This window comes from Natrialba sp. PRR66 (assembly GCF_034808065.1).
In the GTDB taxonomy this organism is placed as follows: domain Archaea; phylum Halobacteriota; class Halobacteria; order Halobacteriales; family Natrialbaceae; genus Natrialba; species Natrialba aegyptia.
This window is the reverse complement of sequence record NZ_JAXHGN010000007.1, coordinates 288,358-346,028: the sequence shown is the minus strand read 5'-3', so window position 1 is coordinate 346,028 and position 57,671 is coordinate 288,358. Positions and strand designations below refer to the sequence as shown.

The following is a 57,671-nucleotide window of genomic DNA, read 5'->3' as shown; positions in this document are numbered from 1 at the left end:
CAAACACTCGCTCGATTTCCGCTGCGGACGCTTGCACTCATCGTCACACTCGGGCTGATCGGACAGATCATCTTCTACATGATCCCGGTTCAGATGCCGTTCTATCTCGAAGCACAGACGGGAGTAAGCGGATCGTTGATCGGCACTGCGTTAGCAGTGTCGACGGGTGCTGGTGGGGTTGCGTCGCTGCTTTATGGGCGCATCCGCCGTTCTGTGAGCGTGATCGGCATCGTCGCACTCACGTTTGCGTTCATGAGCACGGGATATCTCATTATCGGAGTTAGCGGGACGTTCTTTGGCATTGTCGCTGGGCTGGTGTTTGCGGGCGCTGGCAGTGGGTTCCTCTTGACGAATCTCAATGCGTGGATTGCGGCAGTCACTCCGGAACCCGTCCGCGGCCGCGCCCTCAGCGGGCTGACGAGTGCATTCTTCCTCGGGCAGTTTCTCTCACCGATTGTGGTCCGTCCAGTAAGCGATATCGTTGGTTTGGGTGCGACGTTTCTCAGTGTCGGTGTTGTACTGGCAGGTGGAGCGGTTGTATTTGCTCTCACAACTGTGTACGTCACGCCACCGACTGAGTCGGAACACGAATCTGCCGAACAATCACGTTTGCCAAAAGAATACACGGTCGACTAACTCGACGCCTCAAAAAGACGGGATCATCAACACCGGGCACTGGTAGTCGACTGTGGGTGCTGTTTACGTCGAGTCCAAAGTTCAGCATCACTGAGACGGAACTCAGGGGTGGACTAATGGCATCACCGATCTACGTCATCACGTGATGTATTTTTCACACTAACGGGTCCGATCCATCGAAAAAGAACCCGTAGCCGCGTCACCGACTGTTGTATCAGTTATCGACGCATCTGTCGGCTGATTCAAGGAACGATACTGCCGATCTGCGTCCGTGACTGTACTGACGACCGCGGGTCGCCCGCATACTGTCAAACTGTCAGGTGCAGTCACCCGCGTTGCCCGTCTCGAGCCGTCGAGACGATCGCGAGGTCGCACTCCAGGTCCGCGAATCGCTCGGCGGTGGGCGGAGAGAGGAATCGCGAGGCCCGCGAGCGATCGGTACTCGCTCCGACGAGGGCCAGATCGAACCGCGGTGCCTGCTCGGCGACGAACGACTCCGGCGTCGCCGTAACGGCTCGAGTTTCAATCTCGACAGGAGCGTTGTCGTCGCTCGCATCGTGGTCGGTACCGTCAAACGGCGCGACAAGGTGGGTGAGAAACGCCTCGGCCTGTCTCCGGTCTCGGTGCCAGCTACCGCGCAGACAGTGACAGACGCTCACCGATCCCGCAGTTTTGGCCAGCCGGATCGCGAAGTCGATCATCGCGTGTGCGACATCGCTCTCTCTTGCGATGGGGACGAGGATCCGTCTCCAGTCGGTCCGCCCGTCGGCCGATCGATGGACCAGGGCATCGACGTCGCCGCGTAACAGTTCACGGACGAACGGTGCGGGTCTCCCGTTTCCCTGATCCTCCTCGTACGGGGCGACGATTAGATCACACTCTGCCGCGCGGGCGGCTTCGAGGACGATCGTTGCGTCGTCGTCACCCGCTGCGACGACGACTTGACACGGAACGTCTGTCGCTGATTCGATCTCGCGAGCGTACGCCTCGAGCGGATCGGCGGTGTCGGAGCCGACTCGTTCCTCGGCGATCGTCTTCGCATCGGCTCCAGCCTCATCGCGCTCGGCGGCGATTGATTCCTCGGCGTCGGCAACCGTCGCGTCGTCGACTACGTTCAGTAGGACGACCTTTCCGGCGTCGTGTGCTGCGGCGAGTCGAGCACCGAGCATCGCGGTCGCCTCCGAGTGATCACCGCGCATTGGGACGAGGACGGCGTCGTCGGCCGTCGTACTAGCGTAGAGCAGTCGCGCGCGGCGCTCGTAGAACCACCGATGCCAGCCGACGAAAGCAGCCGCCACCAGCGACGTCGAAACAAAGACGCTGAGAACGTACGCCAACGCAGCGCTCGTCCGACCGGGCAACGCACCGAAGACGGTCACGTTCGCGTCGACGGGGTTGGTTACGAGTACCAGTAACGCCGTCGAGAACGCCTGTGATTCCTCGAGGTCGAACAACCACGTGACAGCGCCGGTGAGGAAGACGGCGAACGCTGCCGCACCGGCGTAGACGCGAAACGTCTCGGGCGGAACACCGCGCCAGTACCGCGTCACTTCGAGCGCAACCCAACCACACAGCGCACCGAGGGTCAGTCCACCAATGAACCGGCGCGGCGAGGCAGATTTGCTGTTGGGCTCGGAAAACAGCGTATATGTGCCCGACGCCAGCGGTGGAAATAGCAAGAACGGGAGCGTCGAGACACCGTTCGAGAGTGCCGTTATGGCGGCGATCAGCACCGGGACGAGTAGCAACGCGGAGAGGTGAATCAGGTTTCGCGTGTTCTCGAGCCACGACCGAAGTTTGTGTAGTTCGTAGCGTTCGATCCGACGGAGTCGAGAACCGATCGCGCTCCAGCGCGACCGGGGTCCCTCAAGCATGCGGTAACATACAGGCGGACAGAAAAAGGTCGTTTCGCTGCCCACGGGACTTACCTGCAGCATCCTGACTACCACGTGGGTGCGGAAACGTTAGTACGGAACCGTTAGAGCAGGTGAATTGCGTCCGGGGGGATAACCATGCTGAAAGCGTGCCCAGAGCCGATCTCGAGTCGCTCGAACACCGATGGCTGTACAGTCACAACGAGCGAATGTGAACTCCCGTCAACAGCAACGGTCATGCGGTATTCAGCCCCTTCGTTCAGCCAGTCAGTGACTGTTCCGTCGAAGATGTTCCAGCCCTCACCATCGGTTTCTGCGGCCCCCTGGACCAGTTGGACGCGAGACGGGTGGATACAAGCCGTGACAGGTCCGTCCGTGGTCTCCGCCACCGACGCCAGAAGCCGGCGGTCGCCGATATCGATGATCGTTCCGTTCTCGTTTCGCTCAACTACCGTCGCCTCAAGGAGGTTTTCTGTGCCAGTGAACCGTGCGACAAATCTAGTCGCAGGTCGCTTGAGGACGGCCGATGGTGAGTCCACCTGCTCCACCGAACCGTCTCGGAAGATAGCGAGGCGGTCACCGAGCGCCGTCGCCGTTCGCTGGTCATGCGTAACGTAGACGATAGGGATCTCCAGCGAGGCGAACAACCCCGCGAGGTCGCGGCGCAAGCGTCGCCGGATCGGCGCGTCAAGACTCGACAGCGGTTCATCGAGGAGCAGCGCGTCGGGATCCGCCGCCAGCGTGCGAGCGAGCGCAACCCGCTGGCGTTCGCCACCGGAGAGCTTCGCCGGGAGTCGATCCAGCACGTCGGTAATTTCGAGCAGTGAGGCGAACTCGTCTATTCGATCCGGGTCAGTCGCCGCGTACCCAATGTTTTCTCGGGCGGTCATGTGGGGAAACAGTGCACCCTCCTGTAAGACGAGCCCCGTCCGTCGCTCCTCGATAGGCGCGTCTTCGAGAGACCGGCCGTCCAGCGAGAGGGATCCCGAATCAGCATCCATGATGCCAGCAATCAACGAAAGCAACGTTGTCTTCCCGCTCCCGGACGGGCCCAGAACCGAGAGAACTTCGGCTTCAACCGAGAGATCTACCGGGCCAAACGCGAAATCGGTGTAGGTCTTCGTGATGTCTGTCAGTTCCAGCATACGATCACTCTAGTGGGTTTGTCCCGAGGGCATTGAGGACGACCAGTGTCGCGACGGCGATTCCAACGAGGATAACGGCGAGAGGGAAGGCGTTATCCAATCCCATCGTGGTGAACGACACCCAGATTTGGACCGGCATCGTTCGAGGATAGTACGCGAGCATTATCGTCGCACCGAACTCTCCGATAGCGCGGGCGAACGCAAGGGTGATACCGGCGAGGATGCCCGGCCACGCGATGGGCAGCGTGATGTGCCGAACGGTCGCGAGCCGACTCTTTCCCAACGATCGCGAGGCGTATTCCAACTGCCGGTCAACGCTCTCGAAGGCTGCTTTCGCCGTGATGACGACGAACGGCGAGGCCACGAACGTCTGCGCCAATACGACTCCAGCAGTGGATCGCGTTAGTGAAACGCCGTTGGCCGCTGCGAGTTCTCCGAGGACGGTATTCGGTCCGACAACCGTGAGCAATACCATGCCGCTGACTATCGGAGGCAACACGAGGGGGAGGACGACGAGTGCAGTCACGATTGTCCCAATACGTCCGTCGGCGCGAGCCAGCCAGTATGCAAGCGGCAGGCCGAATAGTGATGCAAGACCCGCACTCGCGAGTGACGCCGTGATCGACGTGGTTGCGGCGGATGCCACGTCCGGTGTCGTAAGCTGACCGAGGATTGATCCCGGTGGTTGACTCACAACGAGCGAAATCAGTGGCACGAGATAGTAACAGAGCAACACTGCTCCAAGTAGAAACGCCACCGACAGCCAATCGAACCGCTCGAAGGCGGTTTCAGTGTGTAACTTCATCGGGAGCGGTACCAGTGAATTGAGGATAATCATCGGGAACGACGAACCCGAAGTCGGTCAGGTACTGGCCAGTTGTGTGCGTCCGGAACACATCGAACACGGGCGGGGACTCGCGACGGACGGTTGACCCGTAGCTGATACGCCTCCCCCGAGCCACCGTTCCGTCCGGCAGTTCGTAGCTGGTGGTCGCGTACGTATCGGCGTACGCGGGATCGCTGAGATCGATCTCGGTGGGGAGGTCGATATACTCGTACCCGCGCTCTACGGCCATGTTTCGGTAGGCGATTGCAGCATCGATCGAACCCGTCTCGAACTGGCTAATAAGCTGCGTCTCCGGATAGATCTGTTCTCGTAGCGGAATCGTCTCCCGTAGGTTCGCGTCCGTCCCGTAATACTCGGTCGCGAGTTCGAGCATGAACAGCGTCCGGTAACCGAGCGGATCGAGATCGGGATCCGTCCGACCGATTTCGACGTCGCCATTGAGGACGGGGCGATACCAGTTCTCGGGACCGACGCCTGCAAGACGCTTCCCGCCCGCCGTGTCAGGATTGTACGCGAGAACGATAGCGTTCGTCGCGAACTCGGCAACCCACTCCGACTCAAGTGAGGAGTCAAAGAGCGCAATGTCTGCGAGCGAGACGATATCCGGATCTTTCTGTCCCTCGGCCGCGAGACGAGCAACCTCGGTAGAACCGCGCGACTCGATCTGAAGAGGAGCGTCAACACTCGGTCGTAACCCGTTTTCGAGACCGTTGTTCAAACTCCCTGCAGCGAGCATCGAGACCGGTTCCGATTGTTCGCCACCGGTCCTGGAGCAGCCGGCGGTACCGACGAGCAATCCAGCAACCCCGGAAAGGGTCGAGCGGCGGCTAATCGACGAGCTATCGTCCATAGATAGAACGTTTTCTGTTTGACCATTAAGCTTATCTCAAAGAGTTCTGTTTGAGTTCATATGGTGGCAACGGAGACCACGGTCCTGACAGACCGGCAAGTAACGGTGTTACAACTCCGGGAACAGGGAGAGACACAGCAAGAAGTCGCCGACAAATTGGGAACGACGGGTTCGAACGTGAGCGCCGTCGAACGGGCTGCTGAAACGAATGTCGAGAAGGCGCGGCGGACGCTAGAACTCGTTCGTACACTTCGTGCACCCGCACAGTTCACCGTCTCGCCCGGAACAAGCTTCGACGAAGTTGTCGATCGCGTCTATGCACAGGGGGACGACGCGGGAATCAGAGTCGCGTACTGTCGTCCGGAACTCTACGCACATCTATACGGTTTACTCGCGGAGGTCACCGACGAGAACCGGCTGATCTCCGCGGTCAGGATCGGCTTGACGGAAGCCGGTGAAGTGAGGGTATTCAACGATCTCGAGTAACTCCTCGATCGGTACCTGAGGTGAGACCAACACACTCACGATAACGGTTTCACCGAGGTGGCGTCGCCTGTGACTCCTCCATCGTCTCGATGAGTACGGGGCAGTCAGATCGTCCCAGAATCAACGAGAAATGTTGCAGCCTCGGTTTCGCGTTTCTCTGGAAAATGGTACAAAAATATCGTCCTCAGAACCCAAACAGTTTCGTTGTGCTGTACGAGAACGAAGTTCTCGCAACCACCGTGGGATCGGTCTCGCGACAGCTGAAGAGGGTAATTCCGTGTTGTAGTAGTGTGCAGGTAGAGCGAAACAATAACGAATTCTCTGTCGACCGTCTGCCCACAAATTGTGCAAGCGGTCAACGCGTATCTTGTGGAGGAAAACCGCTTTTCGATGGGTTCTTAGTCAGTGTATTCGAGCCGATAACTCAGGCCAAGCCGCCAGAAGACGTTCAGATGGCCATAGACTTCGATGAAGAACGACACATCACTGAAATTCTATTTCTCATAAATTTATGCAGGAATGTAGCAGCAGGATCGGTTTCTGACGTCCAAAAGTTTTGGTATCGAGAATTATATCCTGAATCAATATTGCATCATATAATCAATTCTATCCGGAATTGATTCTGATAACAATCTTCTGAGAGACATCCTCCCCGCCGTGACCGGCAGAATTCCCTCCACCAATGAGATTTTGATTGGGATGTGGGTTTCGGTTATCAAAAGCCGCGAGCAATACGTAACTTCTCGAACGGTTGGAAACTCAGATATCGGTGAGTGTCGCAGGTCGTTCATCCGTTCCCCCAGTAATCACGTTTATTAACTGGCAGGCCCACCCTTCGTGTAGACCAAACCAATGGGTTGCAAGATCGATTCTCTCATTGAACGCCACGGCCTGACAGTGCCCGGTGCAGGACACGAATCTGTCGATGAGTATCTTGTAGCACGATGGACTGGATCCGATGGCCGGTCCGCTGACGGATACAAAGCCCTCACCGAGTGGTTCAACAAACGACTCCTGAAACGGTTGTACGAAGAACACGGACGCGACACGGTGTCTGTCCATCTAGACCGCGAATACGAAGTTATCACCGGTGACGCGGACATTCAACGTGACGAGCTAGCTGCTGATCTCGCTACCGATGGGCTTGATATCGACGATATTACGGATGAAATGGTGTCGTGGAGCACGATGCGTCACCACCTTAAAGGCTGTCTTGAGGCCGAAAAAGAAACGACGCCAGCTAAAACGGATTGGGAAGCAAACACCGTTCAGATGGCGCAAGAACGAACTGTCGAAAAAGCACGGTCCGTGCTCTCATCGCTTGCGTCGAAAGAGCGTCTCCGAGATGCGGAGCAAGCCGAAATCGACGTTCAGGTTAAACTAAGTTGTCCAGACTGTTCTGTCCGGGTGCCCTTTGAGGATGCCGTCGAACGCGGGTATGTGTGTGATGCACACGCCGAAAATGAGCCTGAAGAGCCAGTGAGAGAACGTCTCGGCAATAAGTTGTCAGTTATCGCAGCCCCCTACATGGTCGCCGAAGCGCTTCAAACGACGTTCCTCGGTGAACCGCTCTTGGAAGCGGCTGTCGTTGTGCCGTTCTAACCATGACGTGGCATCTTTCGCTCGAGAATATCGCGGGTATTCGAGAGGGTGAAGCCTCCATTGAACCCGGCGTCAATGCAGTCCGCGCAAGTAATTGGCAAGGTAAATCGAGCTTTCTCGCGGGAATAAAGACCGCCTTCGGCACCGTGAAGCCGCTGACCGAAGGACAATCAACCGGTCGAGCCGTTTTGGAAACTGACGATGACAACGACGAAGTCATTGTCGAGTTAAAACGAACGAACGGGACCGTCTCGCGGTCTGGCAACCCCTACCTCGATGAGGAATACGATCGCGTCTGTGCGTCATTATTCGCCTTCCTCGACGAGGAAAACGAAATTCGACAAGCGATTCGAGTCGGCAAGAACGTAGAGTCGGTCCTCACACAACCCCTGGATTTCGAGAATATCGACGAACAAATAGCGGATCTACGGACCGAACGCGATCAGGTCGAACGCGAACTCGAGCGGGCCGCACAAGCCGCTGATCGCCTCCCGCAACTCCAACAGCGAGTCACTGGTCTCGAAGGTGATCTCGAGGAGCTACGGACCGAACGCGAGAACCTCGATTCTGACGCTGGTGCCGAAAGTGACGCTCGCGAACAACTCAGTGACTTCCGCGCGGAACGGGACCGACTGACGGCGAAAATCGACCGTCTCGAGACAACCACCGAGCGCGTTCGCGATACCCTCTCGGAAAAACGCGCCGAACTGGAGTCGCTTACCGTGCGCTCGGGTGATGCGATCGAGACTGAACTCGAACAACTCAACGACGATCTCCGCGATATCGAACGAGACAGGGAACTATTGCAGTCGGTCTACGAGGCGAACAAGCGGGTGCTCGATGAAGGGCGTGTCGAACTACTGACGGCGGTCTCTCACGAGATGCTAGCGGATTCAGTGACGTGTTGGCTCTGCGGAAACGACGCGACACGCGACGATCTCGAGACGCAATTATCCGCACTCGATGATCGGATCGCTGAACTCCGCTCACAAGCTGCCGAGATGCAAGATCGCGTCGACGAACTCGAAGCGAAACGAGACGAGTTCAAGACGGCACAGCGACGAGAAGCCGACTTAACCGACCGCATTGGAGAACTGGAGTCTCGACTCGCTGAAACGGAAGAGAGTCTCGAATTAACGCAGGAGCGACGAGACGATCTCGACTCTCGGATTACCGAACTCGAGGCGGAAGTCGATTCGACTGACGATCGCATCACCGATCTCGAAAGCGAGATCAAGTACACCGAGGCGGAACTAGCTGATGCACGCGCTGAACTCGACGAATCGGAGTCCCTTGCGGAACAACGCGATACGCTCGAAGAGGAGTATGACGCGTTGGCCGCCGATATCGCGGATCTCCGTAATCGAAAAGAAGAAATCAAGCGTCGGGCGCGTGAGGCTTTCTCGTCGGCGCTTACGGATTTGCTCGACCAGTTCGATACAGGATTTGAAACGGCACGTCTCACGAGTTCATTTGATCTCGTTGTCGCACGCAAAGGACGCGAGGCTCAACTGGACGCGCTGAGTGAGGGCGAACGGGAGTTGCTCGGAATCGTCGCGGCGCTTGCCGGTCACGAAGCGTTCGAAGTCGGCCAGCGGGTACCGGTGATGCTTCTGGATGGTCTCGGTGGGCTCGCAAGTGATAATCTACAAATCCTGGTCAAATACCTGGCTGACCGGACTGAATACCTCGTTCTCACGGCGTATCCCGAAAACGAAGGGTTCGATGCGAACGAGCTTTCGCCGTCCAATTGGCAGGTTGTGTCGCGTGAGTCGGATGTCGAAGCAACACCCTGATGGCAGTCTCTGATTGACGGAGCAGAGATTGATCCGTTGAAGCGGTCTGGATGCGGCTCTTTGGAATCAGTCCGATCATATGGGTCTCTGATCTGTTGCATAGCGTCGGTAGGGTGTGGGAGATGTGAACATGACGACTCCGAAGCGCTCTCTTCGGGACTTAGTCCGTAAGCGGGAGGAAGATTCCGAATCCGAAGACGGAGAAAAATCCTGTTGCGATACCGATCACCATCGAATCGAAGAGTGCAGTCTGTTCCCAACCGGGGAGTTGTCCGATGAGGGACGGGCCGGCTGCGGTTCCGATTGCACCGAGGAGAAAAAGGGCGACCCCGAGAAGGAACCCTCGCTTGGTATACGTTGCGTAGTCGAGTCTCATATTGTGCCCCATACTGCGGAATGAACGGAGGCTCAATAAAATCGGTTTCGACTCAGCGACCATCGACCGACTCGTTTTCTGCCCTATCCACCGCCAAGCAGCGCGTTCAAGAGGCGGTAGAGTGCGTAGCTGATGATTCCAGCCCCCAGCATCGATCCGACCCAGGATCCGACCGTGATGCCCACTTTTCGCGGTGAGACACCGCTCCCACTCGACGAGTCCGCGGCGAGTCCGCTTCCGACGATACTCGCGATCATCACTTTGTTGAACGAGATCGGAATCCCCAGGACGATTGCGAGCTGTGCAATTAAAAACGCGGGTATGAGGGCTGCAATCGAGCGCCTCGGTCCGAGTGTTGCGTACTCGTTCGAGACTGCCTGAACGAGTCGCGGGCCTCGGACCCATGCGCCCAGGAGAATTCCGCCGCCACCGAGCGCAAGCAAGAAGATTGCGGGCATCTGGAGAGTCGTTTCGAAGATCGCCTCGAGTGGCCCGGTCGCCAACCCGACCTGCGTGCCGCCACTCGTGAACACGACGATAAGTCCCAGCGCGACGAGAAACTGATTGATCCCGGCGGCCTCGTCTCGCTGTAGGAGGGCGCGTGTAGCGGCAAGAGCAACGAGGCCACCGACGACGCTTACGGCAATCATCCCCAGCGTGTAAGAGCCGACGACGGGAGTCGGGAGTAGATCGTACGCGGTGGCGAGATATCGAGCGACCGATCCCTGTGCGCCGCTCGGTGAGGGGATGATCGTTAGCTGGATGTTCGCCAGCGCGTAACCGACTGCGCCAGCAAGGAACGGGATCCCGACGGTTTCGGGAAGACGGTCGCTTTGGAGGCCGCGTGCGAGCCCGTATGCGAGAACGCCCTCCACAATGGGAATCGCAAACCAGAACTCGAGAATGACGATGTATTCGTGGACTGCGAAACCACCGCCCAGTGCGATTCCGACACCGATCATCGCTCCGGTAACGGTGAATGCAGACGGGATTGGAATACCATACGAGTTCCCGATCGTGATCAGGCTTGCAGCGGTCAACAAGGCCGCTGTTGCTGCAAGCGGTGTGATCGTGACGCCGGTGACGAGATCTTTGCCGATCGTCTCGGAGATACTGCCGCCCTGTAGTATCGCACCGAATCCGGCTACCACGCCGACCAGGAGGGCTGCTCGGAGGACCGAGAGGGCGTTTGCACCGACGGCGGGAGCCACGGGTGCCGAGTTGCTGTTCCCGCCGACTGTGAACGACATGAATAGGGCCGCCAGTAGTGCGATCGGAAGAACGAGGATCGCGGACGCCATCGATCTATGCGTGCCCCGCTCGTACTCGCCAGTGATGCATCGAGATCGGTTGATGACGACTCGGTGTTCTCATCTCTTCGGGATCACGCTGCAAACCGGATGAATCCATCGAAACCACGCATATCGGCGCTCGTTGTGCCAATGTTCTGTATAAGTAATAGAACTCCAATGCGTTTCAACGAAGGTGACGGTACCGCAGCATTCCAAAGCGTCTTTTAAACGCCACCGACGCTCCGATGGTCAATTCGAGCTAACAGTGAGGTAACAACCACTTAGTGATTGTCAGAGAAGCGGTGGTCGACGCTGCGACTGTTCACCTGTTTGGAAGGTCTATCTGGAACGATCGAAACGGAAGAGTTGATAATCGTCCGATTCAACCATCGAAGTAACTGTATGCCCGGAGAGCAGTTAGAGGAGTTTATTGGGAATCCAGCGATGCGTGAGTCGCTCTCTATTATCCTCGAACGGAGCGACGGCGGTACTGAAGAGATTCAGTGGAGTGACGTGAGTGATGCAGTATCGAGTAGTCAGTGGGGGCGGTTGATCCGAGAAGAAGTGCTTGTCGCGGGAGGGACCGGATTTACACTGGCGAACCCCGACGAACTGGAACAGCGGTTAGGAGTAACCAATCGTTCCGTCTCCAACGAGAGCAGTAGCATCGACATTGAGTCCGTGTCGTGGGAATGGTACGATAAAGCGGCGGGGATAACTGCGCTGGCTCTCTTCACCGGCTATTGGAACACTGGTATTCGAGATTTCATCGCATCGTTCGATAACGTCCTGCTCGCGCCGATCACAGCGCACCTTCCGTTTCATATTGTGATACTGTTGCTTGCTATAGTGACCGGACTCTATTCGACCCTCTTGCAATCGAGGTTGATGGATACCGAGAAACTCCAGCAGTATCAGGAACGGATGAGCGACTTGAAAGAACGGCGGGAGGCAGCCAAGGAACGCGGTGATGAGGAAGCGCTTGAGCAAATTCAGGAAGAACAGATGGAAGCCGCGAGCGATCAGTTGGGGATGTTCAAAGTGCAGTTTCGACCGATGGTCTGGATAATGCTGTTGACAGTTCCAGTGTTTCTCTGGCTCCGATGGAAGGTGCGGGGCGGTCACTTGGGAGTTTCAGAATCGGGAATGGTCGTTCCGATTGCTGGTGCTGTGTCGTGGCAAGAGGCTCTCTTTGGACCGATGTCGACGTGGATCGTCTGGTACTTCCTCTGTTCGATGGCTTCACGGCAGATCATCCGGAAAATATTCAACACCCGATCCACCTCCGCAGCCACATCATAACAATGACTAAGTGGTTGTTTCCGAAGTACTCTCTCCCGGCTCGGTAGCCTTGATTACTCGTTGTATCGGTGAGGCGCTCGTTTTCACAGATACGTGTCGTTCGGCGGTTCAGCGTTGGACCCAACTCCCGTTTGAAATCAGATGAGGTCTCGATCGTGGCAACTGCAGAGGGTGTCACGTGAACGGTAGCTTAGCCTTCCCTTGCTGGCTCTATTCGTTTCCGCAGTCACCGGGACCCACCTCACCATCTCACATCGTCCGTTTTCGCGGCCTTGTCAACGAGCAAGTGTTTTCGCGAGTGTGAACAGGAACGTATAACTCGCACCGTTAGGTTGGTTTCACTATGCCCTCGATCAGTGACCGCTTCGAATCACCCTTTTCAACGACCGTCTTTCTCGTTGGAACGCTCCTCGTGATTTCGGGAGCCATCGGGATTCTTCTCGATATCGTGTCGAAGCAAACCGTATCCGGATTGGGAATGTGGACTGATCTGGACCTCGGAATAATCGGTATAATCACCGTCACTGGCGCTGTTTTCAAGAACCATACACAACAATCTGCAGAACCAGTATCGGATACCGACCACCTACCCACCCGTCCCAAACGGGACATCTACATCACGCAGTCTCTTCTCGAGACGCTTCTTCAACTTGCCCGTCAAGCCGAACCGAACTCGCTTTCGATCGGTCTTGCAACGACACCCGCAGGCGAGTTGAACGGTGCTGATGGCATATTCGACATGACGCCGGTTTTCACCCATCTGTATTTGCCAGAACAGCCGAACTCGGTTAGTTCCGTCTTTGGCGTTGATCTGCATACACCGCCTCAGCGCACGCAGGGACGATTCGTCACGCACCCGCTTTCGGAGCTTCAATTGACCAAATGTGACGACTTGCACGAGATCGTCTTCGTTGCTGTCCCGCCGTGGGATGAAACATCCGTTGGGGCATTTGATCGAGCCGGTCGCCGTCACTCACTGCGCATACTAGATGCAGTGCCGCCCGAAGAACCGCTGCCACAACCAAAACAGTAGTATTTTTGTCCCCGACTCATCAACCTCTATCTGAACGTCACTCAGCCGTATTAGCCACGGTGGCAGGGAGCGAATAGTCTCGTTTCGCTGTCACCCGACCGCGCTAGAGTGACAACGCTATCACAATCCATGAGAGGAAACAGTACTACCGTCTGTCTCCGACGGTCGCATTGTTGTGAATTACGTTGCCACGCTGAACGAGAGTTATGAGTTGGAAAGAAACCGCTGAGCCTATCCTTGTCCGGATGCCGGCCGTTCGTAGTCCCGAGGGCCACGTTCCGTTTCGGCGGAAACTCGCGTGGACGGCGGGGACACTTGTGCTGTACTTCTTCCTATCTAACATCTACCTTTTTGGTGCAAACCAGGGGAGTGATATCTTCGCTCAATTCCGATCGATACTCGCGGGCGGTCAGGGGACGGTTCTTCAACTTGGAATCGGTCCGATCGTGACAGCGAGCATCGTCTTGCAGTTACTTGGCGGGGCGAATCTGCTCGGGATCGATACGGAAGATCCCCGTGATCAGGCCCTGTACCAGGGATTACAAAAGTTCCTCGTCCTCGTAATGATCTGTCTTACCGGCCTGCCAATGGTATTCGCCGGCGGGTTCCTTCCCGCAGACCCGCAACTCGCTCAAACACTGGGGGTCTCACTGGGAGTGATCAAGTGGTTGATCTTCTTCCAAATCGCCGTTGGCGGCGTTCTCATCCTGCTTATGGACGAAGTCATCAGCAAGTGGGGTGTTGGAAGCGGTCTCGGCCTGTTCATTGTCGCCGGCGTAAGCCAGAAACTCATTGGTGGGCTCATCGCGGTCCCCGGTATTACCGGGCAAAATTCCGGTATCCTGACGACGTGGGTTCGAATACTGATCGGTGATGTTTCAGTGGGATCCCCATTTACAGCATACGGGCTTCAGTCGCTGATATTCGGGGTTGGCGAACTCCTACCATTGTTCACAACCCTTCTCATCTTCGGACTTGTCGTGTATGCCGAAAGTGTTCGCGTCGAGATCCCCCTCTCGCATGCACGGGTAAAAGGCGCTCGCGGGAAGTTTCCGGTGAAACTCATCTACGCAAGCGTTCTACCGATGATCTTTGTCCGAGCAATACAGTCCAATATCCAGTTCTTCGGCCAGCTATTGCACAGTCAGTTGCGCGACGGCTTGCCGACGTGGCTCGGCGTCTATAATTCGAATGGCCAGCCCATCGACGGCCTGTTCTACTACCTCAATCCAATTCACAGCCCTCAACAGTGGATGTGGTGGGCAGGTGCTGCCGGTCATTCCCCGTGGCAGATCTTACTACGTGTGTTCATCGATCTCGTATTCATGATCGCTGGCGGGGCGATTTTTTCGATCTTCTGGGTCGAGACCGCCGATATGGGTCCCAAGGCAACGGCCAATCAGATTCTGAACTCCGGAATGCAGATTCCTGGTTTCCGGCAGAACCCCAAGGTGATGGAACGAGTTCTTGAGCGCTATATTCCGCAGTTAGCTGTCATCGGGGGTGTTCTCGTCGGGTTGCTTGCTGTGCTCGCGAATATGCTCGGAACGATCGGCGGCGTCTCTGGCACATCGCTCTTGCTTACGGTGAGTATCACGTACAAGCTATACGAGGAAATAGCCGAAGAACAGTTAATGGAAATGCATCCGGTAATGCGGCAGATGTTCGGCTGAGTCACAGGTCTCGTTCCGGTTCCCGTTTCTCACGCTGATTGTCATTTCAGAAGCGATCCGACCGGAGTTTTGCATTCTTTGGATCGTAGAAACACGCCATCAGAGCTGCGCTAACGGGAAACAGATGGAGAAGAGATGGTAACCAAGACCGTAAATCAGGACATCGATCACACGGGTCGCGCCACTCGGAAACGTTCCACTCCGTGTGTTCGACGAGTTCGACTACGGACCCGGCCGTGAGTACTCACCAACACGTTCTTCGGAATTGTTGTCGGAAACCACGGTACTGAAGAATACCAACCGCGATTGATGAACTCGAATAACAATGGCTTAGGGGTTGTTATTTTTCCGGCGCTGTAGGGCGACCCCACGGCTGGTGTCCTCCAGATACTGTCCGAGAACCATAATTTCTCTGCGTGTATCCGGTTTGGACCACCCCCTACGAACGTTCAGCACCTCTGGTAGCCACTGAAACGGTTTATACACTGATCGTACAGCCGTCATACGATCAGGCGTGCACTGACTTTCAGTAGCTACTATAATTCAACGAGCATCGGTGGTGTCTCCTGAACGAGCACCCATTTCGTGGAGACGAATGGCAACGCCCGTAGCGTATTCCCCGGCCACTTGTTTTTCCAAGATCCCCTAGATGTCCGCTATAGCTCTTGTTAAGCAGTATTTCAGTATTCCCAAGATACACAGCGGCCTGTTCGTTCCTTAAATAGACTCAGATAGACCGTGCCGAGTTCGTCACAGTAACATCGCGTCGACATATTCACTCGCAGTCTGACGCGCTGTTTCGAGTTCCTCGATATCGTTTAGAACGACTGCTCGAGTACGGGCACCGTCAACGATAGTCATCAACGAGTGGGTCACGTGGGCAGCGTCCACATCGTTGAAGACACCTTCGTCGATGCCGTGGTTGATAACTGCTTTGAGCATATACTGAATGTACTCGTCGTTCTGCTGGAATCGGTCGCGGAAGGCATCCTTGTAAGGTGCCTGACTCCGCATTTCGAGCAACGCTATCGGAAGGTCTAACCCTTCCTGCGGTTTGACGAGGAGTTGATCGAGCAGTAGTTCAAGCCGCTCTTCTGCGTCAGTCGTCTTGATATCCTGAATCGAATCGGCAAACTCCTTCAGGACATAATCGAGAAAAGCCGCAAGGAGTTCGTCTTTTGTATCGTAGTAGTAGTGTACTGCAGCCGTTGATTTACCGTATTCGTCTGCAATTCGTTTCATCGTCAAGTCAGCATATCCGTGTTTGTGAAGAGCCCGATAGATCGCCTGCATGATCTCCTCGTGTCGCTCCGAGAAGGCCTCATCCCATGGATCACCCATTTGATACTGCTTTACTCTACGGTTTGATAACCGTTATGACCCACCAACGAATTCTCCAGATAAAACCAACTAATTAGCCCGAAATAAGCCGCTAAATGCCGTCAGTAGCGGCATCTCGCAAATATTCCTTGCTTCCAATTTATTGACTGACTAATTAGTAATTGAATTGTGAATACTTCGGATAACGGTGCTGCCACTACAATCCTCAAAACAATGATTGTTCTCATCTCCACTGAATAGGCTGATTTCACTCGTTACGACGAGTACTGCTGGACAAGCGAGCGGTCGGTGCGAGTGAAACCATTGTCACCGATCACCCAAAGCCAAAGGGATTTATTTACTGAACAGTTAGTTAGTCCCGAGGTACAATCGTGAACGGATTAGATGGGAAGACGGCCGTGGTAACGGGAGCGGGATCCGGAATTGGACGTGCGTCGGCAAAACGTTTCGCTGCGGAAGGAGCAAACGTGATTGTCGCGGATATCGCTACGGAAACTGGTCGTGAAACAGTCGACGTGATCGAGGACGCAGACGGTGACGCGACGTTCGTCGAAGTGGACGTCTCCGATTTCGAGTCGGTCGAGCGAATGGTCGATATCGCAGTTGATACGTACGGAAGCCTCGATTTCGCGCACAACAATGCGGGCATCCTCACGGGATTTGCCGAGGTAACCGACATCGGAGAAGAACAGTGGAATACACTCCTCGAGATCAATCTGAAAGGCATCTGGGCGTGTCTGAAGGCCGAGCTCCCTGTCATGGAGGAGCAGGGAAGCGGTGCGATCGTTAACACAGCATCCGAGTCCGGATTAGTAGGGATGGGCGGACTCGCCAGCTATTCGGCCAGTAAACACGGCGTCGTCGGTCTCACCAAAACGGTTGCCCTCGAGTATGCCTCGAGAGGGATTCGGATCAATGCGATAGCACCAGGCCCGACGAAAACGAACATCCAGGCCAATTCGCCGGGAATCGATACCGACCCTACGTCGATGCCGTTCGATACGTCGGCAATGACTGACGTCCCGATGGACCGCGTCGCAAAGCCGGCGGAGATGGCCGGTGCGGCTGCGTTCCTCTGTTCCGCTGATGCGTCGTATATTACTGGTCATACGCTCCCCGTCGACGGCGGGCAGGCAGCCGACTGAGTGCCGCCTCTCTGCTTTTCGTCCTACCCGGTTAGTGCGGCGATTGCTCGGAAACGGCGTGGTAATGGGCGTAGAGTACGCGAAGCCATTGAGAGAGCTATTTTGCAGGTGGAGCGGTTCTATTCACCTCACAGGGGAGCGATTTGAGACCGTATAGACTGTATAGCGGATCGAGATTCGAGAGATTCGCATCCAGCCGATCGAAGCGTTCGAGCAGTTGCTGCATGGCGACGTCTGCTTCCATCCGTGCAAGATGTGCGCCTAAGCAGAAGTGAACGCCCATTCCGAACGCCATGTGCCGGTTTGGACGCCGCTCAGGCCGAAATTCTTCAGGTGCATCGAAGATCTCCGGATCGCGGTTTGCGGCTCCCAGCCAGAGCGTGACGGCATCTCCGGCCTGAATCTGTTTTCCGTTTAGCTCGACGTCCGCTATGGCAATACGATTTAGTGATTGGACCGGAGACCGGTATCGAAGTACCTCTTCTACGACCTGTTTACGGTCGATCGCTCCCGTACGAACCGCATCCGTCAATCCCTGTTCTTCGAGGGACCAGATCGCGTTGGTGAGGAGATTCGTCGTGGTGATGTTGCCCGCGAGGAGCAAGAGTATACAGAACCCGACTTTCTCTTCCCTGGATAGTTCCTCCGTGTTCGCTGCGAGCGTGATAAAGTCGTCACCGTCGCCTCCGCGTCGCTCTGCCACTAATTTCGTGAAGTAGTCACTCATCTCCTGTCGGGCCTGCTGGCGCTCCTGCTGAATCCGCCGTATCTCCGTTTGAGTGCCGTTTTTAGGCCGCGCAATGAGCGCATCCGACCACGCTTTGAACTGATCGCGACGTTCAGCAGGAATGCCCAGTAATTCGGCGATGACTGTAACGGGAAACGGAATCGCAAACTCGTCGACGAAGTCGAACTGTTCCTCGCCCGCAAGCGCGTCCAATACGTCCTCGGTCACCGCCTCCACTCGCGGTTGGTACTCCCGAATTGACCCCGGCTGGAATCGCTCGTCGACAAATCCTCGAAGCCGGTTGTGTTCCGGCGGATCAACCGTGATCATCGTCTGGAGCATTCCCGTATCGTCTTCGGCGTCACTCGAGAACTCGTTGTCTTCCCGCGTTCGGCGAGCCGTAAACGCGTCGTGATCCTTCAGCACGCGGTCAACATCCTCGTACCGAAATATATCCCACATCTCTCGCTGCTCATCGAACCGAACCGGGTCCTCAGCACGCATCTCAGCGTACCAGTCAAACGGCGAGAGTTGTCCTTCTTGACTTCGGATGGCTTCGGGAGGCTGTTCCACTCCGACGGGTAGATCGGAGGACTGCATGTATTTACTGACTATTCAGTCAATCATAGTCCTTTTGGTTTCGTTACCAATTGGAATATCTAAAACAAACTCCCGTGACAGTCACGAGCGGTTTACCTCATCGTCCACGACCTGGGCCGCTAGCTGGGCGGGTATTGAACTCGTCGGCACACTTGGCACTAGCCACTGACCCTTCGGGGCTGTCCGCTGAGGCGATCTCTTCTGATTTCACAGCAGAACCCTGTTTAGACGGAAGCGAGACGACTCACACTACAGGTCTATCACGTCTGGCGGGACGCTGCGTATGTATCGATTTACTCACTGACTGTGAGCTGGCTGTGTTCGCAACCGGCCTTCTTATGTACTTACTAAACAGTTAGTTAGTTAGTGATGGGTAGTGATCGAAAGACATGCTCCGACGACGCAAATCACTCTCCGAATAGTGAACTCGAATGAACTCCTCTGTAACAGCAGAGTATGACTGAGCGCAGACACCCGCCGCCTCCTCGGACGATGAAAGGAAAGGGAGGAGGAATGACGATCGATTACCCGGCAGGATAAAGAGCCGCAAGAATTACTGCGGGATGCTGTCGGGCACTCGAGACACCCGGTTGACGGATCAGCAGAAGCATAGAGAACTGCAAAGCGAATACCGCTGTATTGCTGCTTCTATAAATAAATTGCCTGGATCATCCCCGTCTTGGTCGTGAGAGGAGACTGCAATACAGACCGAGTTATCGCTGATCGGTACTGTGGCAGTCGGGAGACAGCGAGACAATGGTCTCACAGCGGCAGTTCTCCAGAGATGACCGGGAAACACGATTCTAGCGAAACTGTATTTCTCAGTGATGGCTACGGCTAACTGGCTTCGCTTGCTCGAATAGGGCCGCGCGATCAGTTCAGTCGTGTTGATAGAACCGATTCAAGGATTTCAGTGCCTCAAATACACGGTGACCGCTTTTTACTCCGGAGGTGAATAGTCGGATGGGCGTCAGAGAATAGCTTGAATTACTCGCACACTACTGTAACATACAACGGAAAAATAGACAGGATACCGACAAATTTGGGCAGCCCTCAACTAGACGGATCCCATCTTTCTCTGTTGTCATTGATGTCGACTCAGAACCATATTTGCTCAGGACGATTGTTCACACATTCGATCGTTGATCAGATGAATAACCATCATTTTTATTAATACCATTATGATACAAGAATGTGAAGTGTTTGCAATGTCCAAGATACTTGTAATCACACCAGGCGTAAATCCGGATACCGGGCGGATAACCGCTACTTCGATCCGTTCTGCGGAGGTGGGCGAACGATGGTAGTCGAAATCGTCGCCGCGGCGTTGCCGCTGCTCATCGTCGCCGTGCTGATCGTCGGGCTGTTATGGCCGGCGACGCGTGCGATGCCGATCGCCTGGCTGGTCGCGCTCGGCGTCGGCTACGTCGTGTGGAACAATCCGCCAGACTATCTCGCGGCCGCGTCGATTGTCGGAGTGATGACGGCCCTCGAGATCCTTTGGATCGTCTTCGGCGCGCTCGTCCTGCTCTATACGCTGATGCAGGCCGGCGCGTTTGAGCGGATCAATCGGGGTTTCGCAACCATCTCGGACGACCGCCGCGTGCAGGTCGTTCTCCTCGGCTTCCTGCTCGCGACGTTCATCGAAGGAGCCGCCGGGTTCGGGACGCCCGCGGCGGTCGTCGCCCCGCTGTTGCTTGCGCTCGGCTTCCCGGCGCTCGCGGCCGTAATCGCGGCCATCATCGGACACATCATCGCCGTGACCTACGGGGCGGTCGGCACGCCGATCATCGTCGGCATTCAGGAACCGCTGTCGAGCGTCTCGTTCACGCAGGAAGCCATCTCGTCCCAGGGGATGACGGTCGCGGAGTACTCGGTCCAGGTGGCCGCGTGGGCGGCGACCTACCACGCGCTGGTCGGCTTCGTCATGCCGCTGTTCGCGGTCGGAATGGTCGTGTACTTCTTCGGTGAGGAACGCTCGATCCAGCCGGCCGTAGACGTCTGGCCGCTGTGTCTGTTCGCAGGGATCTCGTTCGCGATCCCCTATTGGCTGTCGGCCTGGTTTCTCACCGCCGAGTTCCCGTCGCTGATCGGATCCATGGTCGGCGCTGCGATCGTTGTCCCGACGCTCAGGGCCGGTTACTTCCTTCCAGAGGAGGAGTGGGACTTCCCGCCCCGCGAGGAGTGGCCCAGTTCCTGGGTCGGCACGATCGAACCGGGCGAGAACGGCGCCGGCACCGGGACCGCCTCCGGAGCCGCGGCCGCGGCTGACGGCGGGCAATCGATGACGCTGTTGAAGGCCTGGTCGCCGTACCTCTTTCTCGTCGTGTTGCTGGTCGTCACGCGTGTGTTCGATCCCATCACGGAGTTCTTCAACAGTTCGCTGTTCGTCATCGAGTGGTCGAGCATCTTGGGGACTCCCCACAGTGCGGCGATCGCGTGGGGACACGCACCCGGGATGTGGCTGGTCGTCAGCGCGCTCGTCGCCATCCCGTTGTTCGGCATGAGCGGCGGACAGATCAGCAACGCCTGGCGCGAGGCCGGCGAGAAGATCGTGGCGCCGTTTATCGCGCTCGTATTCGTCATCGCGATGGTGCAAGTAATGCTCCTGTCCGGTGAAGCGCCGGGAGCGCCCGCGGTCGGGAGCATGATCGAGGTGCTCGCGGTCGCGACGGCGAACGCGTTCGGACCGGTCTATCCCGCCATTGCGGCGTTGATTGGCGCCCTCGCTGCGGCGATGACGGGGTCGAACACCACTTCCAACATCACCTTCGGCGCGTTCCAGTTCGAAGCGGCGTCGGAACTCGGCCTCCCGACGCAGCTGATCGTCGGCGGGCAAGCCGTCGGCGGCGCGATCGGAAACCTCATCGCGATACACAACATCGTCGCCGCGCTCGCGACCGTCGGCCTGGTCGGCCAGGAGGGACGGGTCATGCGACTGAACCTGATTCCGCTTGTCTACTACGCGGCCTTCGTCGGCTTCTGGATGATGATCTTCGTGTACGTCATGCCCGACGTGCTGCCGTCGATCTTCGAGGTCTTCTAGCCATCTGGTGGCTGCCGTTCCGTTTTTCTCCGTTTTCGCCGGCCCGTCTCCTCTCGTCTGTGTCGCCGGAGACGAGAGTAGCCACTGAAAGTCAGTGCACACCTGATCGCCCGATGGCTGTGCGATCAGCGTGTAAACCGTTCAGTTATTACTATCGCGATCCGAGTACCGCATCAACTGGAACCGATGCGCCGGATTCGAAAGCAACCGCCGCCGACACTATTTGCCCGTCTTCCAGAAACGTTCACACGGCATCGGTGCGAGCGAGCTACGAGCCTCGCGACGTGAGCAGGTCGTTCACCTTCTCGACCGGGTGAGGCGGCCGCTCGTCGCGGGTCTCCCGGTCGCCGATCTGGCTCCGGCAGGACGCCCCCGGCGCGACCGGCGTGCCGTCGCTCTCGTCTAACTTCTCGTAGAGACGCTCGCCGATCGCCTTCGAGAGGTCGTAGTGTTCGGCCTCGTAGCCGAACGAGCCGGCCATGCCACAGCAACTGGACTCGATCGGATCGACCGCGTATCCCGCCCGCCGGAGCACGCCGACGGCGTGGTGATCCTTCCCAGTCGCCTTCTGGTGGCAGTGGCCGTGGTACGCGAGAGTTTCGTCCGTCTCGTCGAGCGGGAGTCGCTCGACGAGGCGGTACGTATCCATGAACTCGCTGATCCCGTACGCATGCGCGCTGACTCGCTCCGCGTCTGCCGTCGACACTAGATCGAGGTACTCGTCTTGAAACGCCACGGCATCGGACGGTTCGACGGCGATAATCTCGTAGCCGTCCTCGATGAACTCGGTGAATAGGTCGACGTTCCGCCGGGCGCGCTCCTCGGCGGCGTCGAGCATGCCGACCGAGTACGCCGCCCGACCGCTGGGGGCGACGTCGTCGGGGATTTCGACGTGGACGCCGGCCGACTCGAGCACGCGCACGGCGGCTTTCCCGGGCCGGGGGTAGCTGTAGTTCGTGTACGTATCGGGAAACAGCACGACCTTTCGATCGGCTTCCTCCGGGCTCACCCGCGGTCCGCGTTTCGCGAACCAGTCCTGCAGGGACTCCCGCCGGAACATCGGAAGCTCCCGCTCGGGCGCGATTCCGGCGACGTGCTCCATAACGAGGCCGCTCCCGGGGAGCTTCTGTCCGACGTTCGAGAGCGGCGCGAGCGCACTTCCGAGTCGCGAGAGCGTGTCGATGTTCCCGAACAACCGCTCTCGCAGTCCGACGCCCTCGCGCTCGTAGTAGTGGTACTTGGTCTCGGCCTTGAGCTTCGCCATGTCGACACCGGTCGGACAGTCGCTCTTGCAGCCCTTACAGCCGACACAGAGGTCGAGCACTTCCTTCTGAAAGCGCTCGGTGTACATTTCTTCCTCGGGAAGCTCGCCGGAGATGGCTGCCCGGAGCATGTTCGCCCGGCCACGGGTCGTCGCGATTTCGTCTTTCATCCCGCGGTAGGTGGGACACATCACGTCGTCGGTCTGCCGGCAGGTCCCGCAGCCGTTACACAGCTCCACCAGGTGCGCGAACCCGCCTTCATCGGAGAAGTCCAGCTTCGTCCGGGGCTCGATCGAGGTGTAGGTATCCCCGTATCGCAGGTTCTCTCGCATGTCCGTCGGTGCCTCGTCGGTGTAGACAACCTTCCCCGGATTCATCCGCCAGTCGGGGTCGAAGACCGATTTGACCTCCTGGAAGGCCGCCCAGAGGTCGTCGCCGTACATTTTCGGATTGAACGCCGTCCGCGCGAGCCCGTCGCCGTGCTCCCCGGAGAACGCCCCGTCGTGGTCGAGGACCAGATCGGTCACGTCCTCGGTGATCGAGTGCATCGTCTCGACCCCCGCCTCGTCCTTCAGAGTGAGGATCGGCCGGATGTGCAGCGTTCCGCTCCCCGCGTGCGCGAAATAGGCCGCGGAGGTGTCGTGGTCCTCGAGGACGGCCATGAACGTCTCGACGTACTCGGCGAGTTCAGCGGGCGGCACCGTCGCGTCCTCGATGAACGGGTACGGCTTCGGGTCGCCCTCGAGGCTCATCAACAGCGGAATGGCCGCCTTGCGGAGCTTCCAGAGGTCCGCCTGGTCGTCTTCGGTGTAGGCTTCCATCGCCTCGAAGGCGTCGCCCTCGTCGACGAAGTGGGCGTTCGTCCGCCCGATCGCCGCCTCGAAGTCGTCGTGGAGTTCGGAGTCGTACTCCAGCATCAGCGCCGCCACCGTCTCGTCTGGGATCGGTTCCTCGTAGCGGGAGAACTGTTCGGAGTCGCGGGCGAGCCGGAACAGTTCGTCGTCCATTAGCTCCACCGCGCTGGGAGCGAACTCGAGGGCTTCGGGGACCGCTTCGAGCGCGTCGACCAGGTCCTCGAAGCAGTAGAGGACGAGCGCCGTCTCCGCGGGCAGGGTCACGAGGCTGAGTTCGGCTTCGACGACCACGCCGAGAGTCGATTCGGCGCCGACGAGTAGCTTCGTGAGGTTGATGACGTCTTCGCCGGCCTCGTTCTCGTAGAGCACCTTGTTGAGGTTGTAGCCGGAGACGTTGCGCTTGAGTTCCGGATACCGCCGTTCGATCTCGTCGGCGTTCTCCTCGACGAGGGCGCGGACGGTTCGGTAGATCGCCGCCTCGCGGTCGTCTTTCGACGTGATCTCGTCCCACTCCTCGGAATCGAGGACGACTTCGCGGGTTCGAATGAGCGAGCCGTCGGCGAGGACGACCGTCAGCGCCTCAGTGTAGGCGTCGGTGATGCCGTACCGGACCGAGTGCGCACCGGTCGAGTTGTTCCCGATGCCGCCGCCGATCGTCGCCCGGTTCGACGAGGCGGGGTCTGGCGCGAACTTGAGTCCGTACTGCTCGAGGTGCTCGTCGAGGTGATCCTGGACCACACCCGGTTGGACGCGCGCCCGCTGCCGGTCGACGTCGACCTCGAGGATGTCGTCCATGTAAGTCGTCATGTCGAGCACGACGCACCCCGGTCCCACCGTCTGCCCGCCCAGCGACGATCCCGCCCCGCGCGCGATAACCGGAACGTCGTGGTCGGCCGCAACGCGCACGGCGTTGCGCACGTCTTCGACATCACGGGGGAGAACGGCACCCGCGGGTCGGGCCTGATAGATGCTGCCGTCGGTCGCGTACAAGACCTGCGCGTATTCGTCGAAGCGGACCTCGCCCTCGACAGCAGAGCGGAGGTCGGCCGCGAGAGCCGCGTACTCGCGGACGTCGTCGTAATCGGTATCGAGTTCATCGCGGAACTCCTCGTAGTTTCGGAGGCCGCCGGTGGGCTTTTCAACAGCCATTAGCAGTACCTGCGACATCAATAATGATAAACGCTGTGTCTGTCAAACTCACCCACGAGAAAGGGCGAGCGGGACAGCAGCGGCTGCGATCACGCGCTCGAGTCGTCAGAGACGACGAGAACGCGGAGATCGTTGACGTTCGTGCCGGTCGGTCCGGTGCGGACGATCGAATCGGCGTCCGCCAGGAGTGGCTGCGCGTCGTTGCGCGCCAGCGCGGCACGTCCCTCGTCGCGTGGAATCTCAGGCGGGGCCGCAATCGCGCCGGCGACCTCGGTCATACCGTCGATCCCGTCGGTGTCCACGCTCGCGACCACGATATCGTCAACGTCGAGTTCCACCGCCCCGCTCAGAACGAACTCTTGGTTCGGGCCGCCGCTTCCGTGATCGTCCGCGAGTGTGACCGTCGTTTCGCCGCCGGAGATGAGAACTGCGGGCGGGGCAACCGGTTCACCAGTGACGTGACACTCCTCGGCGATCGCGACGTGTGTGATCGCCGCGTCGCTGGCCTCTCCGCGCACGCGAGCGGAGAGCACGAGGGGCGTGTACCCACGCTCCGAGGCGACCGACCGAGCCGCGTCGATCGCGGTCCGACCGCTTCCGAGGATGTGGGAGTTGACCGTCTCCAACAGCGGATCCGTCGGTTTGACTGTTTCCGGATGCACTCCGCGGTTGCCCTCCTTTAGGTACGACGTTACCGCTTCGGGGGCGGACAGGTCGTACCGAGCCAGCACGTCGAGTGCGTCCGCGTACGTCGTCGGATCGGGCGCAGTCGGCCCGCTCGCGATCACGCCGAGGTCGTCGCCGATGACATCGCTCATGACGAGAGTCACAACTGTCGCCGGTGATGCAGCGCGGGCGAGCTTGCCACCCTTGATCGCCGAGCAGTGTTTCCGAACGGCGTTGATCTCGTCGATCGAGGCGCCACAGCGGAGCAGCGACTCCGTCACCGCCTGCAGGTCCGCGAGCGAGAGCGGTTCGACCGGAGCCGGAAGCAGCGCGCTCCCGCCGCCGGTAACGCAGGCGAGGACGAGATCGTCGTCACCGGCGCGTTCGGCGGTGTCGAGGACGCGCTCGGCGCCGTTGACGCCGCGTTCGCTCGGAATCGGGTGATCGCCGTCCAACTCCGCAACGACCGACGCGCCGGCCGGATCGTCGGTGACGACCACCCCCTCAGTTATCCACGGTCCAATAATCTCCTCCAACGTCCGCGCGAAGTGACCGGCCGCGTTACCACCGCCGACGACGAAAACCCGCTCGTACTGCGCCAGATCGTACTCGGCCGACTCGTCGTCGAACTCGCCGTCGATGCGGAGCAGCCCGTCGTCGACCGACACCGTCTCCTCGACGATCGCCTCCGGATGTGCGGCCTCCATTCCGGCGACGAGGCAGTCGAGGGCGAGTGCGTGTGCCGGTGTCCGTTCGAGCGCGCTCCGATTCGCAATCGTGACCATACGTTGGTATGAATAGGCTCCCTTATAGGTTATCGGGACGAGTTCGATTACGAGCGCACATCCGATCTGCCGCCGGTCCCTGTCGATACACGCTCCGTACCGGCACCCTCGGTAGTATCTTTAGTAGTGAAGCTGGTAAAGAGGAACGCATGTCACTAGAGGGTGACTGCTGCATTATTATCTCTCCAAATTAGGAAGAAAACATCCATAACTACGATGAAACCGACGAACACACAACGGGGCTCCCGCTGGCGTACTCCTCCCGGCGTCCCGCGTGCGTGTCGAGCCATCGACGAACGGGTCGGTCGTACTCGGTCTCGTCACCGTCAGGCGACGCGGTTCTTCAGGATATCGCCCGATTGGTACCGCTGTACGTTCTCCACGACGAGATCGGCGATATCGAGGTGGTACCGATTCGTCGCGGACCCCTTGTGGGGAGAGATGATGACTTCATCGAGGTCCCAGAGGGGCGAGTCGTCCGGGAGCGGTTCCGTCTCGAACACATCGAGTCCCGCACCCGCGATCCGGCCGTTCTTGATCGCCGCGATGAGCGACTCCTCGTCGACGACGGGACCGCGAGCGACGTTGATAACGAAGGCGTCGTCTCGCATCGCCGTGAACTCCTCGTCGCTCAGCAATCCCTCGGTCTCCGGCGTGTGCGGGACCGTGAGAACGACGAAGCGAGCGTTCTCGATCGCATCGTGGAGGCGATCCGGGTCGAAGAGTTCGGAGACGCCCGGGACCGGTTCGTCGGAGCGTCGAACCCCGACGACATCCATCCCGAGGGCGTCACAGCGAGTCGCAACCGCTTCGCCGATGGTCCCGAGGCCGACGACGCAGACGCGTTCGTTCTCGATCGTGAACGGGCGATCGTACGGCGGCTCCCACCAGCTTCGCTCGTTCTGGTGATCGCGGTAGCGGTGGCCTAAACGAGCGAGCGAGAGCATGAAGGTGAGCGCGAGTTCGCCGACCGTCGAGCCGTGGATGCCGGAACTGTTCGTGAACGCCACGCCGGCCGCGTCGTACGCGTCGGTATCGAACTCGTCGTAGCCGGCGCGAATGCAGTGGACCCACCCCGCGTCCAGGAACTCCGGTCGCGGTGCGTACGTCGCTATCGCGTCGGAGGCGTCGTATTCGCGACCGTCGCCGACGAGTTCGGCGGGGATCGATACCTCGTCGAACGCGTCGACGAACGCGTCCTGGGGAATGACGTTTTCGACCGATTCGTGGACGTATAGTTGGTCGAGCTCCGTTCGCTCGGTCATACCTATTGCTCTCCGGGGATCGAATTGAATGTTACGGACGTATGAGAAGTGAATCGGCCGTCGTCTCGGAACCAGCGTTAGAGTCGGGTACGAAGATCCGCGACGACCTGCGCCGTCGTTGCGGACCCGCCCAGATCCGGCGTCCGGGGGGCGTCAGAATCCGCTAGCTGATCGGTGACGGCGCTCCAGACCGCATCTCCGGCCTCGGTTTCGTCGAGGTGGTCGAACAGCATCGCGGCGGAGAGGATCGTTGCGAGCGGGTTCGCGACGCCGTCGCCGACGATATCGGGTGCGCTTCCGTGGACCGGCTCGAACATCGACGGGTATTCTCCCGAGACGTTGATGTTGGCCGACGGGGCAAGCCCCATGCTCCCGGTGATAATCGCCCCGATATCGGTCAGGATGTCGCCGAAGAGATTCGACGCGACGACGACATCGAACGCTTCCGGTCGGCGGATGAAGTCCATGCTCGCGGCGTCGACGAGCAGCCGCTCGACCGTCACGTCCGGGTACTCGGCCGAGACGTCCTCGACGATCTGATCCCAGAATACCATGCTGTGGGCCTGCGCGTTCGATTTCGTGATGCTGGTCACCCGTCCCTCGCGCTCGGTCGCAGCCTCGAACGCGGCTCGCACGATCCGCTCGGTCCCGGTTCGCGTGAACACCGCGCTCTGGATCGCGACCTCGTGGCCGTGGCCGGGGTGCTCCTGCCCGCCCATGTCGGCGTACTCCCCTTCGGTGTTCTCGCGATACACGACGAAATCGATGTCGCCGCCATCGTACCCCTCGAGCGGGCTCTCGACGCCGTCGAAGAGGATCGCCGGCCGCTTACAGATGGCCTGGTCGAACCCCTTCCGGATCGGGAGGAGCAGATTGTTCAGCGTCACGTGGTCGGGCACGTCGGGGTGGCCGATTGCGCCGAGCACAATTGCGTCGTACCCCGCGAGTTCGTCGAGTCCGTCGTCGGGCATCATCGAACCGCTCTCGAGGTATCGTTCGGAACCCCAATCGTACCGCACCAGTTCGAGGTCGAACTCGAACCGTTCCGAGACATCGTCGAAGACCGGTTGTACCGCATCGATGACTTCCGGTCCGATACCGTCCCCCGGGATAGTCGCCACTTCGTGTACCATGAACTGTGGTATCGTTCGACAAATAATAAGTCTATGGAATGGAACATCACACCGGACAACGGCGTCGATTCGCAGACGGACCACGAGTTCGTCGAACGGCCGTGCCCGGCCGATCTTGGTCGCGGATTCGTCGTGCGGGAACCGCAAAGAGCGTCTTCGTATCACCAGTCCGTCGTCGACGCCGAGCGGCGTTCGCCGTGTTCGTTCTCACGGAACGGATTCGGCCGATCGAAACGATGGGACAGCGACGACTGAACCGGCATGAGATGGCGCTGGTAACCCGCGGTGATAGAACGCTATCGCACATCCGTTCTCTATATCAGAATGGCTTGGGAACACACCGCACGAGACCGCTGCATCACGAGGATGCTCGTGTCCCGCCTATTTACGGGCATACAGATGTAAACTCCGTCCGACCGGTCGGACGAATGACCGTTCTGCTCCACGAACCATATAAACTGTCCAGGAATCGGACGTTCTCTGTCTCAGAATACTCAGAGACCGAGCTCCCGTTCACGCAGCGAGGGATCGGCTGTGATTCTCGGGGAGTTTGCGAGACGTTCGGGCGTCGTCCGAACTCGGTTCGCAGCAGACAGTGTGACCGCCGGAAACCGGTCGATCGAGCGGTTGTGCGACGGTACAGTTGTAACTCGATACGATCCCGGATATTCGGACGTTCTCGTATGTAGAACTCGACACCTCGAGCGACGCGCGGGCGCAGCCACCGGGCGCGATGGAGGTACCACACGTCTCGAGTCGGTCGTCAGGATCTCGAATCGACGGTCGATGAAATCGGGGAACGGAACAGACATCTCCGAGGCCGCTGAACTCGAGTCGAAGTGGTCGTCCGAAACGCGGAAGAGTTTGCCCGTTTCGTCGCTGCCTCGCGTATCATCCGCTCCGGCCTGACCGCGTGACGCCACCGACGACCGTTCCGGAACGAGTTCGTCGCGAGTTCGGCAGCGTTTCAGTTCGGGATCCCGATCGGTTGTGAACCGGAACCAGAACCAGCACCGGAACCAGAACCAGCACCGGGACCAGAACCAGCACCGGGACCAGAACCAGCACCGGCTCAGGCGATCGCGTCGGCGAGTTTCGTCACCGGGTGTGGAGGATTGTCGTCGTACTCGTCGCCGATCTGCGTTCGACAGGAGGCACCCGGCGCGACAACGCTGTCGCCGTCGCCTGCCTCGATCTGGTCGAAGAGCAGTCGGCCGATGGCGCGACTCATCGAGTAGTGTTCAGCCTCGTAGCCGAACGAGCCGGCCATCCCGCAGCAGCTGCTGTCGAGCGGATCGACGCCGTATCCCGCCCGCCGTAACACGCCGACGGCGTGGTGGTCCTTGCCGGTCGCCTTCTGGTGGCAGTGGCCGTGATAGGTGAGTTGCTCGCCGACAGTCCGGAACTCGAGGGACTCGTCGAGCCGATGGACATCAACGTACTCGCAGACGCCGTAGGTGTTCTCGGCGACCGCGTCGACGTCGCTCCCGGTCAAGAGGTCCCGATACTCCGACTGGAACATGACGGCGTCGCTCGGCTCGCACACGACGACGTCCCAGCCGTTCCGAACCCTGGGAACGAGCGCGTTCACGTTCCGATCGGCCCGCTCGCGCGCGTCGTCCAGAAACCCCTTCGAGAAGGCCGGCCGGCCGCTCGAAGTCACGCCGTCCGGAAGCTCGACGCGGACGCCGGCGGCCTCGAGCACGCGAACGGCTGCTTTCCCGATTTCGGGGTCGTTGTAGGTCGTGTACACGTCCGGGAACAGCAGGACGTTGCGCTCGGCGGCGTCGGGGTCGACCCGCGACTCGCGGGATTCGAACCAGTCGACGAACGTCTCGCGGTGGAACGTCGGCAGCGACCGCTCGCGGGCGATCCCGATCGTTTTCTCTAGCACCGTCCGCGCGCCCGGAACCTTGCTCGCGTAGTTCGACAGCGGCGCGGCGGCGCTGCCGAGCGTCGAGAGGATACCGATGTTCGCGAACAACCTGTCCCGCACCGACGCGCCGTGGCGCTCGTGGTACTCGTGTTCGACCTCCGCTTTCAGCTTCGCCATATCGACCTCGCTCGGACAGTCCTTCGAACAGCCCTTACAGCCGACACAAAGATCCATCACCTCGGTGACGAACTCGTCGCTGAACGCCTCTTCCGGCGGGAGGTCCCCGGTCATCGCCTGCCGGAGCATGTTCGCTCGACCCCGCGTGCTCGTAATCTCTTCCCGGGTCGCCCGGTAGGTCGGACACATGACGCCGCCGGTTCCCGCCTGGCTACCCCGACAGCCGCCGCAGCCGTGACAGAGTTCGACCATGCCCTGGAACCCGTTCTCGTTGTCCCAGTTAAGCACCGGATCGAACCCGGCCTCGAACCGGCTGTCCGGGCCGAACCGGAGATGCTCGGTCATGTCGTGATCGCCGCAGACCGAGCCCGGATTGAGCAGCCAGTCCGGGTCGAACGCGGTCTTTAAGCCGCGGAAGAGCTGCCAGACGTGCTCGCCGTAGAGTTTCCGATTCCACTGGGTGCGCGCGCGGCCGTCGCCGTGCTCGCCGGAGACGCTCCCGCCGTATTTCACCGCGAGATCGGTCGCGTCGTCCGAGATCGACTCCATCGTCTCGACGCCCGCCGCGGTCTTCGTGTTGACCAGGGGACGGATGTGAATACAGCCCGGACCGGCATGGGCGTAGAAGCTACCGAACGTGTCGTGGTCTTCCATGATCTCCTGGAAGTCGGCGATGTACTCGGAGAGGTGTTCGGACGGAATCGCGATGTCCTCGATGAACGCGATGTGTTTCTCGTCGCCGGTCCGGGAGAGCAAAATCGGCGTCGACGCCTTCCGCATCTTCCAGAGGCGCTGCTGTCGCTGCTCGTCGTAGGCCGTCAGCGCGTCGAACGCGAGTTCACCCGCTCGGTCGTCGAGCAGCCGCTCGACCGTCTTCCTGCGGTCGGCGTCGTCCGCGGCGTAGAACTCGACGAGCAGGAACGAGTTCGTCCCCTCCGGGAGGATGTCGACGACGTCGGCGAACTCCTCGGTGTCGCGGGCCAGGTCGAGCAACACGTCGTCCATCACCTCGACTGCCGCCGGATCGTGGTCCAAGATTGCGTCCACGTCGTCCATCGCGTCGAGCAGACTGCGGTAACAGAGCACCGCGACGGCCTTCGTGTTGGGGATCGGTTCGAGCGATACCTCGGCCTCGGTGACGATGCCGAGCGTGCCCTCGCTCCCGACCAGTAGCCTCGCGAGGTTGACGGTCCCGGTCGCCGCGTCGTCGACCAACCCGTCGAGGTTGTAGCCCGAGACGTTTCGCTTCAGCGTCGGGTAGGCGGCCTCGATCGCCTCGCTCTCGTCGTCGATGAGCCGGACGACCGCGTCGTGGATCCGCTCGAGCAACTCGCCGTCCGGGTCCGCGCTCGCGCGGAGTTCGTCGACGGCACTTTCGCCGAAAGTCGTCACCGTTCCGTCGGATAGCACGACTTCCACCTCCTCGACGTAGGCGTCCGTCTTGCCGTACTTCAGGGAGTGTGCGCCGGTCGTGTTGTTCCCGATCGCCCCGCCGAGCGCGCTGCGGTCGGCGGTCGACGGATCGGGCGCGAACTTCAGCCCGTGAGGCTCGAGCGTCCGGTTGAGCTCCCCAATCGTGACCCCCGGCTGGGCGCGGGCCCGCCCCGAATCGGGGTCCACCCGCGTCACGTCGTTCATGTCGCGCGTGAAATCGAGGACGACCGCCTCGTTGACCGTTTGCCCGGCCAGGCTCGTCCCGCCGCCCCGCGGAAGGACCGGAATCCCGCGCTCGGCGCAGTAGTTCATCACCGTCGCCACGTCGTCGGTCCCGGTCGGATAGACGACGCCGATGGGGAGGACCTCGTACGCGCTGGCGTCGGTCGCGTACATCTCCCGCGAGTACTCGTCGAAGCGGACTTCGCCGTCGACGCGCGCTTCGAGGGCCGCCGTGAGGTCCGGGCGGTTCGCCGTCTCGGTTCGATAGTTGTACTCCGCACGACTGTCGATCGCTGGGTCTCCGTCGGTCGGTCGGTCGTTCGTAGCCATGTGTGTTCGGTGTGTGCTGGTATCGTCTCGGACGCCCGCATCTCGGTAGTGCAAGCGAGAACGGCGTTCGTCTCCCGCACGGGGCTGGCACAAGACGTGAATCCACGCCCCCGGTCGCTCTCCCACCGAACGTCGAACCGAATACGGGGGGACGCGACCTCGCGACCGTTTGCGGATCCTGCCGCAGCTACCGGTCGGTTGCTACTTGCTTGCACGTTCTGTGCGTGGTACACGTTAGTACAGGGAATGCACATAACTGTTGTGCCGCTTCGCGTCGCGATTCGACGGAAGATCGGACTGGACTGGACCGGACTGAACCGGACCGAACTCGCGACCGACCCAACGAATAAATAACCCGGCACCGTGTCCCGAACTACGCGCTGCTCGGACGCCGACGGCGTTCCGAGGGTCGAAACGTGACTACCCGGATGGCACTCCCCGATTTCGGCCGCCTGGCTGATCAAAAGAACATCATGGTCGTCCTCCTCTCGGCGACCGCCGGACTGCTGGTTCCCGGTCCCGAGCGGTACACGAGCGTGCTCCTGACGCCGCTGGTGATCTTCCTCGTGTACAGTTCCGTTCGCGGGCTCTCCCTCGGCGAGGTGAACCCGTACGCGGTCGGGGTGCCGGCCGCCCTCTCGCTCGGCCTCGGATACGTTTTGCTTCCGTTCGTCGGCGTTGCGCTCGCGAGCTTCGCGCTCTCGAACGCGGCGCTCACGGGGATCGCAATCACGCTCGCGGTCCCCACGACGGCGGGGAGCGCGATCGTCTGGACGCGGTTCTCCAGCGGTGACACACAGCTCGCTGCGATCGTTTCGATCGCGTCGATCCTCCTCGCACCGATCGCGACGCCGCTGTTACTTCTAGTCCTCGCCGGTCGGAACGGGGCCGTTCCGGTCCGATCGATTCTCACCGACGTCCTGCTCATCGTCGGCGTCGCCGTGGTACTCGCGAGGCTGGTTCCGGACGCTGCGCTCTCGGACCGAACGGCGGAGTACGGGTCCGGCGCTGCAATCGCGCTCATCATCTACACGGGCGTCGCCGGTGCCGATCCTGCGACCGTTCCCGTTCGCACTCTCCTCAACCTGGTCGTCATCTCGATCGCGATTCTCGGGCTCGGATCGGCGATGGCGTACGCCGCGGGGCGCTATTGCGACTTCGGTCGGCGGCGAATCCTCCCGATATTCTTCGCTGGCAGTTTCAAGAACCTCGGTATCGCCTTGCTCATCGCCGCCGAGTACGCGTCGGGGATCGCCGTCCTCGCGATCATCACCTACTACGTCATCGAACAGTTGACCGGGGCGGTGATTGCGGATTTCGCCCAGAGCCATCGCCCAATGGCACAGCTTCGATCATCCTGACTTCCCGATGCCGGCCCACGACACGTCGGCGAGAGACGGTCACGAGAGGCAGTTCGTCGCATACAGCACGATCTAGCGGAGACGGCTACAGCAGCACTGGGCTGTTGTGACAGATCTCGAGGGGGACGAGTCACCTCCGGATCGTTCGCACGGGTGGGGACGCGACGACGCGAAGCGGGACAATTCCGATCGGACGGCGACACCGTCGCGCTCGCGCCGTCCCGTCGTCCGATTCAGTCGCGCTCCGCTTCGGTCGCGTCGATTACGTCCGCCGCCGTTTCGAGCTGGCGAACCGGATACCGACCGTCCTGCGGCCAACCGATCGCAACGAGTTTGCACGGCTCGTCGAACGGATTGTACACGAGGTGTGCGCCCGCCGGCCCGTCTCGAAAGACGATGAACTCGTCTTCGGTCGCGGTGAAACCCTCCTCTCGCGTTTCGACGCGACACGCACCGGAGACGACGTAAAACAGCTCCTTCTGATTTTCGTGATAATGGAAGTGATTCTGTGAGAGACTCTCCTCCCGCTCGAGCACGGCCACGTTGAAATTGAACTCGTCGATACCCAGCGCCGGTGACACCTCCCATCGCCGTCCCGGTTTTTCCGGATTCGTCTCGAGGTCGTTCAGTGACGTGTGTTCCCAATCGTCTACCATACTACAATGGTCGGTGCCGTTCAGTTAGACCTTGTGATTGATCCGGTCCGGAACCGGGCCGTACGCCACGAACGCTTACGAGACGACGGTCGACGTGAGCGGAACGACGGGAAGGCGATGGAAAGAGTTCAGGTCCGGCTGACGGCTCGTTCGACGCGTCCCTTCACGAACGGACCGAACAGCACGACGAGAATCGCGACGGTGAGCAGAAACGAGAGCGGCTGGTTCACCGGATCGACGAAGATCGTGTACTCGCCGCCGGAGATCTGTAGCGACCGGAAGAAATTTTGCTCGGCGATGGGACCGAGAACGATACCGAGGACGAACGCGATGACCGAGTAGTTGTACCGGACCATGTAGAACCCGAGAAGGCCGAGCACGACGACGGCACCGACGTCCCACCAGTTCTGATTGAGCGTGTAGGCCCCCGCGAACGAGAGGACGATGACCATCGGGATGATGAGGTTCGTATCGATCTCCGTGATCTTGCTCGCGTATGGAATCACCGTCAGGCCGACGACGACGATAAGGATGTTGCTGAGGAACAGCGAGATGAACAGCGCGTACGTGATGTGGAGCTGTTCGCCGAAGAGGACGGGCCCCGGTTGGAGTCCGTGCATCAGGATACCGCCGAGCAGGACGGCCGTCGAACCGCTGCCCGGAATGCCGAACGACAGGGTCGGAATGAGCGAGCCGCTGACGGTCGGGTTGTTCGCCCCCTCGGGTGCGATGACGCCGCGGGGGTCCCCGTCGCCGAACGATCCGTCTGTGGCCGACGAGCGGGCCTCCTCCGCGTACGCGACGAACGTCGACGTCGTCGCGCCCGAGCCGGGGATCATCCCGATTCCCATTCCGATCAGTCCGGACTTGATCGTCGTCACCGGGTACTTGAACACCGTCTTCGCCCCTTCGCGAACACTGCCCGCGATATCGAGGTCGTCCTGAGAGATCTGCTTCTGTGCTGCGAGCTTCATCATCTCGGCGAACGCGAACATCCCGATCAGCGCCGCGACGAAGTCGATCCCGTTGTAGAGTCCGAACTGCCCGAACGTGTAGCGCGGACGCGGACTGAGGATCGCGGTGCCGATCGTCGAGATCATGAAACCGAGCGCACCGGCGACGAGCCCCTTGACGATCGATCCCTGCGTGACGATCGTGATGAGAGAGATGCCGAGGACGGCGAGGAGGAAGTACTCCGGCGACCCGAACGCGAGGACGATCTCGATAAGCAGCGGCGACAGGACGATCAGCGCTATCGCTGCGAGGAAGCCGTTCAGCGCCGACGCCGCCGTCGCAATCGCCAGCGCGTTCTTCGCCAGGCCGTTCTGTGCCATCGGATACCCGTCGAGCGTCGTCGCCGCGGCCGACTCCGTGCCCGGAGCGTTGAGCAGGATGGCGGCGATCGAGCCGCCGAACATCGCGCCGCTGTAGATCGCCACCAGAAGGATGATCGCGGCCGTCGTCTCGAGCGGCAGCGTAAGCGGGAGCACGATCGCCATCCCGACCGGCGAACCGATACCCGGGAGCGCTCCCAGGACGATGCCGAGCATCATTCCGACCGCGAGCCATCCGATCGTCGGCCAGCTCAGCGCGATCGACAGTCCTTCGAAGAAGGCGCTGACCGCCGCCATTTACACCCCACCCCCGGTGATCGGCTCGGCCAGCAGCGGCAGGAACGGACTGAAATCGAAGATGTGTCCCTGGTCGAACGGGAGGACGAGGTACGTCATGAAGAGGTAGATGACGAACGTCCCCAGGGCGGCGAGCAAGACGCTGGTAACGGGGTTGGTACGGAACCAGAGCGTATAGCCGAGGACGTAAATTGGCGTCGCGAAGAGGAAGCCGGCGGCCCACCCGCCCGCGAAGTACAGGATCGTCGTGACCACCATAAACGTCGTCTCGTCCACCCTGTAGCCGTACTCGGCTCCGAGCGTCTCCGCTTCGTACACCTCATCGGTCGTCTCCGATTCCTCGAGGTTCGCTTTACTTCCGGGGATGTCTGACTCGTCGGTGCTCGTAATCGAAATGCTCTCGGCGACGAACGTCCGGAGCGGCCCCGGAAGATAGTCCCGGAAGAGTAACAACAGCGAGCCGACGAAAACGATCGACGCGGTCAACTGAGGGAACACTCGAGCGTCGTCGGGGTAGTTACTCAAAATCGGCTCGACGATGAATAGCGCACTCACCCCGATCAGAACAACGAGCATGATCTGCTCCGCCGTTACGTTATTTTCGGTGTGTTTTGAACTCATAGCTATAATATAGCGGTTGCAGTACCACTCCGAACTAGGAGTGTTCGTCGACGAGACTGACGATGTCCAGGTCTTCGAACTCTTCGAAGGCGTCGTCGATGGCCGCGGTAGCGGCGTCGGGGCCCTCGAAGAAGATCGGGTTCCCAGTCTCCTCGGACCACTCCTCGTATCGCTCGTCCTGAGTGGCTTCTTCGATTCGATTTGCGAGTTCGTCGATGATGTTCTCGGACGTGTCCGGCGGCGCGTACAGGCCGCGATTGACGCCCGCGACGAAGTCCATGTTCGGGTACCCCTCGTCGGTGACCGACGGGATGTCGGGATACACGTCGGTCCCCTCGCTGAAGAACGTACAGATCGGGTACACTCCGCCGGAATCGACGTTGGGTCGCGTCCCGGCGTCGGTCCCGATCCCACAGGGCACCTCGCCGGAAGTCACCGCCTCAGCAATCGGCCCGGTGCCGGTGTACTGAACGCGGTTCTCCCACTGCCAGTCGTACTCGTCGGCGTACTCCGGTTCGTGTTTCGCCAGCAGCGTCATGATGTCCTGCGGGCTTCCCGGTTCCTGAATGCCGATGGAGTCCCACTCACCGGAGTTGTGCTTTTCTTTGACGTCGTCGAACGTCTCGACTTCCCCTTCGTACTCCTCGTTGACGATGAGACACCACGTCGAGCGACCGATGATGCCGAGCCCGTTCAGATCGCGCTGGTCGAACCCGGGATCCTCGAGCAGTTGCGGTGTTACCTCGAGCGGGACGGCGCTTCCCGAGATGGTGTGCCCATCGGGCTGGGATCCGTAGAGGTCGCCGAAGCCGTTGAGACCGCCACCGCCGGGCACGTTGTCGATCTGAATGTCTTGCCCCATGGCGTCGGTGAGCGGTTCGACGATGCCGCGTGCGTACACGTCGGTCCCACCGCCCTCGTCGTACGGAACGATGTATCGGATCGTCTCGGACGGCTCCCAATTTTCGTCGGCTTCGACACCCGGCCCGTCTTCTGTGAGACATCCTGCTAGCGATACGGCCGCCCCGGCGCCGGCCACTCGAAGGAACCGTCGCCTGGTCGATGTGCTTGCTGCTACCACCTGCTGTCGTTGCTTTCTCTCGGACATGCTTATCGAGCCACGAATCCTGGTATGTGTTATTTAACGCCGTGTGCCAGGTTCACAATACCATGATCAAAGAGTATAAACATAAAGATACCCCCTGGTTTCTCTCCATTTTGGGACGAATTTTATCCGGCGAGGCGTCCGGGCGGGATCGTCCGTCGGCCGCTGAAGCCGACCGCTAAACGCCAGCATTCGAACGACAGTCCCGTTCCGGCGTCATCGTCGAACTGGAGACACCCAGCGTTTCGACGGCTGCCCGATCTCAGCGGCGCGGTTTCCGCGGGTACTGCGATCGAACCCGAGTAAATTCTTTATGGACGGAGATGGAGAGTGTAGCTATGACTGTCATTGGAGCAGTCGATCGGTCCGATAGAGCGCCGAATATCGTCAGGCAAGCACACGAACTGGGCGAGGCGTTCGACGAGCCGGTCGAAATCGTTCACGTTCTCACCCGCGACGAGTTCGTCTCGCTGGAGCGGACGACCGTGAACGAAACGGGAGAGACGATCCCGACCGAAGACGTGGTGCAGATCGCGGCGGACATCGCAGCGGAAGCCATTGACCGGGCGAACGTCGACGCGACGCCCGTCGGCCTCATGGGCGATCCCGCGGACGAGATCGGCAGCTACGCCGACGAGGGGGCGAGCTATATCGTCGTCGCGGGACGGAAGCGCTCGCCGGTCGGAAAGGCGCTGTTCGGAAGCGTCGCCCAGTCGGTGCTGCTCAACGCGTCCGTCCCCGTCGTTTCGATCCGTACCGAGTGATCCGACGAGTCAACTCCCCGACCGCAGGAGCTGTCCCTAGCGGATCGTCCGTCAGTAGCGCGGCGTCGATTGTCGCGCTCGCGCCGCGACCGAACGAGCAACCAGCGGCTCGGTTCGATCGTGTGATTGGTATTGTAACACAAACTTTTTTGTCGTATTTCGCGGTATACGACGTGAGGTATGGTCAGCCATAGCGCCTACGAGAGTATCACTCTCGACATCGAAGACGGTATCGCGACGATCGAGTTTCACCGACCCGAGGTCCACAACGCCCTCAACAACGAGGTCATGCTCGATCTCAAACGCGCGTTCGACGAGATCCAACTAACCCGCACCATTGACGCCGTCGTGATCACGGGCGAGGGCGACGACGCGTTTTCCGCCGGCGCGGACATCGCGCAGTACGCCGGCCCGGCGTCGGAGCACGATCCGCTGCAGCGGGACCGGCAGGAACTGTTCTACGAAATGTATCAAAAGCCCTACGAGTGTCACGCTCCGGTCATCGCGAAGATAAACGGGTACTGCGTCGGCGGCGGGCTGATCTTCGCGATGTACTGCGACATCCGCATCGCGGTCGAGGACGCGCAGTTCGGCGTCCCGACCGCCAACATCGGACAGATCCCGACCGGCGGCTCGACGTGGCGAGCCGTCGAACTCGTCGGCGAGGCGAAAGCGAAAGAACTCGTGTACACGGCGGGGATGATCGACGCGGCCGAAGCGGAACGGATTGGACTGATCAACCGCGCCGTTCCGAGAGCGGAACTCGACGACACCGTCGCCGAGATCGTCGCCGGCATCCAGGGAACCGGCCGAAAGGCAGTGAAGAACTCGAAGCGGGCGCTCAACGACGCCTCCCGCGCCGAAACCCTCGAGGAAGCGCGCGAGCGAGAGGCTGAACTCTGGTGGGAACAGTTCGCCACCGACGAGCGTCGTGAGCTGGTCGACGAGTTCAACGAGGCGGAGTGACGATGGGCGACGGACCACTCGCCGACGTTTCGGTCGTGGAGATGACCGGCCACCGCGCGGGCCCCTTCTGCGGTGCGCTCCTCGCCGACATGGGTGCGGATGTCGTGAAGATCGAACGTCCCGGCGTCGGCGATCCCGCACGATCACAGGGGATCGGCCCTGATGGCAAGTCGGGTTACTTCATGGCGAACAACCGCAACAAGCGCTCGGTGACGCTCGATCTCAAATCGAGCGCCGGGCGGGAGGCGGCGCTGGAACTCCTCGCCGATGCGGACGTGTTCGTCGAAAACTTCGGCTACGGCGTCACCGACAAGCTCGGCATCGGGTACGACGACGTTCGCGAGCGGAACCCAAACATCGTCTACGCGAGCATCAAGGGGTACGGCGAAACCGGCCCGATGAAGGAGAAACCGGGGCTCGATCTCATCCTCCAGGCCGAAGGCGGACTCATGAGCGTGACCGGTCCCGAGGACGGGGCTCCCGTCAAGGTCGGCCAGGCGATCGGCGATCTCACGACCGGAATGTTCGCGGCGCTCGGCGTCCTCGCGCGACTGTACGAGCGCGAGCGGGCCGACGAGTTCACCGGGAAGTTCGACGTCGGGTTGTTCGATTCCATCGTGGCGCTGCTGAACGAGTACCTCACCGAGTACTCGATGGACGGCTCCGTGCCGGGGCCCCAGGGCGTGACCCACCAGACGCTCGTGCCCTACCAGCGATTCGAGACGGCCGACGGTGCGATCGTCACCGGGGTTCCGAGCGACGACCGGTGGGACGACTTCGTCGACCTGCTCGGACGCAAAGAACTCCGCGAGCACCCGACGAACGCGGTTCGTCGCGAGAACGCCGACCGGGTGGTCGGGATTATCCAGGCCGAACTCGAGTTGGAGACGACCGAGTTCTGGGTCGAACGGCTGACGAAAGCCGGCTTCCCCTGCGGACCGATCAACGACGTGGCCGACGTGGTCGAACACGACCAGACGGCGGCCCGCGACCTCGTCGTTCCCCACGAGGATCCCGACTGGGGCGAGTGCGTGCTGCCGGGCCACCCGATCAACTTCCCCGAGTACGATACCGTCGTCCGATCGCCGGCACCGCGGCTCGGCGAACACACCGACGCGGTGTTCGCGGATGTCGTAGACGATCAGACGACGCTGGAAGAGTGGACCGAAGACGGCGCGTTCGGCGAGAACTAACGCGGCTCTGCTTTTCGTTCGATCGGCCGGTCTCCGTCATGTTTGGATTCGCGGTTCACGATCCGCTGTTCGCAGGTTGCGATTCGATTCCGAGGTCGAAAACCGATCGGGTGATTCGCGACGCGAGTTCGCCGCCGAACCGATAGAAACCGCTCCCGACTCCGCTCGCTGTCTCCGTTACTCCTCGAGATCCGGCCGCGAGAGTTCGGTCTCCTTGGCCGTGATGAACTCGAGGAGCGCCGGCGTTCCGGCTTCGGTCTTCTCGATCGCCCGCTCGAGGGCCGGCGCGACCTCCTCCGGGTCCTCGACCCGCTCTGCGTAGCCGCCCAGGGCCGTCCCGACATCGGCGAAGTCGCCGGAGAAGGGCGTCTCGTACGACGCCATCTCGTAGTTGTTCAGGTGAATCGTCAGGATGGGGATCTCCTCTCGAACGGCCGTTTCGAAGTCCAGGCCGGTCATCCCGATCGCGCCGTCGCCCATGATATTGATGCAGAGCTTCTCCGGGTGGTAGATCTTCGCGCCGATCGCCAGGCCGAGCCCGTAGCCGAGCTGGGTGGTCTTCCCCCAGCCGATGTACGAGAGCGGCTCGGTCGACTCCCAGAACGGGGCGAGGAAGTCCCGCGGGTTCCCCGCGTCGTGCGTGATGATCGCGTCCTCGGCGTCGACGACGGTCGTCAACTCGTTGATGACCCGGTATGGGTTGATCGGTACCTCGTCCGCGGTCAGTTTCGACCGCCACTCGTCGAGCCACTTCTCGCGGACCGACTCGATCTCCGCGGCGACGTCGTCGAACCGACCGCGGGACTCCCCGTTAAGGCGTCGAGCGATCGCGTCGACCAGCGCTTCGAGGGTGAGTCCGGCGTCGCCGACGAGCGAGTACTCGGACTCGACATCCTTGTCGATGTCCGTCGGATCGAGCGTCGAGTGGACGACCGTCGTCCCGTCCGGGACGGTGATCCCGTACGCGGTGTCCGTAAAGCTACACCCGATCCCGAAGACGACGTCCGCTTCCCGGAGGAAGTGCGCGAGTTGGCCCGGTTCGCTCTTGCTCCCGGCACCGAGAGACAGGGGGTGGGTCTCCGGAAACGAACTCTTCCCGTTGAGGCTGGTCGCGACCGGCGCCTCGAGGGCCTCCGCCAGCTCCCGAAGGGCGTCCCACCCTTTCGCGTAGTGGACGCCCTGTCCGGCGTAGATAACCGGCCGCTCCGCCTCCAGGAGCACCTCGGCAATCTCCTCGACGCCGTCCGGATCGGGACCGCTTCGATTCGACGACGAGGGGTGATACTCGAGGTCACCGGGGACCTCCGCGTGGAAGACGTCCTTCGGGACCTCGACGACGGCCGGCCGCGGACGGCCGTTTCGCGCCGCGCTGAACGCGCGCCGCATGGTCTCGCCGACGGCCGCCGGACTGGTTAGCTGTTCGCAGGACTTGCTCACGTGCTGGTAGTTGACGCGAGAGTTGAACTTGGGATCGACGTCCGTCTTCGCTTCGTCGTATCCGGCCGGGATCGCGACGAGCGGTGCCGACTCGCCGTATGCCTGCGCGACGCCGCCGAACGAGTTCTCCGTTCCCGGGCCGTGCTGACACGCGAAGGCGACGAGTTCGTCACCGGAAGACAGTCGACCGATCGCGTCCGCCATGTGGACCGCGGTCCGTTCCTGCCTGGTGACGATGGTTCGGATACCGGCGTCCTCGGCCGCACCGGTGTCCAAGAGCGGGTTACTCGGGAAACCGAACAGGTACTCTACTCCTTCCGCTTTCAGGATCGTTGCGATTGCGTGAGTGACGTCCATGATCTTCTCTCCGGGTCGCGAATTACCTATTCTCTCTTCTGACCAGGATGATAAAGGTGCCGGTGAGATAGAATTTTCCTGTCAGAACTAGTATAAACGAAAAGGCGATCGGCCGTATCTGAATCGACGGATCGGACGAGGCTGAACTCGACGCTATCCGCCCGAGACCGCGGTACTATCGGCGGGCGCTGGTCGACCGGAGTCGGCTCATCCGGAGAAGATCCCTTTGTCGCGGAACTCCCTGATCTCGGATTGGGTGTACCCCAACTCTTCGATGACCGCTTCGGTATCTTCGCCGAGCATCGGCGGTGCGTCGTCGAATCCGCTCTCGGCCGCGGCGAAGTTCAGCGGATGTTCGAGGATCGGAATGTCGCCGGCCGCGGGGTGGGAAACCGAGTCGACGGCGGCCCGCGCGTCCACTTGTTCGTTTTCTAACGCCTCGGTGACGTCGTAGACGGGGCCAACCGGAAGTCCGGACCCCTCGGCCAGTCGTTCGACCCACTCCTCGGTGGGGCGCTCGGTGAACGTCTCGGATAGTTCTTCCTCGAGGGCCGCCATATTCTCGACGCGGTCGGCGTTCGTTTCGAATCGCGGGTCTGCGGCGAGTTCCGGACGCCCGATTGCTTCGCAGAGCTGTTTCCAGAGCTTCTGGTTCGCACAGGCGACGTTCAGGTACCCGTCCGCGGTCGGAAAGCTCTGGTAGGGTGCGATCACGGGGTCTTTCGTGCCCATCCGATTTGGCTCCTCACCGACGAAGGCCTTCGCGGCCTGTTTCGTGAGCCAGGGCAACGTCGCATCCAACATCCCGAGTTCGACGCGTTCGCCATCGCCGGTTCGGTTGCGTCGGTAGAGCGCGTTGACGATGCCGAACGCCGCCCACATCGCCGTGATCAGGTCCGTCTGTGGCAACCCGACTTTCACTGGATCACCGCCGTCGGGACCGGTTACACTCATGGTGCCGCTTATTCCCTGGATCAGCAGGTCGTACCCGGACCGGTCGCTCCACGGGCCCGACTCGCCGAACGCGGAGATCGAGCAGTAGACGAGTTCGGGGTGGTCGTCGCGGAGGTCGTCGTATCCGAGCCCGAGCCGGTCGGCCGTCCCCGGCCGGAAGTTCTCGACCACGACGTCGGCTTCGGCGATTAACTCCCGACAAATCTCCAACCCCTCGTCGGACTTCAAGTCGAGTTCGACGCTCCGCTTGTCGTAGTTCACCGTCCAGAAGTACGGGGACTCACCGTGTCGGGACGCCGACGTGCCCGGCCCGTCGTAGTCGTCGACCGCGACGAACGGCGGCCCGGAGTGGCGGCTATCGTCGCCCACCTCGGGGCGTTCGATCTTGATCACGTCCGCGCCCTGGTTCGCCAACATCAACGTCGCGAAGCCGCCGGTGACGAACGTTGTCAGGTCGACGACAGTAATGTCTTCGAGGATCGCGCTGCTATCACGAGCTGCCATACGAGAACCATACGGGAATCCGATATTAAAGTTTGGTGTTGGTTACCTACTGTCAGATGAAACGGTCAGGAGCGACAGGACGATCCCCGCGCCAACGAACGCGAGCACACCGAGCGTCGCGAGCAGCGCGGTCTCGCTCGCGTACGTGAGAAGGGAGCCGGCCAGCGCGGCACCGCCTGCGCCGAATCCGAACATTCCGAGGTAGGCGTAGCCGTACGAGAGCCCGTGGACGTCGGCCGCCGCGTACTCTGCGATCACGACCTGGTAGACCGGTGCGGTCGCGTACAGGAAGAATCCGAGCCCGATGCACACGAGCAAGAACGGCGCGAGTCCCCAACCGCTGGACGGAATGAAGACGAACGCCAGGATGCCGAGTGCAAGTAGGGTCCCGAAGAACGCGTACTCCGTCCGAACGTGGTCGGTGACTCGCCCGCCCGCGTACTGGCCGACGATACCGATCGTCAGTATCCCGGTGTAGATGTACTGTGCGGGTTCGACCGCTTGGCCGAGGACGACGTACGTGCCGAACTGCGGGAGATCGCCGATCATGTCCGGAAGGAAGGTCAGCAGTCCGCGGTAGTACACCCCGTAGATCATGATCGTGAGAAACGTGAGCAAAAAGCCGGTGCTGAACAGCAGTTTGGAGTCCGAGACGACCGATTCGAGAGTCGTCGGCGCGGTGCCGCCGTCCGTCGTCGATACGGCTGCGTCCTCGTCGAACTCGATCAGCGACCCCAGCGCGACGACGCCGATTGCAGGGACGGTAAGAAGGGCGACGACCGCCCGCCAGTCGAGAACGAGCAAGAGAAGCGCCGTGAGGAGCGGACCGAACGCCGTTCCGACGTTTCCGCCGACGCCGTGGTACGCGAACACCGTTCCGCGCTGGGTCGCCCCGCGACTGATGAGCGAGAGGCCGGCAGGGTGATAGACGCTCGCCGCAGTCCCCCAGACGATAATCGCCGCGGCGAGGACGACCACGTTCGGCGCGAGCGCGAGGAGGAAGAACCCACCGGCCATTCCGATCACGGACGCGACGATCAGTCGGCGCGAACCGTACGCGTCGGAGAGCACGCCGCTCGGGATCGCTCCGACGCCGATCAGTCCGTATCCGATACTGACGACGATCCCCAACACGAAAGCGGAGACGTCGAACGCGTCCAACCAGACCACGATGAAGATGGGAATACTCAGTTCGTACGTGTGGAAAATCCCGTGGGCGAGCATCGTAAAGCCCGTGATCGATCGATCGTTCTCATTCATGCCCGTCCACCTCGGGAGGCATGCGACGGCGCGCAAGTAGCATTACGACTAGGGAACCGGACGAACCACTTAATCGATTCCCCGACGACGACATCGGCGAGTATCGCACCACGGCCGTTCTATCCCGCATATGCGTACTCCCGGTGTGAACGGCTACAGCGCCATCATTCTCAGATATTCCCGGTGAAATGATGATTCGGGCCGGTACCTCTCAGTTCTCTCGGAGGCGGTACGTGGATAAAGAGCGTTCAACGGCTCCAATCCGAGTAATCGAAACCGAAAATACGACGATAACGCGCGAGTTCATTCGAAGCGGGGACGGCGCATCTCGCGAGGCGACGTCAGCGAGCCGTCCCGGCGAAATCGCGCGTCCGATCAGTGTGTCGCATAGCGGCCGCTGTTTCCGCTACGCTCGCAGCTCGCCGCCGGCCAACTCGTTACAATCGTATCATTGTAAACTCGATCGCCATCGGATGTATTCTTCCGGCGCGGAATGCGCGGCGTTGAGAGTGTATGCGATACGCCCGCATAGTCCAGTATCGACGGCTCGCACCGCTCGGACGAATCCTGTTTGCTCGGATTCGGCCGCTAACGGGTTCTGCGTCCCGGAACGTTCCCGGCCGTCGGATGATTTATTATCCATCGTGAGAGAATGCCACGCGTGCCAAACAAACCCAAATCCAGTGCGCGCACGACTGAAACGTCACTGGCGGTCGTCGACGCCATTCGCGACCTAGACGGCGCCACGATGAACGAATTATCCGAGTATATCGGACTCGCCCCGAGTACCATTCACCGTCATCTGGTCACCCTTCGGGAACACAAGTACGTAACGCAAGAAGACGGGATCTATCGGATCGGGTTCCAATTTCTGACGGTCGGCGGGTACGCCCAGCGAAAGACAACCGCGTATCCCATGATCAAGGAAAAAGTGGATTCGCTGGCCGCCGAAACCGGTGAACGCGCCCAGTTCATCGTCGAGGAGCACGGCGAGCGCGTGTACCTGTACACGGAGGTCGGCCAGAGCGCGGTACAGACCGGTGCACACATCGGCAAGCGGGGCGTGCTCCACACGAGCGCCGCGGGGAAAGCCATCCTCGCGAATATGTCGCGAGAGCGCTTCGACGAGACCATCGCGACCCGCGGGCTCGAGCAAGGGAGCGAGAACACGATCACGACCCGAGAGGAGTTAGCGGACGAGTGCGAACGCATCCGCGAGCGAGGGTACGCCTTCAATCGGCAGGAGACGACCGACGGCGTCCACGCCGTCGGCGCGGCCGTGACGGACTCGGACGGTGAGGTGATCGGTGCGCTGAGCGTCTCCGGACCCGCCCACCGCGTGAAGGGGGCCCGATTAACGGAGGAACTACCGGAGCGCGTCCTCAGTGCCGTCAACGAACTGGAACTCTACATCGAGCACTCGGTCCACACGTAATCTCTCCCGGGTGTGCATCGGGTGACGTGTCGTCATCGGCGGTCGTTCACCGCAGCCGGGACGAGCGTCATCGTCGAATCCGCACCGTCTCGAGACGTCCCCTCCGCTATCGCGACGGTATCACCTGCCTTGAGCGCACCGTCGAACTGCGCGATAACGCTCGCACCGCCCTCGAACGATGCGAGACCGAGTCGATTCGGCTCGCTGACGTCGTCAGGCGTAACGTGGACTGCGGTGACCGCCTGCAGCGTCCCGACGCCGGGATCGCGATCGCGGAACGTCTCGGCCCCGCAGTCGGCACACCGGCGCTTTTCGTAGAACGTTCGCCCGCCGCAATCGGCACACTCCAGTACTCGACTCACGCGTTCGCCCCCACGACCGTACAGACGCTGTTGTTCCCGAAGCCGGCAACGTTGATCGCGAGCCCGTACTCGGGTGACCCGGTCGATCGCTCGTCCGGAACGTCGCCCCTGAGCTGCCAGACGAGTTCGACGAGCTGGGCGATGCCGGTCGCTCCGAGCGGGTGCCCGCGAGCCTTCAGCCCGCCGCCGGGATTGACCGCCAGGTCGCCGTCGATCGCCGTTCGTCCGTCGCGGGTGAGCGTCCACGCCGTGCCGCGCTCGGTGAACCCGAGTTCCTCGAGTTCCAGCCACTCGAGAATCGTGAACGCGTCGTGGATACACGCGACATCGACGTCTTCCGGATCGATTCGCGCCATCTCGTAGGCCGCTCGGCCGGCCGCGTGTGCGCTTTCGATGTGAAGCGGATCGCGGCGATCCGCGATCGCGTGGACGCCGACCGCGCTTTCGCAGGCCTCGACGGTGACGGATGCCGCGTCCGCGGTAACCACGATTGCCGCGGCACCGTCCGAGGTCGGACAGCAATCGTACAGGCGAAGCGGCGTCGCGACCGCGGACGACTCGAGCACGTCGTCGACCGTGATCGGCGTTCGGAACTGCGCGTACGAATTGTTCGCCGCGTTCGCGTGATTCTTGACGGCGACGCGCGCGAGATCTCGTCGGTCGGCGTCGTACTCGGCGAGGTATCGATCGGCCGCAAGACCGGCGAACGATGGGAGCGTAACCCCCTGCTGGTACTCCCGCTCGTGAGTAATGCGACTGATGATCTCGGTCGCGGTCGCCGTATCGGCCGCGGACATCTTCTCGCCGCCGACCGCGAGCGCGACCGCCGATCCGCCGGAGCGAACGGCGTCGACCGCGTCGCGGAACGCGCTCGCACCGCTGGCGCTCGTGTTTTCGATGCGCCGCGCCGACGCCAGGTTCGCGCCCAGGCTGGCGGTCAGCGCGTTCGCGAGCCCGGACCGATTGTTGAACGCTTCCGCGGCCATGTTCCCGACGTGGACCGAATCGATCTCGGTCGCATCGACGGCCGCGTCCCGGAGGGCGCGCTCCGCGGCCGTTTCCAACAGTGCGAGGAGCGATCGGTCGTCCGCGGCGTCGAACGCGGTCATTCCGACGCCGGGGAGGCCGAAGCCGACCGGTGATGCGTCTGTGTCGCCGGCTGCGAACTCTTGCGGTATCATCACACAGGTATTGATGACAAACCACACAAGCATATAGGTACCGCCCGGGCGGCTGACGAAACGACCGGATCGGGAGTCGACCGTCGATCATCGTCGTCCGACGAGATCGATACGCAAGTGAAGACGAGCCAATAGCGCGACACGTGAAACCGGAACGCAGCGCCGGGATTCGAACCCCCGCCAGCGATCTCGGACGTAAGTGACACGGGTTGAGTCTCGTCGGCGTCACCAGCGAGAGACTGGGTATGAGTAGCGACCGATGGACAAACTCAGCGCTAGTCGTTCTCCATATCAGAATGAATTCCATCTTCGCCACCGCAATTGAGACCATTTCGTCCGGGGGCCGCAACGGGGCGTTGGTTTTGTCCCGCCACGCCGCCCATCCCGAGAACCGTTCCGAGACGGGATCTGTTTTCTATGATAGAACAATATTTATGGATTCAGATATACTGGGAGGATGTATGGGAGACAGGGCCAAACACCCGGTTCGAACGACCGAGAAATCGCTGGAAATCGTCGCGACACTCAACCGGCTCGAGAAAGCGCGGGTAACGACGCTGGCAGATGAACTCGCGATGGGAAAAAGCGCCGTCCACAACCACCTCAGTACGCTCGAAGAACACGGATACGTGATCAAAGACGAGAACACCAAAACCTACCGTCTCAGTCTCAAATTCCTCGATATCGGCGGCCAGATCCGCAGCGAGATCGACGTCTACAAAGTCGCCGAACCGAAGGTCGAGGAGTTGGCAACGGAGTCCGGTGAACTGGTCCATCTCGTCGTCGAGGAAGACGGAATGGGCGTCTATCTCTCCCGATCGAAAGGCGAGCGAGCGGTTGATCTGGACACGTACGTCGGCTGCAAACACCACATGCACAGCACCGCGTTCGGAAAAGCGATCCTCGCGCACCTCCCGCGGGAGCGCGTCGATGAAATCGTCGATCAGCACGGCCTTCCGGAAGTGACGCCCCGGACGATCACGTCCCGCGACGAACTCGTCGAGGAATTAGAACGAACCCGGGACCGCGGCTTCGCGGTCGACGACGAGGAGCGCCTCGAAGGCCTGCGCTGTATCGCCGCGCCGATCCGGTTCGACTCGGACATCATCGGAGCGATCAGCATCTCGGGACCGACCGCACGAATCGACGATACTTGGGAGAACAACGAGTTCGTCGATCAACTCTGTCGGGCGGCGAACGTGATCGAACTCAACAAGTACAAGGTCTGAGTATGTGGCCGCGGTGATTGTTCGCGGTCTACTGTCGCGTTTTCGTATTCAGAATTTCGATGCTCGGTACCGTCTGCTCACGGCGACGTGCCAGAGCCGACTAGCCGAACCGCACCAGTTCGGTCCGTTTCGCCCGACCGTCGTCGGATCCACCAAACGACTTTAATATTAGAACACACTATTGGGAACCGTACCCATGAGTCTCGAACGGCGGCACGACCGGGAGTTTGTGAGGACTTTCTTTACCTCTCCGACGGCGGTGGAAGGAGAAGACGATTCCGCGAAGATGATTCGGCGAGCGGCCCAGCTCCGCGGCATGCAGGCACCCGACGTCTGGGTGCCGGACAACGAGGACGCGACCGCACCCTCGATGCGCGACGAAGGGGCCGAGAACATCATCAGCGTGATTTCCGAGCACGGCGCCGAGTTCCCTGGCGAGATCCACCCGCGTATCGTCTGGCACCGGGACAGTCCCGCAACCCGGTATCAGTGCTTCGAGCACCTCCTCGAGATCGCCGACCCCGAAAGGGATGCGATCGAGCACATCGACGGCTTCGTCATCCCCGAAGTCGGCGACATCGACGACTGGAAGAAGGCCGACGAGTTCATCACCATCGTCGAAACCGAGCACGGCCTCGCGGAAGGCAGTCTGGCCATGTCGGTCATTGTCGAGAGCGCCGAGGCCGAACTCGCGCTCGCCGACCTCCGCGAGGAGATGGGCAAGCCGTCGAACAACCTCGAACGGCTGTTCCTCCTCGTCGACGGTGAGGTCGACTACACCAAGGACATGCGCGCGATTACCCCCACCGGCGGGCTGCCGCCGTGGGAGGAACTCCGCCACAACACGTCCCGCGGCGCGAGCGCCGCCGGCCTCATCGCGATCGACGGCCCCTACGACGACATCCGCGACATCGAGGGCTACCACGAACGCATGACCGACAACCAAGCGAAGGGGATGCTCGGCATCTGGTCGCTGACGCCCGGCCAGGTCAAAGAGGCGAACGAATCGCCGCTACCGCCGAAGACCGGCAGCTGGCTCCTCGACGTGAACGGCCGCGAGGTCGAACTCGATGCGGAAGACGGTCGGTACGTCTACGACGGCGATGACGTAACCCTCGAAACGACCGGTGACGATCGGTACCGGCTCCTGGTCGGCGGCGACGAGCGCGAACTCGACGCCGACGACCTGACCGAGGAACTACTCGATCTCACGTCCTACATCCCGAGTCTGAACGATATCGTCGACTCGATGGAGGAGTTCGAAGCGGCCAAGGAAGCCGGGAAGGGTGCCATCGCCATGGAGCGATCGGCAACCCTGCTCGTCGACGGCGTCGAGGTCGAAATCAGCAACGATCGAATGTGGGACGAGGCGACGTATCAGGCAGCCCAGACGCCTATCACCCTGTTCCAAGACGTCTACGAGAACCGTCCCGACCAGCACGAAGAACTCGAGGAACTCTACGGCGAGGACGTCGTCGATCGGGCGATGGTCGTCGGATAAGAGAGGGACGCAAAGACACTCGTCACTAACGAGCAGCCAGTGTTCCTGACCAGACAAACAGCGGACAAGTATAAGGCTGTCAAGGATACCACAGACGGCACTGTCTAGGTGAGCCAGTTTGAGAAGTGAGCAGGTCGAAACGTTGAGTTGGGTAATGCTCGCAGGCCTGCTCAGCGGGAACCATATGAGGCGGATTGAGAAGAATCGTGGGAGAACGTGCGGACGGCGACGCCCGTCAGGGCGTTCGCTTTAGGAGACAACAACGACTCTCGCTGAATTGGGCGTTGGGCGCTCCTACGGAGCGGTTTGGAACTGGGTTCATCGGTTAGCTGACAGCGGACACGACCCGCCCACGGCTACCCCGTCATGAGTCGCTATCGACGAAACCGCTGTCAAGATTAACGCCGAGTGGTCTTGGCTGTATACTGCAATAGACATCGAGACCAGGCTGATTCTCGATGTTGCGTTATTAGTCGACATGACACTAATCCGGCGGCTGCGTTTCTACAGAAACTCCGCGAGAAACACGACCTCTCCGAGTCTGAGTTTCTCGTTGATCAATTTGGCTATCGGCCTGCACCCTCCCGAGTAGGACTGTGTGATCGGGTCAACTATACCGACCGAAACCCTATTAAAGCGGTTTTACACCCTCAAAATGCGAATCAACCGCTTCTATAATTCATGGGTAGGCAGTCGGTCAAGCGCACGTAATTGAGTTGAATAGTTTATACATTACTATAATCGACAGAGACCACATCAATCGCTCGATGGGAAAAACGCCAGCAGAGGAGGTGCAGAACTAGACAGTGCCTCGATGGGAGATCTATCACGACAGCGATGAATACGCATCGATCGTACACGTTCCTCGTCGATGGGAGGTCACTCGACACCGACCCGTGACTCGAAAATCAATGTAAACCCACAGGGGAAGGGATTCATCCGCCCGGCAGTGATAATGGCTATACGCAGGGCCGACATACTCGAGTCATGTCTCCTCCAGAAGACAGCACGCCTTGGACGGAATTTACGCTCACTCGACGGATTATCCGCAAGTGGACCCTCCTGGGAACGGCCATGGCCATCGTCTCCGCGATCGCCTTCACCGCCGTTTACGGGCTGGGGACGGGCCAGGCGACCATCGAGATTGAACTCGAGAGCGGAATGGACGCGCTCGTCGGGTTCGGCCTGTTCGTCGGTTCGACCGGCGGCGTCATCGTCCTCCACGAAGCGATCCACGCTGCGATGATTCGCTACTACGGAGGAGACGTGTCCTACGGCGTCGGAGTCGCCGGATTCGTCCTCCCGTACGCGTACGTGACGTCGACACAGCGGTTCACGCGCGGCCAGTTTGTGGCTGTCGCGCTCGCGCCACTCGTCGTTATCACCCTCGCGGGACTCCCGCTGGCGATCGTCCTCGAGGCGCCCGTGCTCGTCCTCGTGCTCGCGTTGAACGCTGGCGGTGCGGTCGGCGACGTATGGATGGTTGCCGTCCTCCGCCGGTACCCGTCCCACGTGGTCGTCGAAGACTCGAAGACCGGCCTGCGAGTCTACGGGGCGGCGGACGACTCACACCCGCGGGCGCGGATCGGCGGCTTCCTTCGACAGGTCGCACTTGGGTCAACTATCGGCTTCGGGATCCTCATCATCTTCGGAGCATCCCTCACAATTGTACTCCCGATCCTCGGTACTGGGTCGTTCACGCTCGGTGTTCCGGACACTGCGTGGAGCCTCTTCGAATTCGAGAGCAACGCCGATGGATTCGACGCGAGCGTCAACGCCGCGGGCTTCGTTGCGGTCAGCCTGTTACTCGGCGTCGGATATGCCGTCGCGGCACCGTCTCGGATACTGGAACGCAAGTCTACCTGACCCGCTTGCCTGCTATAGACCCGTTGGAGGACGTCGTGGCTACGTACCAGTTTTATGCATGCGGTTCACGAACGGTCGACCATGACCGCCGACGATATTGACGGGGCAGTCACCGCGGTTGTGATAGTGGCCTGTCTGGCGGGGGATCGGAATGCTCGCTACCGGCCGTGGTCGGACTCGCTCTCCTCGCCATCGGGATGCTCGGGTTTGTGTACCTCGACCTCGAAGCCGAGCAGGGCGGTCGATGGCTTTGACCGAGTGACAGCAGTGAGAACGATCACGGTAGCGTGCAAGCGGAGTCGACTCCATCTGTGAGAAGATTCTTCTACGTTTAGACGGTATTGCCTGGATAAGTGGTTCTGACAGAGGACGACGTTTCAGTATCTATTGAAACCTCACTGATGAGATCCGAAATCGTCTCTTCTCGTGAAAAGTTTTCTGGAGCCCAACTGTTCACTGTTCGTGGAACAGCATGTCTCTGTGTCAGATCTTAGATAGTGGTTTCAAGTCTACACTGTCACTTCATTGTCTCTCAACCTTGCGATCTTCTTTCTCTGAACAGTGCCATAGCAGCAAGGTCGATCGGACTGAGCGAGAGGAATGATGAAACAATAACTAAACTTATAAATTCAGTTATAGTATGACTGAAGAACGGTCTAGTTTAGTACCTCGTCAATCGGCGTTGTTCCATCAAGCGATTGATGCGGTTTCTAGTAATCGCAGTAATGCATAAAGTTCCCAAGTCACTTGCGTACGCTCGACCGACTTCCAACCCACAGATTGTGGAAACGATCAATACCACCTTGAGGATCTGATACTACTTTTCGATGAGGTTCTAGTCGGTATAATTGCCCCAGCTGTTCAATCCTAATCGAGTGAGTGCAGCCCGATCGTCGAATTAATAGACGAGAAACACGGCGTCCAAGAGATCGGTTTCTCGCGGAGTCCGTGCAGGAGCCCAGTTGCCGGATCAGAGCTATACCGACCAAGCAACTGATGTCGGGAATTAACTTGGTGTCGAATTCTATTGCATAAGGCAATCAAGACCACTCACGTTGATCTTGATACCGGTCTCGTCAACGGCGACTCGTGACAGAGAAGCCGTCGGCGCGTCGCCAATACTATTAGATGCCAACATTCGGCTGTGTTGAATCACTAGACGGCGTCGGGGAAGGTCAGTAAATCAAAGGAGTTGAAGTAGGGAGACTTCGGTGTCCATGACGAAAATCTCCCGCTTCACCGAGCGTTGTGTCTCAATTGCTCAAAGTGTTACGGGTGAACGAGGCGAATCCGCCGCCCCAAGCGGTGGCGGCGGATTCGCCGACTATGCCCTTGTTTCGCTGCATTGTCTCCGGATTTACCTCGACACATCCTATTGAATGACGATCGATCTGCTGAAGGAAATGCCGCAAATAACAGGGGAGATCGGCCTTGATGCGGCCGATCTCCTCGCACCATCCACGCTGTGTAAGGCGTTTGATCGGATCGAAATGAGTGTCTGTCGAGTGCTGCTGCGCCAGTCGGCGCAGCTGCACGATCTCTCTGAGCACGCTGCGATCGATGCAACGTTCTATGAACGAGATCGTGCTAGCCGCCATTACTGCCACCGAACGAATTACCGGTTTCAGGCGCTCAAAGTGACAAAACTCGTCGATACAGCAACCCAAGCTGTGTTCGACCTTCACTGCTCGACGACGTTAGACGGCAGTGACGCTGACCTCTGTGAGCAGATCGCCCGTCGGAACGCGGGCGATCTGCGGTCTCTGGCCGCTGATAAGGGCTCTGACAAGCAACAACTCCGCGAACTCGACATTCGCCCGCTAATCAAACATCGGATCTTCGCACCATACGATCACGCTCACAATGCCCGCATTGACGAAGATCGGTACGCTCAGCGATCAATGACTGAAACCATCAACTCAACCGTCAAGCGCTCGCACGGCGTAGCCGAGCGAGCGCGAACCTGGTTTCGAGAGTTCCGTAAAATTGCTCTGATGTGTGTCGTCTACAACATCAACCGTGCCATCAAACAGTGAAATCCACCGCCTTACAGCGATTCAACAGAGCCGTTAACTATTATGGCCATTTTCGCTCTGTCACCTCTAGTCTCCCCGACGCCGCAATGGGGAAACAACGGAAACGCGGGGGTTGTGATCGCCTCAGTCTCCTCGTCTACCAACCTTCGGTTACGACAAAAACGGAGGGGAGGTGTCTTCCCCTCCAAGTTTCACTCATTATGAGTATGCGAAGTTGAATGGATCACACGCTCTCTGAAAGCGTGAGAAAGCCGAAAATAGAGACACCGAGCGCGAGGGCAGCGATACCGGCGATGAAGAGCGTATTGGTGTAACCGACAGTTGAGGCGACAGCAACGAACACTGGTGGGCCGAGAGTCGTTCCAAACTGAAGAACGCTCGTTCGGATACTCATAATTCCGCCACGAAACGCATCGGGCGCGAGAGTGTTCAGTGCTGTATCAGTAATTGGCTCCGCAAATCCTTGTCCGATACCGAACAGAAACAGTGCGCTGGCAAGGACGATAATTGAGGGTGCGAGTGCGGCAAGCGTCATCCCGATACCGTAGGTCACAAACCCGAGTGTGATGAGTCGCGGGGGTGAGAGATGACGAATGAGACGGGACGACTGTGAAGACGTCATCCCCATCGTCACCGCCGGGAGGCCGAGCAACAGCCCGATCGTTCCGGAGGAAAGACCGTAGGATTCATCGAGAATGAACGGGATGACCGTGAGCTGTGCGCCATAGAGAATAAAGAAAATGCCGAAAATAGCGATATACAACCCGAGAGCAGCCCGTGTTGGCACCGATTGCGCTGCATTAGCGACATACGAGAGTCCGGACGAGTTCACGTTACTCTCGGGTTCAGGGAGGACCGCAGAGCCGGCGACGGCAACGATGATACCGAGTGCGAAACAGACGAACGGCGCGGCCCACGAGAGCAGTGCAAGGCCGCCACCCAGTAGGGGATAGCCAGCTGCGCCGATGGCGAGGATCGCTGCGTTCAGTCCGATGAGACGACTTCGTTGTTCTCCCGAAAACAGGTCACCGAGCAACGTCACGGTGAGACTCATGATGGCACTGCCGGCAGTTCCCTGCACAACGCGGAGACCGAGAAGCGTCGTGAATCCGTCGACAAACACGACTGCAATGCCACTCACGCCAAACAAGAATAGCGAAGGGACGAGCACGCGCTTGCGACCAACGCGATCGGCGATGAGTCCGACGAACGGCGTGAGAACGATGCCAGGCAAGGTAAATGCCGAGATGAGGAGACTCGCTTGACTCGCCGAGATGTCCCATGCCGCCTGAATCGTCGGCAATGCTGGGCTGATGAGGGAGACGCCCATTACACTCACGAGCGTACTCGCAAAGATGATGAGGACTGTTTGTGATCGCTGGATGTCTGCAAGTGGGTTAGATAGCTGTATGTTCATGGATGTTGTCGATTGAAATTCGCTTGCCGAACTGCATCGAATAGCGCTGCGTACAACAGTGGGATGCCGAACGAAATCCCACTGAGACACCGGTCAGCATTGTTAGGTCCACAACCAGCGTATGAACGGACTGACAGAAACCGTGTGCTAACCTAATTGCATACTCGCGCTACCGTCTGTTGCTCTAAAATTAGTCATGCTAGGCTTCAAGCTTACGCACTCGTCTCCGTAGTGGAGGAGACCGTTCACATTGGCTTCGAATACCTCCAAGCTATCGAAGTTCCAGATGGTGAGTTCGCCGTTTTCGGTCATCTCTTCGGTGAGGGTCCTGAAACGATGTGCACCGCAGAGTTGGCGGAACTATTGTGCGTGTGCACGTCGTCGTGGCTTGGGGTGATCAAACGTCGCTCGGCTGTACCTGAACAGTTGCGATTTGGAGATGCTCGGGACGTCAGGCTGGGATACAACAAATAATTGACGGCACTTTGGTGGCTATATTGAGGCTGTTTTCAACGTACGTATCGTTCTCGAACAACGAGCAAACTGGGTAACACTGTCACACAGCTAACGAACGCAAAGATGATACTCAACCCAGTAACGAGGCCGAATCGGTGGAGTGGTGGGGAGAGCGCGAGTGCCAGGACGCCAAAGCCCGCTGCCGTCGTCGCCGCACTACCCAACAATGCACCGCCAGTCCCAGTGACTGCCGCCACCAGTGACTCATCAAGCGACTCTCGGCGCTCGCGCTCGTCGACGAATCGTTCACAGAGGTGAATGCTGTAGTCGACGCCAAGCCCGATCGCCAAACTAGTAATGACAACGGTCTCACTGTTGAACGGGATGTCGAGCAGTGCCATCGTGCCGAGTAACCACGCGAGTGCGAGAAGGACAGGAATAAGCACTACGACCGC

Annotated in this window: 43 protein-coding genes and 3 pseudogenes (2 of these 46 only partly in view); 20 read left to right on the top strand and 26 right to left on the bottom strand. The window is 60.0% G+C overall.

Annotated features, from left to right (window positions below):
* Positions 1-636: the 3' portion of an MFS transporter gene (locus tag SM755_RS22320; RefSeq protein ID WP_323174625.1), read on the top strand. Its footprint begins 624 nt before the window's first position; only the last 636 of its 1,260 coding nucleotides appear in the window; the start codon falls outside the window, past its left edge; it ends in the stop codon at positions 634-636.
* 326 nt (positions 637-962) lie between these two features.
* Here the strand turns inward: SM755_RS22320 and SM755_RS22315 are convergent, their stop codons facing one another.
* From SM755_RS22315 to SM755_RS22300, 4 genes are all read right to left on the bottom strand, one after another.
* Positions 963-2,510 carry an HPP family protein gene (locus SM755_RS22315; RefSeq protein WP_323174624.1) on the bottom strand — a complete coding sequence of 516 codons (1,548 nt, stop codon included), beginning with the start codon at positions 2,508-2,510 and terminating at the stop codon, positions 963-965.
* Positions 2,511-2,614: 104 nt separating this feature from the next.
* A complete protein-coding gene (locus SM755_RS22310; protein WP_323174623.1) occupies positions 2,615-3,655 on the bottom strand; it encodes an ABC transporter ATP-binding protein in 1,041 nt (346 codons plus the stop codon).
* A gap of 4 nt (positions 3,656-3,659) precedes the next feature.
* Entirely contained in the window at positions 3,660-4,460 is an 801-nt protein-coding gene (locus SM755_RS22305; RefSeq protein WP_323174622.1) for an ABC transporter permease subunit, read from the bottom strand.
* Positions 4,444-5,352: an extracellular solute-binding protein gene (locus SM755_RS22300; protein ID WP_323174621.1), complete on the bottom strand. Its 909-nt coding sequence runs from the start codon at positions 5,350-5,352 to the stop codon at positions 4,444-4,446. The genes SM755_RS22305 and SM755_RS22300 overlap by 17 nt, the downstream gene beginning before the upstream one ends.
* Before the next feature lie 60 nt (positions 5,353-5,412).
* Here SM755_RS22300 and SM755_RS22295 point away from each other — a divergent pair, with 60 nt between their 5' ends.
* The 3 genes from SM755_RS22295 to SM755_RS22285 all read left to right on the top strand — a co-directional run bounded on the left by SM755_RS22295 (position 5,413) and on the right by SM755_RS22285 (position 9,236).
* The gene (locus SM755_RS22295) at positions 5,413-5,838 is read left to right on the top strand and encodes a Tfx family DNA-binding protein (RefSeq protein ID WP_323174620.1); all 426 of its coding nucleotides are present in this window, start codon (positions 5,413-5,415) and stop codon (positions 5,836-5,838) included.
* Positions 5,839-6,690: 852 nt separating this feature from the next.
* Complete coding sequence (gene rdfA, locus SM755_RS22290) at positions 6,691-7,440, top strand: rod-determining factor RdfA (RefSeq protein ID WP_323174619.1); 750 nt, start codon at positions 6,691-6,693, stop codon at positions 7,438-7,440.
* A gap of 2 nt (positions 7,441-7,442) precedes the next feature.
* Entirely contained in the window at positions 7,443-9,236 is a 1,794-nt protein-coding gene (locus tag SM755_RS22285; protein WP_323174618.1) for an archaea-specific SMC-related protein, read from the top strand.
* 160 nt (positions 9,237-9,396) lie between these two features.
* Here SM755_RS22285 and SM755_RS22280 read toward each other — a convergent pair whose 3' ends face one another.
* Together SM755_RS22280 and SM755_RS22275 are read right to left on the bottom strand one after the other, a co-directional pair.
* Entirely contained in the window at positions 9,397-9,612 is a 216-nt protein-coding gene (locus tag SM755_RS22280; RefSeq protein ID WP_006666962.1) for a hypothetical protein, read from the bottom strand.
* 83 nt (positions 9,613-9,695) lie between these two features.
* Complete coding sequence (locus SM755_RS22275) at positions 9,696-10,913, bottom strand: inorganic phosphate transporter (protein ID WP_323174617.1); 1,218 nt, start codon at positions 10,911-10,913, stop codon at positions 9,696-9,698.
* Between the two features lie 393 nt (positions 10,914-11,306).
* Between SM755_RS22275 and SM755_RS22270 the strand changes: the two genes are divergently transcribed.
* The 3 genes from SM755_RS22270 (at position 11,307) to secY (ending at position 14,912) form a co-directional block, all read left to right on the top strand.
* Positions 11,307-12,206, top strand: coding sequence for a DUF106 domain-containing protein (locus SM755_RS22270; protein ID WP_323174616.1), 900 nt, complete (start codon positions 11,307-11,309; stop codon positions 12,204-12,206).
* 610 nt (positions 12,207-12,816) lie between these two features.
* Positions 12,817-13,239, top strand: a complete 423-nt coding sequence (locus SM755_RS24575) for a hypothetical protein (RefSeq protein ID WP_369335281.1) — start codon at positions 12,817-12,819, stop codon at positions 13,237-13,239.
* A gap of 206 nt (positions 13,240-13,445) precedes the next feature.
* Positions 13,446-14,912 carry a preprotein translocase subunit SecY gene (gene secY / locus SM755_RS22260; RefSeq protein ID WP_323174614.1) on the top strand — a complete coding sequence of 489 codons (1,467 nt, stop codon included), beginning with the start codon at positions 13,446-13,448 and terminating at the stop codon, positions 14,910-14,912.
* 750 nt (positions 14,913-15,662) lie between these two features.
* Here secY and SM755_RS22255 read toward each other — a convergent pair.
* The gene (locus SM755_RS22255; RefSeq protein WP_323174613.1) at positions 15,663-16,253 is read right to left on the bottom strand and encodes a TetR/AcrR family transcriptional regulator; all 591 of its coding nucleotides are present in this window, start codon (positions 16,251-16,253) and stop codon (positions 15,663-15,665) included.
* A 371-nt stretch (positions 16,254-16,624) separates the two neighbouring features.
* Here SM755_RS22255 and SM755_RS22250 point away from each other — a divergent pair, with 371 nt between their 5' ends.
* Entirely contained in the window at positions 16,625-17,398 is a 774-nt protein-coding gene (locus tag SM755_RS22250; protein ID WP_323174612.1) for a glucose 1-dehydrogenase, read from the top strand.
* 97 nt (positions 17,399-17,495) lie between these two features.
* Here SM755_RS22250 and SM755_RS22245 read toward each other — a convergent pair whose 3' ends face one another.
* Positions 17,496-18,725, bottom strand: coding sequence for a cytochrome P450 (locus SM755_RS22245; RefSeq protein WP_323174611.1), 1,230 nt, complete (start codon positions 18,723-18,725; stop codon positions 17,496-17,498).
* Positions 18,726-20,025: 1,300 nt separating this feature from the next.
* Here SM755_RS22245 and SM755_RS22240 point away from each other — a divergent pair.
* Positions 20,026-21,771: an L-lactate permease gene (locus tag SM755_RS22240; protein ID WP_006667076.1), complete on the top strand. Its 1,746-nt coding sequence runs from the start codon at positions 20,026-20,028 to the stop codon at positions 21,769-21,771.
* Positions 21,772-22,039: 268 nt separating this feature from the next.
* Here the strand turns inward: SM755_RS22240 and SM755_RS22235 are convergent, their stop codons facing one another.
* From SM755_RS22235 to SM755_RS22220, 4 genes are all read right to left on the bottom strand, one after another.
* Complete coding sequence (locus SM755_RS22235) at positions 22,040-25,036, bottom strand: FAD-linked oxidase C-terminal domain-containing protein (RefSeq protein ID WP_323174610.1); 2,997 nt, start codon at positions 25,034-25,036, stop codon at positions 22,040-22,042.
* Positions 25,037-25,125: 89 nt separating this feature from the next.
* Entirely contained in the window at positions 25,126-26,487 is a 1,362-nt protein-coding gene (locus SM755_RS22230; RefSeq protein ID WP_323174609.1) for a DUF4147 domain-containing protein, read from the bottom strand.
* 326 nt (positions 26,488-26,813) lie between these two features.
* Entirely contained in the window at positions 26,814-27,752 is a 939-nt protein-coding gene (ddh, locus tag SM755_RS22225) for a D-2-hydroxyacid dehydrogenase (RefSeq protein WP_323174608.1), read from the bottom strand.
* Positions 27,753-27,829: 77 nt separating this feature from the next.
* On the bottom strand, positions 27,830-28,885 hold the full coding sequence (locus SM755_RS22220) for an isocitrate/isopropylmalate family dehydrogenase (protein ID WP_323174607.1): 1,056 nt from the start codon (positions 28,883-28,885) through the stop codon (positions 27,830-27,832).
* Between the two features lie 33 nt (positions 28,886-28,918).
* Between SM755_RS22220 and SM755_RS22215 the strand changes: the two genes are divergently transcribed.
* Positions 28,919-29,140 carry a hypothetical protein gene (locus SM755_RS22215; protein WP_323174606.1) on the top strand — a complete coding sequence of 74 codons (222 nt, stop codon included), beginning with the start codon at positions 28,919-28,921 and terminating at the stop codon, positions 29,138-29,140.
* An 817-nt stretch (positions 29,141-29,957) separates the two neighbouring features.
* Here the strand turns inward: SM755_RS22215 and SM755_RS22210 are convergent.
* Entirely contained in the window at positions 29,958-32,924 is a 2,967-nt protein-coding gene (locus tag SM755_RS22210; protein ID WP_323174605.1) for an FAD-linked oxidase C-terminal domain-containing protein, read from the bottom strand.
* 428 nt (positions 32,925-33,352) lie between these two features.
* On the opposite strand from SM755_RS22210, the gene SM755_RS22205 reads away from it, so the two are divergent.
* Entirely contained in the window at positions 33,353-34,285 is a 933-nt protein-coding gene (locus SM755_RS22205; protein ID WP_323174604.1) for a bile acid:sodium symporter, read from the top strand.
* A 233-nt stretch (positions 34,286-34,518) separates the two neighbouring features.
* Here SM755_RS22205 and SM755_RS22200 read toward each other — a convergent pair whose 3' ends face one another.
* From SM755_RS22200 to SM755_RS22185, 4 genes are all read right to left on the bottom strand, one after another.
* The gene (locus SM755_RS22200; RefSeq protein WP_323174603.1) at positions 34,519-34,941 is read right to left on the bottom strand and encodes a cupin domain-containing protein; all 423 of its coding nucleotides are present in this window, start codon (positions 34,939-34,941) and stop codon (positions 34,519-34,521) included.
* 128 nt (positions 34,942-35,069) lie between these two features.
* Positions 35,070-36,572 carry a tripartite tricarboxylate transporter permease gene (locus tag SM755_RS22195; protein ID WP_323174602.1) on the bottom strand — a complete coding sequence of 501 codons (1,503 nt, stop codon included), beginning with the start codon at positions 36,570-36,572 and terminating at the stop codon, positions 35,070-35,072.
* Positions 36,573-37,148 (bottom strand): hypothetical protein, encoded by a 576-nt coding sequence (locus SM755_RS22190; RefSeq protein WP_369335280.1) that lies wholly within the window; start codon positions 37,146-37,148, stop codon positions 36,573-36,575.
* Between the two features lie 79 nt (positions 37,149-37,227).
* A complete protein-coding gene (locus SM755_RS22185) occupies positions 37,228-38,232 on the bottom strand; it encodes a tripartite tricarboxylate transporter substrate binding protein (RefSeq protein ID WP_006667089.1) in 1,005 nt (334 codons plus the stop codon).
* A gap of 404 nt (positions 38,233-38,636) precedes the next feature.
* Here SM755_RS22185 and SM755_RS22180 point away from each other — a divergent pair, with 404 nt between their 5' ends.
* The 3 genes from SM755_RS22180 (at position 38,637) to SM755_RS22170 (ending at position 41,221) form a co-directional block, all read left to right on the top strand.
* Positions 38,637-39,062, top strand: coding sequence for a universal stress protein (locus SM755_RS22180; RefSeq protein WP_323174600.1), 426 nt, complete (start codon positions 38,637-38,639; stop codon positions 39,060-39,062).
* A gap of 180 nt (positions 39,063-39,242) precedes the next feature.
* The gene (locus SM755_RS22175; protein ID WP_323174599.1) at positions 39,243-40,028 is read left to right on the top strand and encodes an enoyl-CoA hydratase/isomerase family protein; all 786 of its coding nucleotides are present in this window, start codon (positions 39,243-39,245) and stop codon (positions 40,026-40,028) included.
* Positions 40,029-40,030: 2 nt separating this feature from the next.
* Positions 40,031-41,221, top strand: a complete 1,191-nt coding sequence (locus SM755_RS22170; protein ID WP_323174598.1) for a CoA transferase — start codon at positions 40,031-40,033, stop codon at positions 41,219-41,221.
* A 177-nt stretch (positions 41,222-41,398) separates the two neighbouring features.
* Here SM755_RS22170 and SM755_RS22165 read toward each other — a convergent pair whose 3' ends face one another.
* The 3 genes from SM755_RS22165 to SM755_RS22155 form a co-directional block, all read right to left on the bottom strand.
* Positions 41,399-43,045 carry a thiamine pyrophosphate-requiring protein gene (locus SM755_RS22165; RefSeq protein ID WP_323174645.1) on the bottom strand — a complete coding sequence of 549 codons (1,647 nt, stop codon included), beginning with the start codon at positions 43,043-43,045 and terminating at the stop codon, positions 41,399-41,401.
* 177 nt (positions 43,046-43,222) lie between these two features.
* A complete protein-coding gene (locus tag SM755_RS22160) occupies positions 43,223-44,473 on the bottom strand; it encodes a CaiB/BaiF CoA-transferase family protein (RefSeq protein ID WP_323174597.1) in 1,251 nt (416 codons plus the stop codon).
* A gap of 42 nt (positions 44,474-44,515) precedes the next feature.
* The gene (locus SM755_RS22155; RefSeq protein ID WP_323174596.1) at positions 44,516-45,733 is read right to left on the bottom strand and encodes an MFS transporter; all 1,218 of its coding nucleotides are present in this window, start codon (positions 45,731-45,733) and stop codon (positions 44,516-44,518) included.
* A gap of 652 nt (positions 45,734-46,385) precedes the next feature.
* On the opposite strand from SM755_RS22155, the gene SM755_RS22150 reads away from it, so the two are divergent.
* Positions 46,386-47,168, top strand: a complete 783-nt coding sequence (locus SM755_RS22150; protein ID WP_323174595.1) for an IclR family transcriptional regulator — start codon at positions 46,386-46,388, stop codon at positions 47,166-47,168.
* Positions 47,169-47,200: 32 nt separating this feature from the next.
* On the opposite strand, the gene SM755_RS22145 is transcribed toward SM755_RS22150, so the two are convergent.
* Positions 47,201-47,530 carry a hypothetical protein gene (locus SM755_RS22145; RefSeq protein WP_323174594.1) on the bottom strand — a complete coding sequence of 110 codons (330 nt, stop codon included), beginning with the start codon at positions 47,528-47,530 and terminating at the stop codon, positions 47,201-47,203.
* On the bottom strand, positions 47,527-48,711 hold the full coding sequence (locus tag SM755_RS22140; RefSeq protein WP_323174593.1) for a thiolase family protein: 1,185 nt from the start codon (positions 48,709-48,711) through the stop codon (positions 47,527-47,529). The genes SM755_RS22145 and SM755_RS22140 overlap by 4 nt, the downstream gene beginning before the upstream one ends.
* Positions 48,712-49,172: 461 nt before the next feature.
* On the opposite strand from SM755_RS22140, the gene SM755_RS22135 reads away from it, so the two are divergent.
* The 4 genes and pseudogenes from SM755_RS22135 (at position 49,173) to SM755_RS22120 (ending at position 53,307) form a co-directional block, all read left to right on the top strand.
* The gene (locus tag SM755_RS22135; RefSeq protein WP_006824127.1) at positions 49,173-49,940 is read left to right on the top strand and encodes an IclR family transcriptional regulator; all 768 of its coding nucleotides are present in this window, start codon (positions 49,173-49,175) and stop codon (positions 49,938-49,940) included.
* Between the two features lie 196 nt (positions 49,941-50,136).
* Complete coding sequence (gene aceB, locus SM755_RS22130; RefSeq protein WP_323174592.1) at positions 50,137-51,441, top strand: malate synthase AceB; 1,305 nt, start codon at positions 50,137-50,139, stop codon at positions 51,439-51,441.
* A 154-nt stretch (positions 51,442-51,595) separates the two neighbouring features.
* A pseudogene (locus SM755_RS22125) lies at positions 51,596-52,244 on the top strand (IS6 family transposase).
* A gap of 184 nt (positions 52,245-52,428) precedes the next feature.
* A complete protein-coding gene (locus SM755_RS22120) occupies positions 52,429-53,307 on the top strand; it encodes a DUF3267 domain-containing protein (RefSeq protein WP_323174591.1) in 879 nt (292 codons plus the stop codon).
* 158 nt (positions 53,308-53,465) lie between these two features.
* Here SM755_RS22120 and SM755_RS22115 read toward each other — a convergent pair whose 3' ends face one another.
* A complete protein-coding gene (locus SM755_RS22115) occupies positions 53,466-53,600 on the bottom strand; it encodes a hypothetical protein (protein ID WP_323174590.1) in 135 nt (44 codons plus the stop codon).
* Positions 53,601-54,017: 417 nt separating this feature from the next.
* Positions 54,018-54,436, bottom strand: a pseudogene (locus tag SM755_RS22110) (DDE-type integrase/transposase/recombinase); the annotation flags it as partial.
* An 88-nt stretch (positions 54,437-54,524) separates the two neighbouring features.
* Here SM755_RS22110 and SM755_RS22105 point away from each other — a divergent pair.
* Positions 54,525-55,343 (top strand): annotated as a pseudogene (locus SM755_RS22105) (IS5 family transposase).
* Between the two features lie 223 nt (positions 55,344-55,566).
* On the opposite strand, the gene SM755_RS22100 reads toward SM755_RS22105, so the two are convergent.
* Together SM755_RS22100 and SM755_RS22095 are read right to left on the bottom strand one after the other, a co-directional pair.
* Positions 55,567-56,760, bottom strand: coding sequence for an MFS transporter (locus SM755_RS22100; RefSeq protein WP_323174589.1), 1,194 nt, complete (start codon positions 56,758-56,760; stop codon positions 55,567-55,569).
* A gap of 509 nt (positions 56,761-57,269) precedes the next feature.
* Positions 57,270-57,671: the 3' portion of an MMPL family transporter gene (locus SM755_RS22095; RefSeq protein ID WP_323174588.1), read on the bottom strand. The gene runs 2,175 nt beyond the window's last position; 402 of the gene's 2,577 nt are visible here — the last part of the coding sequence; its start codon lies beyond the right edge, outside the window; the stop codon is at positions 57,270-57,272.

Excerpts from the sequence above, each read along its gene's own strand:
- SM755_RS22315 (WP_323174624.1), bottom strand. The coding sequence starts at position 2,510 with ATGCTTGAGGGACCCCGGTCGCGCTGGAGCGCGATCGGTTCTCGACTC.
- SM755_RS22310 (WP_323174623.1), bottom strand. The coding sequence starts at position 3,655 with ATGCTGGAACTGACAGACATCACGAAGACCTACACCGATTTCGCGTTT.
- SM755_RS22305 (WP_323174622.1), bottom strand. The coding sequence starts at position 4,460 with ATGAAGTTACACACTGAAACCGCCTTCGAGCGGTTCGATTGGCTGTCG.
- SM755_RS22300 (WP_323174621.1), bottom strand. The coding sequence starts at position 5,352 with ATGGACGATAGCTCGTCGATTAGCCGCCGCTCGACCCTTTCCGGGGTT.
- SM755_RS22295 (WP_323174620.1), top strand. The coding sequence starts at position 5,413 with ATGGTGGCAACGGAGACCACGGTCCTGACAGACCGGCAAGTAACGGTG.
- rdfA (WP_323174619.1), top strand. The coding sequence starts at position 6,691 with ATGGGTTGCAAGATCGATTCTCTCATTGAACGCCACGGCCTGACAGTG.
- SM755_RS22285 (WP_323174618.1), top strand. The coding sequence starts at position 7,443 with ATGACGTGGCATCTTTCGCTCGAGAATATCGCGGGTATTCGAGAGGGT.
- SM755_RS22280 (WP_006666962.1), bottom strand. The coding sequence starts at position 9,612 with ATGAGACTCGACTACGCAACGTATACCAAGCGAGGGTTCCTTCTCGGG.
- SM755_RS22275 (WP_323174617.1), bottom strand. The coding sequence starts at position 10,913 with ATGGCGTCCGCGATCCTCGTTCTTCCGATCGCACTACTGGCGGCCCTA.
- SM755_RS22270 (WP_323174616.1), top strand. The coding sequence starts at position 11,307 with ATGCCCGGAGAGCAGTTAGAGGAGTTTATTGGGAATCCAGCGATGCGT.
- secY (WP_323174614.1), top strand. The coding sequence starts at position 13,446 with ATGAGTTGGAAAGAAACCGCTGAGCCTATCCTTGTCCGGATGCCGGCC.
- SM755_RS22255 (WP_323174613.1), bottom strand. The coding sequence starts at position 16,253 with ATGGGTGATCCATGGGATGAGGCCTTCTCGGAGCGACACGAGGAGATC.
- SM755_RS22245 (WP_323174611.1), bottom strand. The coding sequence starts at position 18,725 with ATGCAGTCCTCCGATCTACCCGTCGGAGTGGAACAGCCTCCCGAAGCC.
- SM755_RS22240 (WP_006667076.1), top strand. The coding sequence starts at position 20,026 with ATGGTAGTCGAAATCGTCGCCGCGGCGTTGCCGCTGCTCATCGTCGCC.
- SM755_RS22235 (WP_323174610.1), bottom strand. The coding sequence starts at position 25,036 with ATGGCTGTTGAAAAGCCCACCGGCGGCCTCCGAAACTACGAGGAGTTC.
- SM755_RS22230 (WP_323174609.1), bottom strand. The coding sequence starts at position 26,487 with ATGGTCACGATTGCGAATCGGAGCGCGCTCGAACGGACACCGGCACAC.
- ddh (WP_323174608.1), bottom strand. The coding sequence starts at position 27,752 with ATGACCGAGCGAACGGAGCTCGACCAACTATACGTCCACGAATCGGTC.
- SM755_RS22220 (WP_323174607.1), bottom strand. The coding sequence starts at position 28,885 with ATGGTACACGAAGTGGCGACTATCCCGGGGGACGGTATCGGACCGGAA.
- SM755_RS22215 (WP_323174606.1), top strand. The coding sequence starts at position 28,919 with ATGGAATGGAACATCACACCGGACAACGGCGTCGATTCGCAGACGGAC.
- SM755_RS22210 (WP_323174605.1), bottom strand. The coding sequence starts at position 32,924 with ATGGCTACGAACGACCGACCGACCGACGGAGACCCAGCGATCGACAGT.
- SM755_RS22205 (WP_323174604.1), top strand. The coding sequence starts at position 33,353 with ATGGCACTCCCCGATTTCGGCCGCCTGGCTGATCAAAAGAACATCATG.
- SM755_RS22200 (WP_323174603.1), bottom strand. The coding sequence starts at position 34,941 with ATGGTAGACGATTGGGAACACACGTCACTGAACGACCTCGAGACGAAT.
- SM755_RS22195 (WP_323174602.1), bottom strand. The coding sequence starts at position 36,572 with ATGGCGGCGGTCAGCGCCTTCTTCGAAGGACTGTCGATCGCGCTGAGC.
- SM755_RS22190 (WP_369335280.1), bottom strand. The coding sequence starts at position 37,148 with ATGCTCGTTGTTCTGATCGGGGTGAGTGCGCTATTCATCGTCGAGCCG.
- SM755_RS22180 (WP_323174600.1), top strand. The coding sequence starts at position 38,637 with ATGACTGTCATTGGAGCAGTCGATCGGTCCGATAGAGCGCCGAATATC.
- SM755_RS22175 (WP_323174599.1), top strand. The coding sequence starts at position 39,243 with ATGGTCAGCCATAGCGCCTACGAGAGTATCACTCTCGACATCGAAGAC.
- SM755_RS22170 (WP_323174598.1), top strand. The coding sequence starts at position 40,031 with ATGGGCGACGGACCACTCGCCGACGTTTCGGTCGTGGAGATGACCGGC.
- SM755_RS22160 (WP_323174597.1), bottom strand. The coding sequence starts at position 44,473 with ATGGCAGCTCGTGATAGCAGCGCGATCCTCGAAGACATTACTGTCGTC.
- SM755_RS22155 (WP_323174596.1), bottom strand. The coding sequence starts at position 45,733 with ATGAATGAGAACGATCGATCGATCACGGGCTTTACGATGCTCGCCCAC.
- SM755_RS22150 (WP_323174595.1), top strand. The coding sequence starts at position 46,386 with ATGCCACGCGTGCCAAACAAACCCAAATCCAGTGCGCGCACGACTGAA.
- SM755_RS22140 (WP_323174593.1), bottom strand. The coding sequence starts at position 48,711 with ATGATACCGCAAGAGTTCGCAGCCGGCGACACAGACGCATCACCGGTC.
- SM755_RS22135 (WP_006824127.1), top strand. The coding sequence starts at position 49,173 with ATGGGAGACAGGGCCAAACACCCGGTTCGAACGACCGAGAAATCGCTG.
- aceB (WP_323174592.1), top strand. The coding sequence starts at position 50,137 with ATGAGTCTCGAACGGCGGCACGACCGGGAGTTTGTGAGGACTTTCTTT.
- SM755_RS22120 (WP_323174591.1), top strand. The coding sequence starts at position 52,429 with ATGTCTCCTCCAGAAGACAGCACGCCTTGGACGGAATTTACGCTCACT.
- SM755_RS22100 (WP_323174589.1), bottom strand. The coding sequence starts at position 56,760 with ATGAACATACAGCTATCTAACCCACTTGCAGACATCCAGCGATCACAA.